The sequence below is a fragment of the Streptococcus sp. 2579 genome (assembly GCF_013277195.1).
Classification (GTDB): Bacteria; Bacillota; Bacilli; order Lactobacillales; family Streptococcaceae; genus Streptococcus.
This window is the reverse complement of record NZ_VMMM01000003.1, coordinates 203,689-257,628: the sequence shown is the minus strand read 5'-3', so window position 1 is coordinate 257,628 and position 53,940 is coordinate 203,689. Positions and strand designations below refer to the sequence as shown.

At 40.2% G+C, this 53,940-nt stretch carries 47 protein-coding genes, 1 tRNA gene, 2 pseudogenes, 1 riboswitch and 1 other annotated feature (1 of these 52 only partly in view); of the genes and pseudogenes, 44 read left to right on the top strand and 6 right to left on the bottom strand.

All coding sequences use genetic code 11. The features are described from left to right. Positions 1–483 precede the first annotated feature (483 nt). The 8 genes and pseudogenes from HT725_RS02105 to HT725_RS02070 form a co-directional block, all read left to right on the top strand. A pseudogene (locus HT725_RS02105) lies at positions 484–687 on the top strand (hypothetical protein); the annotation flags it as partial. 27 nt (positions 688–714) lie between these two features. Further along, entirely contained in the window at positions 715–1,131 is a 417-nt protein-coding gene (locus HT725_RS02100) for a hypothetical protein (protein WP_173252971.1), read from the top strand. 228 nt (positions 1,132–1,359) lie between these two features. Next, positions 1,360–2,067: a thiol-disulfide oxidoreductase-associated membrane protein CcdA2 gene (gene ccdA2, locus HT725_RS02095; RefSeq protein ID WP_173252967.1), complete on the top strand. Its 708-nt coding sequence runs from the start codon at positions 1,360–1,362 to the stop codon at positions 2,065–2,067. A 10-nt stretch (positions 2,068–2,077) separates the two neighbouring features. Next, positions 2,078–2,635, top strand: a complete 558-nt coding sequence (sdbB, locus tag HT725_RS02090) for a thiol-disulfide oxidoreductase-associated lipoprotein SdbB (protein ID WP_173252966.1) — start codon at positions 2,078–2,080, stop codon at positions 2,633–2,635. A gap of 120 nt (positions 2,636–2,755) precedes the next feature. After that, positions 2,756–4,147, top strand: a complete 1,392-nt coding sequence (locus tag HT725_RS02085; protein WP_173252965.1) for an amino acid permease — start codon at positions 2,756–2,758, stop codon at positions 4,145–4,147. 142 nt (positions 4,148–4,289) lie between these two features. Then, a complete protein-coding gene (gene adcAII / locus HT725_RS02080) occupies positions 4,290–5,207 on the top strand; it encodes a zinc-binding lipoprotein AdcAII (protein WP_173252964.1) in 918 nt (305 codons plus the stop codon). Positions 5,208–5,214: 7 nt separating this feature from the next. Then, positions 5,215–8,307 (top strand): pneumococcal-type histidine triad protein, encoded by a 3,093-nt coding sequence (locus tag HT725_RS02075; protein WP_173252963.1) that lies wholly within the window; start codon positions 5,215–5,217, stop codon positions 8,305–8,307. A gap of 210 nt (positions 8,308–8,517) precedes the next feature. After that, on the top strand, positions 8,518–12,021 hold the full coding sequence (locus HT725_RS02070) for a pneumococcal-type histidine triad protein (RefSeq protein WP_173252962.1): 3,504 nt from the start codon (positions 8,518–8,520) through the stop codon (positions 12,019–12,021). A 77-nt stretch (positions 12,022–12,098) separates the two neighbouring features. Here HT725_RS02070 and pepT read toward each other — a convergent pair whose 3' ends face one another. Then, the gene (gene pepT, locus HT725_RS02065; RefSeq protein WP_166736673.1) at positions 12,099–13,322 is read right to left on the bottom strand and encodes a peptidase T; all 1,224 of its coding nucleotides are present in this window, start codon (positions 13,320–13,322) and stop codon (positions 12,099–12,101) included. A 146-nt stretch (positions 13,323–13,468) separates the two neighbouring features. On the opposite strand from pepT, the gene hemH reads away from it, so the two are divergent. After that, a complete protein-coding gene (hemH, locus tag HT725_RS02060) occupies positions 13,469–14,563 on the top strand; it encodes a ferrochelatase (protein ID WP_166736674.1) in 1,095 nt (364 codons plus the stop codon). A gap of 40 nt (positions 14,564–14,603) precedes the next feature. On the opposite strand, the gene mscL is transcribed toward hemH, so the two are convergent. Continuing rightward, positions 14,604–14,981, bottom strand: coding sequence for a large conductance mechanosensitive channel protein MscL (mscL, locus tag HT725_RS02055; protein ID WP_000916790.1), 378 nt, complete (start codon positions 14,979–14,981; stop codon positions 14,604–14,606). A gap of 81 nt (positions 14,982–15,062) precedes the next feature. Then, entirely contained in the window at positions 15,063–15,494 is a 432-nt protein-coding gene (locus tag HT725_RS02050) for a GtrA family protein (protein WP_173218339.1), read from the bottom strand. A 28-nt stretch (positions 15,495–15,522) separates the two neighbouring features. Further along, positions 15,523–15,619, top strand: a riboswitch (PreQ1 riboswitch). On the opposite strand from HT725_RS02050, the gene HT725_RS02045 reads away from it, so the two are divergent. From HT725_RS02045 to dapA, 4 genes are all read left to right on the top strand, one after another. Beyond that, positions 15,617–16,126, top strand: a complete 510-nt coding sequence (locus HT725_RS02045) for a QueT transporter family protein (protein WP_000737071.1) — start codon at positions 15,617–15,619, stop codon at positions 16,124–16,126. (Overlaps the previous riboswitch by 3 nt.) Before the next feature lie 99 nt (positions 16,127–16,225). After that, positions 16,226–16,298: transfer RNA gene (locus tag HT725_RS02040), tRNA-Thr, on the top strand. Positions 16,299–16,686: 388 nt separating this feature from the next. After that, positions 16,687–17,763 (top strand): aspartate-semialdehyde dehydrogenase, encoded by a 1,077-nt coding sequence (locus tag HT725_RS02035; RefSeq protein ID WP_000542462.1) that lies wholly within the window; start codon positions 16,687–16,689, stop codon positions 17,761–17,763. 55 nt (positions 17,764–17,818) lie between these two features. Continuing rightward, complete coding sequence (gene dapA / locus HT725_RS02030; protein ID WP_112443646.1) at positions 17,819–18,754, top strand: 4-hydroxy-tetrahydrodipicolinate synthase; 936 nt, start codon at positions 17,819–17,821, stop codon at positions 18,752–18,754. 45 nt (positions 18,755–18,799) lie between these two features. Here the strand turns inward: dapA and mnmE are convergent, their stop codons facing one another. Together mnmE and HT725_RS02020 are read right to left on the bottom strand one after the other, a co-directional pair. Further along, positions 18,800–20,173, bottom strand: coding sequence for a tRNA uridine-5-carboxymethylaminomethyl(34) synthesis GTPase MnmE (mnmE, locus tag HT725_RS02025; protein ID WP_173252961.1), 1,374 nt, complete (start codon positions 20,171–20,173; stop codon positions 18,800–18,802). Between the two features lie 137 nt (positions 20,174–20,310). Next, complete coding sequence (locus HT725_RS02020) at positions 20,311–20,493, bottom strand: 4-oxalocrotonate tautomerase (protein ID WP_001117401.1); 183 nt, start codon at positions 20,491–20,493, stop codon at positions 20,311–20,313. Positions 20,494–20,616: 123 nt separating this feature from the next. Here HT725_RS02020 and HT725_RS02015 point away from each other — a divergent pair, with 123 nt between their 5' ends. From HT725_RS02015 to radC, 31 genes and pseudogenes are all read left to right on the top strand, one after another. After that, positions 20,617–21,207, top strand: coding sequence for a thymidine kinase (locus HT725_RS02015; protein ID WP_000068157.1), 591 nt, complete (start codon positions 20,617–20,619; stop codon positions 21,205–21,207). Then, positions 21,204–22,283 carry a peptide chain release factor 1 gene (gene prfA / locus HT725_RS02010; RefSeq protein WP_001028819.1) on the top strand — a complete coding sequence of 360 codons (1,080 nt, stop codon included), beginning with the start codon at positions 21,204–21,206 and terminating at the stop codon, positions 22,281–22,283. The genes HT725_RS02015 and prfA overlap by 4 nt, the downstream gene beginning before the upstream one ends. Then, positions 22,283–23,119 carry a peptide chain release factor N(5)-glutamine methyltransferase gene (gene prmC, locus HT725_RS02005; protein ID WP_101506921.1) on the top strand — a complete coding sequence of 279 codons (837 nt, stop codon included), beginning with the start codon at positions 22,283–22,285 and terminating at the stop codon, positions 23,117–23,119. Before prfA ends, prmC begins: the two co-directional genes overlap by 1 nt. Continuing rightward, complete coding sequence (locus HT725_RS02000) at positions 23,103–23,705, top strand: L-threonylcarbamoyladenylate synthase (RefSeq protein WP_173252960.1); 603 nt, start codon at positions 23,103–23,105, stop codon at positions 23,703–23,705. The genes prmC and HT725_RS02000 overlap by 17 nt, the downstream gene beginning before the upstream one ends. A gap of 1 nt (position 23,706) precedes the next feature. Further along, entirely contained in the window at positions 23,707–24,138 is a 432-nt protein-coding gene (locus tag HT725_RS01995; RefSeq protein WP_101506923.1) for a GNAT family N-acetyltransferase, read from the top strand. A 61-nt stretch (positions 24,139–24,199) separates the two neighbouring features. Further along, on the top strand, positions 24,200–25,456 hold the full coding sequence (gene glyA / locus HT725_RS01990; protein ID WP_173252958.1) for a serine hydroxymethyltransferase: 1,257 nt from the start codon (positions 24,200–24,202) through the stop codon (positions 25,454–25,456). 7 nt (positions 25,457–25,463) lie between these two features. Continuing rightward, positions 25,464–26,438 carry a nucleoid-associated protein gene (locus tag HT725_RS01985; protein ID WP_173218354.1) on the top strand — a complete coding sequence of 325 codons (975 nt, stop codon included), beginning with the start codon at positions 25,464–25,466 and terminating at the stop codon, positions 26,436–26,438. After that, positions 26,438–27,052 (top strand): cell wall hydrolase Pmp23, encoded by a 615-nt coding sequence (pmp23, locus tag HT725_RS01980; RefSeq protein ID WP_004254352.1) that lies wholly within the window; start codon positions 26,438–26,440, stop codon positions 27,050–27,052. Before HT725_RS01985 ends, pmp23 begins: the two co-directional genes overlap by 1 nt. 73 nt (positions 27,053–27,125) lie before the next feature. Then, positions 27,126–28,100 (top strand): DUF1002 domain-containing protein, encoded by a 975-nt coding sequence (locus tag HT725_RS01975; protein WP_042751122.1) that lies wholly within the window; start codon positions 27,126–27,128, stop codon positions 28,098–28,100. 73 nt (positions 28,101–28,173) lie between these two features. Beyond that, a complete protein-coding gene (rlmD, locus tag HT725_RS01970; protein WP_173252955.1) occupies positions 28,174–29,532 on the top strand; it encodes a 23S rRNA (uracil(1939)-C(5))-methyltransferase RlmD in 1,359 nt (452 codons plus the stop codon). Between the two features lie 265 nt (positions 29,533–29,797). Then, positions 29,798–30,112 (top strand): annotated as a pseudogene (locus HT725_RS01965) (transposase family protein); the annotation flags it as partial. A 142-nt stretch (positions 30,113–30,254) separates the two neighbouring features. After that, the gene (locus HT725_RS01960) at positions 30,255–31,478 is read left to right on the top strand and encodes an FtsW/RodA/SpoVE family cell cycle protein (protein ID WP_061439109.1); all 1,224 of its coding nucleotides are present in this window, start codon (positions 30,255–30,257) and stop codon (positions 31,476–31,478) included. Between the two features lie 24 nt (positions 31,479–31,502). Continuing rightward, the gene (gene ppc / locus HT725_RS01955) at positions 31,503–34,199 is read left to right on the top strand and encodes a phosphoenolpyruvate carboxylase (protein WP_173252953.1); all 2,697 of its coding nucleotides are present in this window, start codon (positions 31,503–31,505) and stop codon (positions 34,197–34,199) included. A gap of 69 nt (positions 34,200–34,268) precedes the next feature. Next, positions 34,269–34,486 (top strand) — a binding site (T-box leader). Positions 34,487–34,729: 243 nt separating this feature from the next. Continuing rightward, the gene (trpX, locus tag HT725_RS01950; RefSeq protein WP_173252950.1) at positions 34,730–35,734 is read left to right on the top strand and encodes a tryptophan ABC transporter substrate-binding protein; all 1,005 of its coding nucleotides are present in this window, start codon (positions 34,730–34,732) and stop codon (positions 35,732–35,734) included. A gap of 75 nt (positions 35,735–35,809) precedes the next feature. Then, the gene (locus HT725_RS01945) at positions 35,810–36,676 is read left to right on the top strand and encodes an ABC transporter permease (RefSeq protein WP_004234420.1); all 867 of its coding nucleotides are present in this window, start codon (positions 35,810–35,812) and stop codon (positions 36,674–36,676) included. Beyond that, positions 36,673–37,431, top strand: a complete 759-nt coding sequence (locus HT725_RS01940; protein WP_173252948.1) for an ABC transporter ATP-binding protein — start codon at positions 36,673–36,675, stop codon at positions 37,429–37,431. The genes HT725_RS01945 and HT725_RS01940 overlap by 4 nt, the downstream gene beginning before the upstream one ends. A gap of 89 nt (positions 37,432–37,520) precedes the next feature. Further along, positions 37,521–39,281 carry a DNA primase gene (dnaG, locus tag HT725_RS01935; protein ID WP_173252947.1) on the top strand — a complete coding sequence of 587 codons (1,761 nt, stop codon included), beginning with the start codon at positions 37,521–37,523 and terminating at the stop codon, positions 39,279–39,281. Between the two features lie 2 nt (positions 39,282–39,283). Next, positions 39,284–40,393, top strand: a complete 1,110-nt coding sequence (gene rpoD, locus HT725_RS01930) for an RNA polymerase sigma factor RpoD (protein WP_000201906.1) — start codon at positions 39,284–39,286, stop codon at positions 40,391–40,393. A gap of 13 nt (positions 40,394–40,406) precedes the next feature. Further along, a complete protein-coding gene (locus HT725_RS01925) occupies positions 40,407–40,736 on the top strand; it encodes a metal-sulfur cluster assembly factor (protein ID WP_173252945.1) in 330 nt (109 codons plus the stop codon). 114 nt (positions 40,737–40,850) lie between these two features. After that, positions 40,851–41,894 carry an alpha-galactosylglucosyldiacylglycerol synthase gene (gene cpoA, locus HT725_RS01920; protein WP_173252943.1) on the top strand — a complete coding sequence of 348 codons (1,044 nt, stop codon included), beginning with the start codon at positions 40,851–40,853 and terminating at the stop codon, positions 41,892–41,894. Between the two features lie 15 nt (positions 41,895–41,909). Continuing rightward, on the top strand, positions 41,910–43,235 hold the full coding sequence (locus tag HT725_RS01915; protein ID WP_173234027.1) for a glycosyltransferase family 4 protein: 1,326 nt from the start codon (positions 41,910–41,912) through the stop codon (positions 43,233–43,235). Positions 43,236–43,264: 29 nt separating this feature from the next. Then, positions 43,265–43,441: a PspC domain-containing protein gene (locus HT725_RS01910; RefSeq protein WP_173234132.1), complete on the top strand. Its 177-nt coding sequence runs from the start codon at positions 43,265–43,267 to the stop codon at positions 43,439–43,441. 58 nt (positions 43,442–43,499) lie between these two features. Then, positions 43,500–43,634, top strand: coding sequence for a DUF4044 domain-containing protein (locus HT725_RS01905; protein WP_000863859.1), 135 nt, complete (start codon positions 43,500–43,502; stop codon positions 43,632–43,634). Between the two features lie 63 nt (positions 43,635–43,697). Beyond that, positions 43,698–45,008 carry a GTPase ObgE gene (gene obgE / locus HT725_RS01900; protein WP_173234029.1) on the top strand — a complete coding sequence of 437 codons (1,311 nt, stop codon included), beginning with the start codon at positions 43,698–43,700 and terminating at the stop codon, positions 45,006–45,008. A 9-nt stretch (positions 45,009–45,017) separates the two neighbouring features. Continuing rightward, positions 45,018–45,176 carry a hypothetical protein gene (locus HT725_RS01895; protein ID WP_007284777.1) on the top strand — a complete coding sequence of 53 codons (159 nt, stop codon included), beginning with the start codon at positions 45,018–45,020 and terminating at the stop codon, positions 45,174–45,176. 998 nt (positions 45,177–46,174) lie between these two features. Continuing rightward, a complete protein-coding gene (locus HT725_RS01890) occupies positions 46,175–47,434 on the top strand; it encodes a UDP-N-acetylglucosamine 1-carboxyvinyltransferase (protein WP_054392759.1) in 1,260 nt (419 codons plus the stop codon). A gap of 15 nt (positions 47,435–47,449) precedes the next feature. Further along, a complete protein-coding gene (locus HT725_RS01885) occupies positions 47,450–48,001 on the top strand; it encodes a GNAT family N-acetyltransferase (RefSeq protein ID WP_173218395.1) in 552 nt (183 codons plus the stop codon). Next, positions 47,994–49,271, top strand: coding sequence for a CBS-HotDog domain-containing transcription factor SpxR (gene spxR, locus HT725_RS01880; protein WP_173218397.1), 1,278 nt, complete (start codon positions 47,994–47,996; stop codon positions 49,269–49,271). Before HT725_RS01885 ends, spxR begins: the two co-directional genes overlap by 8 nt. A gap of 15 nt (positions 49,272–49,286) precedes the next feature. Then, the gene (locus HT725_RS01875) at positions 49,287–50,147 is read left to right on the top strand and encodes a methionyl aminopeptidase (protein WP_000631543.1); all 861 of its coding nucleotides are present in this window, start codon (positions 49,287–49,289) and stop codon (positions 50,145–50,147) included. Positions 50,148–50,663: 516 nt separating this feature from the next. Then, the gene (gene pcrA / locus HT725_RS01870; protein WP_173218399.1) at positions 50,664–52,955 is read left to right on the top strand and encodes a DNA helicase PcrA; all 2,292 of its coding nucleotides are present in this window, start codon (positions 50,664–50,666) and stop codon (positions 52,953–52,955) included. Positions 52,956–52,997: 42 nt separating this feature from the next. After that, a complete protein-coding gene (gene radC / locus HT725_RS01865; RefSeq protein WP_054392765.1) occupies positions 52,998–53,678 on the top strand; it encodes a DNA repair protein RadC in 681 nt (226 codons plus the stop codon). Here radC and HT725_RS01860 read toward each other — a convergent pair. Continuing rightward, positions 53,675–53,940, bottom strand: the 3' end of a protein-coding gene (locus tag HT725_RS01860; RefSeq protein WP_023935878.1) for a gamma-glutamyl-gamma-aminobutyrate hydrolase family protein. Its footprint extends 424 nt past the window's final position; the window shows 266 of its 690 coding nt (coding positions 425–690); its start codon lies off the right edge, out of view; its stop codon occupies positions 53,675–53,677. The genes radC and HT725_RS01860 overlap by 4 nt on opposite strands.

Below are 53,940 nucleotides of genomic sequence, written 5' to 3'. Positions count from 1 at the left end.
AAAGAAGCAACACCTGAAAAACCAACAGTTGCCTCTAGCGAAGCGAATGCCAATGTAACGGTAACACCAAGTGCGAATGCAGACCATGTAGAAATTAGCATTGGAAGCGACAAAGTTGTAGCTACGAAATCAGGGTCAAGCTGGAGCCTAACACCAACAAAATCAGGTGTCAGCATTGATGGAGTAAGTGGTGTTGTTACAATTTCCCATAATGCGGCTAGTGCAGGAACTCAAGTAAGTGCGACAGCTAAACATGGTAATAGTGAAGTTAGTGCTTCTTCAACACCAGTCAGCTTACCAGCTAGACGATATTATCCAATTCCTGATTCATATAACGCAACACCTCAACCTTCTACTCCTACTCAGCCAGACCAAGGAGGCACAGAGACTACAACAGCTCCACAACCGTCTCAACCAACTGCTCCGGGTCAACCTGTAAGTCCTGCTCCAGCTCCAAGTTCAGCTCCGACTCAAGCTCCTAGAGTAGCAGCAAGTCCTTCAGCTAGCTCAACGAGCACGCAAGCTCCAGCTCAAGAGCAAGTTGATAAGTCTGAACTTCGTGCCTTGAGTCAAGAGTTAGACCAACGCTTGAAAGCTTTGGCAACAGTATCTGATCCGAAAATCGATGCAGCCAAGGCGGTTCTCCTAAATGCTCAAAAAGCTCTGGAAGATAGTGCCTTGACTGAGCAAGGTCTGCGTACTGCAGTAGAGTCTGTGAAGGCTGCCTTGGACTCTCTCAAAGATGTGAAAGCAAATGCTAGCGACAGCAAGCCTGCACAGGACAAGAAAGATGCCAAACAAGGAACGGAAGATAGTAAAGATTCAGATAAGATGACTGAAACAAACTCAGTTCCAGCAGGAGTGATTGTGGTCAGTCTACTCGCCCTTCTAGGCGTGATTGCCTTCTGGTTGGTTCGTCGTAAGAAAGAGTCAGAAATCCAGCAATTAAGCACGGAATTGACAAAAGTTCTTGGACAGCTAGATGCAGAAAAAGCGGATAAAAAAGTCCTTGCCAAAGCCCAAAAACTTCTCCAAGAAACCCTTGATTTCGTGAAAGAAGAAAATGGCTCAGCAGAGACAGAAGCTAAACTAGTAGAGGAGCTTAAAGCAATCCTTGCCAAACTCAAGTAAAACATGATTTATGAAATGTCAGACCTAAAAGACATTTCCGTTCACAAAAGCAGCGACGAGTAACCCTTGTCGTTGCTTTTTGGCTATTTTGGGGACAAGATCCGCCTTGACTAGCAAAAGAAAAGATTGGTCAATAGTAGCCGATACGATTTTGCGTAGCAGAAAGCATACAAATTAAATTGAATATAGTAAAATAGGATTAGAAATCTTAAGAAAGTTGGTTCTTTATTGGAAACGCTAGTATTTTCAATCTCCGTTTTTTTAGCAGGGGTCTTGTCCTTCTTTTCTCCCTGTATTTTTCCACTTCTGCCAGTCTATGCTGGAATTTTATTGGATGATCAAGAAAGTGCAAAAAGCTTCTCCCTGTTTGGAAGAAAAGTCGCTTGGTCAGGTCTGATTCGAACTCTTTGCTTTATCGCAGGTATCTCTCTCATTTTCTTTATTCTAGGATTTGGTGCTGGTTACTTTGGTCATATTCTCTATTCCAATTGGTTTCGATATGTCATGGGAGCTATTATTATCATTTTGGGTCTTCACCAGATGGAAATTTTTCATTTTAAGAAATTAGAGGTTCAAAAAAGCTTTACTTTTAAGAAATCAGAAGCTAATCGTTATTGGTCAGCCTTTTTACTCGGTATTACTTTTAGCTTTGGTTGGACGCCTTGTATTGGTCCTGTTTTGAGTTCTGTTTTAGCACTTGCTGCTTCTGGAGGCAATGGCGCCTGGCAAGGAGCTATCTATACCTTGATTTACACTCTGGGAATGGCCCTTCCTTTCTTGGTCTTGGCTCTAGCTTCAGGTGTAGTCATGCCTTATTTTAGTAAAATCAAACGTCATATGATGCTACTGAAGAAAATTGGTGGTTTCCTCATTATTTTAATGGGAATTTTGTTAATACTAGGACAAGTAAATGTTCTAGCTGGAATTTTTGAATAAAGGAGAACAAATGAAAAAAGTAATGTTTGCTGGCTTAAGTCTCTTGTCATTAGTTGTATTGATGGCCTGTGGTGAGGAAGAGACTAAAAAAACTCAAGCCCCACAACAGCCAAAACAACAAACGACTGTACAACAAATCGCTGTTGGAAAAGAGGCTCCAGACTTCACCTTGCAATCCATGGATGGCAAAGAAGTCAAGTTATCTGATTATAAGGGTAAAAAAGTCTATTTGAAGTTTTGGGCTTCATGGTGTGGTCCATGTAAGAAAAGTATGCCAGAGTTGATGGAATTAGCTGCAAAACCAGATCGTGATTTTGAAATTCTTAGTGTCATTGCACCAGGAATTCAAGGTGAAAAAACTGTTGAGCAATTCCCACAATGGTTCCAAGATCAAGGCTATAAGGATATCCCAGTTCTTTATGATACCAAGGCAACCACCTTCCAAGCTTATCAAATTCGAAGCATTCCTACAGAATACCTAATTGATAGTCAAGGGAAGATTGGAAAGATTCAATTTGGTGTCATCAGCAACGCGGATGCAGAAGCAGCCTTTAAAGAAATGAACTAGAATCGATAAAATCTGATTACAAGATGTAGTCAGATTTTTTTAGAAAAATATTTTATAAATATTCACAAATACCCTATATTTATGGTAAAATAGAATCATCAGTTTATTTTGGAGTTAAAGATGAATATATTTAGAACAAAGAATGTAAGTTTGGATAAAACGGAGATGCACAGGCATTTGAAGTTATGGGATTTGATTTTACTAGGTATCGGTGCCATGGTAGGGACAGGCGTCTTTACAATCACAGGTACTGCAGCCGCTACGCTTGCTGGTCCAGCCCTAGTGATTTCAATCGTCATTTCTGCCTTGTGTGTGGGATTATCAGCCCTCTTTTTTGCAGAATTTGCTTCACGAGTACCTGCTACAGGTGGTGCCTACAGTTATCTCTATGCTATTTTAGGAGAATTTCCGGCTTGGTTGGCTGGCTGGTTAACCATGATGGAATTCATGACAGCTATATCTGGTGTGGCTTCGGGTTGGGCAGCTTATTTTAAAGGCTTGCTTTCTCAATACGGGATAGCTCTTCCTCAGGCATTAAATGGTACCTTTAATCCTCAAGCAGGGACATTTGTTGATTTATTGCCTATTTTTGTCTTGGTCTTGGTAACATCGCTTGTTTTACTAAATGCCAAGGCAGCCTTACGCTTTAATTCGATTCTAGTTATTTTGAAATTTTCCGCTTTAGCTCTCTTTGTTTTAGTAGGAATTTGGAATATTAAGCTTGATAATTGGAGCAATTTTGCTCCTTACGGTTTTGGACAAATCTATGGTGCTAGTACTGGTATTATGGCTGGTGCGTCCTTAATGTTCTTTGGATTTTTAGGCTTCGAATCCATCTCTATGGCTGTAGATGAGGTCAAGACTCCTCAAAAAAATATTCCTAGAGGGATTGTCTTATCTCTCTCTATCGTAACCATTCTCTATGCCTTGGTGACCCTTGTCTTAACTGGTGTGGTTCACTATAGCCATCTAAATGTTGATGATGCCGTTGCCTTTGCCCTTCGTAGCATTGGGATTAGTTGGGCAGCCAACTATGTGTCATTAGTGGCTATCTTGACCTTGATTACAGTTTGTATCTCGATGACCTATGCCCTATCGCGTATGATTTACAGTTTAGCGCGCGATGGCTTAATGCCTGCCGCCTTTAAAGAACTAACGAAGACTAGCAAGGTACCAAAGAATGCTACTATTTTAACAGGTCTAGCTTCAGCAGTAGCAGCAGGAATGTTCCCTCTTGCTAGTATCGCAGCCTTCTTAAATATTTGTACCTTAGCCTACTTGATTATGCTAGCTTACGGCCTGATTCGCTTACGGAAAGAAAAAGGCATGCCCAAAGCAGGCGAATTTAAAACACCATTGGTACCCTTATTACCGATTTTATCAATCATCATTTGTCTATCCTTCATGTTACAGTATAATATGGAAACCTGGCTTGCTTTCCTAGTTGCATTGTTGATAGGAAGTATTATTTACTTCACTTATGGTTATAAGCATTCTACCATAGAAGAATAAAGTAAAAGTCTGTTGAGTTGTTGAAACTCAGCAGATTTTTATATGTGAAAGAAATTTCAAATTTTTTCTAAAAATATCTTGACAGATTAAATTTTTAGGAGTAGAATGTTTACTAGTTAATTAAATGGTTAAGGAGTTGTTCATGAAGAAACAAAATTTATTTTTAGTCTTGTTAAGTGTTTTTCTTTTATTGCTAGGAGCCTGTAGTCAGAAGGAAAGCCAGACAGGAAAGGGGATGAAAATTGTGACCAGTTTTTATCCTATCTACGCTATGGTTAAGGAAGTATCTGGTGACTTGAATGATGTTCGGATGATTCAGTCAAGTAGTGGGATTCACTCCTTTGAACCTTCAGCGAATGACATCGCAGCCATCTATGACGCGGATGTCTTTGTTTACCATTCGCATACGCTAGAATCTTGGGCAGGAAGTTTAGATCCCAATCTAAAAAAATCTAAAGTGAAGGTTTTAGAGGCTTCTGAGGGAATGACCTTGGAACGTGTCCCTGGACTAGAGGAAGTGGAAGCAGGGGATGGAGTTGATGAAAAAACGCTCTATGACCCTCACACTTGGCTAGATCCTGAAAAAGCTGGTGAAGAAGCTCAGATTATCGCTGATAAACTTTCAGAGGTAGATAGTGAGCATAAAGAGACTTATCAAAAAAATGCGCAAGCCTTTATCAAAAAAGCTCAAGAACTAACTAAGAAATTCCAGCCTAAATTTGAAAAAGCGACTCAGAAAACATTTGTAACACAACATACAGCCTTTTCTTATCTAGCGAAGAGATTTGGACTCAATCAACTCGGTATTGCAGGTATCTCTCCTGAACAAGAACCAAGTCCACGACAACTAACAGAAATTCAGGAATTTGTTAAGACCTATAAGGTTAAAACGATTTTTACAGAAAGTAATGCTTCTTCAAAAGTAGCTGAAACTCTTGTCAAATCAACAGGTGTGGGTCTTAAAACTCTGAATCCTTTAGAGGCAGACCCACAAAATGACAAGACTTACCTAGAAAATCTTGAAGAAAATATAAGTGTTTTAGCAGAAGAATTAAAGTGAGGAAAGAATGAAAATCAATAAAAAATATGTAGCGGGTTCAGTGGCAGTCCTTGCCCTAAGTGTTTGTTCCTATGAACTTGGACGGTACCAAGCTGGTCAGGCTAAGAAAGAGTCTAATCGAGTTGCTTATATAGACGGTGATCAGGCTGGTCAAAAGGCAGAGAACTTGACACCAGATGAAGTCAGTAAGAGAGAGGGAATCAACGCCGAACAAATTGTTATCAAGATTACGGATCAAGGTTATGTGACCTCTCATGGAGACCATTATCATTACTATAATGGCAAGGTTCCTTATGATGCCATCATCAGTGAAGAACTGCTGATGAAAGATCCGAATTATCAGTTGAAGGATTCAGACATTGTCAATGAAATCAAGGGTGGCTATGTCATTAAGGTAAACGGTAAATACTATGTTTACCTTAAAGATGCGGCCCATGCGGACAATATTCGGACAAAAGAAGAGATTAAACGTCAGAAGCAGGAACACAGTCATAATCATAATGCAAGCACAGATAATGCTGTTGCTGTAGCCAGAGCCCAAGGACGCTATACAACGGATGATGGTTATATCTTCAATGCCTCTGATATTATAGAAGATACAGGTGATGCCTATATCGTTCCTCATGGTAATCACTTCCACTATATTCCTAAGAGTGACTTGTCTGCTAGTGAATTAGCTGCAGCCCAAGCCTTCTTATCTGGAAAAGGTGGCCAATTAAGTACGGTTGCATATCGTTCCAGCAGATCTGAAACAAGATCTAGTGTGAGAACGAGTCCATCTGAGACACCTCAAAATTCTGCAACAGATTCTGAAAGTCAAAGTGAGGATTTAGCTAGTCTCCTTCAAGAATTGTATGCTTTGCCACTTAGCCAACGTCATGTGGAGTCTGATGGATTGGTATTTGACCCAGCACAGATTATAAAACGTACTGCAAATGGGGTGGCAGTTCCTCACGGGGATCATTTCCATTTCATTCCTTATTCGCAAATGTCTGCTTTGGAAGAAAAATTGGCTCTAAATCTACCAATTGGAGGTCAGCCAGTTCAAAAGCATTCTGATAATACGAAACCAAGCAGTACAGATAAACTAAGTTCAACCATTAAACCAAACTTTAATCTCAATACGCAAGCACCGAATCGAGCAACTGGAGGCGCCTATACAACGGATGATGGGTATGTCTTTAGTCCGACAGATGTGATTGAAGATACAGGAGACGCTTTTATTGTACCGCATGGCAATCATTTCCACTATATACCAAAAGGCGCTTTGTCTGCAGGAGAATTGGCTGCAGCCCAAGCCTATTGGAATGGGAAGCAGGGGTCTCGTCCTTCTTCAAGTTTTAGTCATAATGCAAATCCAGCTCAACCAAGCTTGTCAGAGAACCACAATCTAACTGTCACTCCAACTTATCATCAGAATCAAGGGGAAGATATTTCAAGCCTTTTACGTGAATTGTATGCCAAACCTTTGTCAGAACGACATGTGGAATCGGATGGCTTGGTATTCGACCCAGCACAAATAACAGATCGTACAGCAAATGGTGTTGCTGTGCCTCACGGAAATCATTATCACTTTATCCCTTATTCACAAATGTCTGATTTAGAGCAGAAGATTGCAAGAATGATTCTGTTAAAAGGGCAAAATGGTGCAGTCGTGCCAGGAATGCATTATTTGAAACCAGCACCAAAACCGCAAGCTCAACCGTCAACTGAGAAAAAACAAACTAATTTTGCAGTAGAACAGGTTGTTAGAAAAGTTGGAAAAGGATATGTTGTGGAAATTGCTGGTGTCAGTCACTATGTTTTTGCTAAAGACTTGGCTAAGGATAAGATTGATGCTATTGAAAATCTCTTGTCTAAGAAAACTCAAGAGACACATGCTCTAGTTGCGAAGAAAGAAAACGTCTCTTCTCGTGACAAAGAATTTTATGATAAAGCTTATAATCTGTTAACCCAGGCTCATAAAGCCTTGTCTGAAAATAAGGGGCGTGCTGTTGATTTCCAAGCCTTAGACAAATTAGCAGAACGCTTGAATAATGAATCTTCTAATAATAAAGTAAAATTGGTAGATGATTTATTGGCATTTCTAGCACCAATTACCCACCCAGAACGCCTTGGCAAACCAAATGCTCAAATTGCCTATACAAACGATGAAATTAAATTAGCGAAATTAGCAGGTAAATATACAACCTCAGATGGCTACATTTTTGACGAACATGATATTGAAAGTGATGCAGGAAATGCCTACGTCACTCCACACTTGAACCATAGCCACTGGATTAAAAAAGACAGCTTATCTGAAGCTGAAAGGGCAGCAGCTCAGGCTTATGCTAAAGAAAAAGGCTTACAAGCTCCAAATTCTACTGAAGGAAAACCAGAGGCAACAGGGACAGAAGCTATCTATAACCGCGTAAAAGCTGAGAACAAGGTACCATTAGAAAAAATACCAAATCATTTACAGTATACTGTAGCTGTACAGAATGGTTACTTTATCATTCCTCACTTTGATCACTATCATAATCTTAAGTTTGCATGGTTTGACGAAGGACTCTATAAGGCACCTGAGGGTTATACCTTAGAAGATTTATTTGCGACTGTAAAATACTACGTTGAACATCCGGACCAACGTCCTCATTCAGATAATGGTTGGGGTAATGCTAGCGACCATGTTCGTAAAAATAAGGCAGGCCAAGACGGTAAACCTGATGAAAATAAGGAACATGATGAAGTAAGTGAGCCAACTCGCCCTGAATCTGATGAAGAAGAGAATCACGCAGCTTTAAATCCTTCAGCAGATAATCTTTATAAACCGAGCACTGATGAAGACGAGACAGAGGAAGAAGCTGAAGATACTACAGAAGAGCCAGAAGTCCATCAAGTAGAGACTGAAAAAGTGGAAGCCAAACTCAAAGAAGTAGAAGCTCTACTTGATACAGTAACCGATGCTAGTTTGAAAGCTACTGCGACTGAAACCCTGGCTAGTTTACGAGGTAACTTGAGCCTGCAAACCATGGATAATAATGGAATCATGGCAGAAGCAGAAAAATTACTTGCTTTGTTAAAAGGTAGTGAGTCAATTGAGACGAAGCCAGAAGCATAAGTTTATCCTATTAAATCGATATAATGTAAGAGTCAGTAGTAATACTGGCTTTTATTTTTTTAAATGATATAAAAATCTTGACAGATAAACTTAAAAAAGGTAAACTATTTACTGGTTAATTAAATGGTTAAATAACCAGTTTAGAAAAAATGTTTAACCGAGAAAAAGAAGTTAAGAAAAAGCTTCATCATTTATTGAAATGAGGGATTTATGAAATTCAGTAAAAAGTATATAGCAGCTGGATCAGCTGTTATCGTATCCTTGAGTCTATGTGCATATGCACTAAACCAGCATCGTTCGCAGGAAAATAAGGACAATAATCGTGTCTCTTATGTGGATGGCAGTCAGTCAAGTCAGAAAACTGAAAACTTGACACCAGACCAGGTTAGCCAAAAAGAAGGAATTCAGGCTGAGCAAATTGTCATTAAGATTACAGATCAGGGCTATGTAACGTCACACGGTGATCACTATCATTACTATAATGGGAAAGTTCCTTATGATGCCCTCTTTAGTGAAGAACTTTTGATGAAGGACCCAAACTATCAACTTAAAGACGCTGATATTGTCAATGAGGTCAAGGGTGGTTATATCATCAAGATCGATGGAAAATATTATGTCTACCTGAAAGATGCAGCTCATGCTGATAATATTCGAACCAAAGATGAAATCAATCGTCAAAAACAAGAACATGTCAAAGATAATGAGAAGGTCAGCTCAGATGTCGCTGTAGCAAGGTCTCAGGGACGTTATACGACAGATGATGGTTATGTCTTTAATCCAGCTGATATTATCGAAGATACGGGTGATGCTTATATCGTTCCTCACGGAGGTCACTATCACTACATTCCAAAAAGTGATTTGTCTGCTAGTGAATTAGCAGCAGCAAAAGCTTATTTAGCTGGGAAAAATACGCAACCGAGCCAGTTAAGCTATTCTTCAACAGCTAGTGACAATAACACGCAATCTGTAGCACAAGGCTCAACTAGCAAGCCAGCAAATAAAGCTGAAAATCTCCAGAGTCTATTGAAAGAACTCTATGATTTACCTAGCGACCAACGTTACAGTGAATCAGATGGCTTGGTCTTTGACCCTGCTAAGATTATCAGTCGTACACCAAATGGAGTTGCGATTCCACATGGCGACCATTATCACTTTATTCCTTACAGCAAACTCTCTCCTTTAGAAGAAAAGATTGCTAGAATGGTGCCTATCGGTGGAACTGGTTCTACGGTCTCTACAAATGAAAAACCTCATGAAGCAGCGTCTAGTCTAGGAAGTCTTTCAAGTAGTCCATCTACTTTGAATCATGCCTCATTACTTACAAATAAGCCTATCTCTTCAACATCTGATGGTTATATCTTTAATCCTAAAGATATTGTCGAGGAAACAGCAACAGCTTATATTGTAAGACATGGTGATCATTTCCATTACATTCCAAAATCGACCGTAATTGGGCAACCGACTCTTCCAAACAATGGTCTAGTAGCACCTTCGCCGTCTCTTGCAGCCAATCCTAGTGTTTCACATGAGGAACATGAAGAAGGTGGACACGGCTTTGATGCCAATCGTATTATTGCTGAAGATGAGCAAGGCTTTATTATGAGTCATGGTAACCACAATCATTATTTCTTCAAGAAGGACTTGTCAGCAGAGCAAATTAAGGCAGCGCAAGACCACTTGAAAGGGGCAAATACAGCTACACCAAATCCAGCTCATGATGACGATCACGATGGCGATGAGCATGACCACCATCATGGTGAAGATCACGATCACGGTTTTGATGCCGATCGTGTCATTAGTGAGGATGATCAAGGATTTGTCATGAGTCACGGAGACCACAATCATTACTTCTTCAAGAAGGACTTGACACCAGAACAAATTAAGGAAGCTCAGGATCATTTGAAAACACATCATGATGCAGAGCCTGTTCAACCACTTGCAAAATCTGTTGAATCATTCTCTAAAGATGCTAGTGATGAAGAAAAAATAGCTTATATTTCTAAGACCTATGGGGTTCCACTTGAAGCTATTAGAATTTCAAAAGGTTTCTTTGTATTTAATAATCCTGACCAAGCCTACGATCCAACTCATATCCATCCCTATGCTGTTCGTAAGGAACACGTTCGACTTCCACTCCAAACTGGAAATCCTGAACTTGATTTCCTAAATGAACTTTATACGACTGCCTTACGTGATCGCGTATCACCTTATCGTTTGCAGGTTGAAAACGGCAGTTTTGTGATCCCTCATGGAGACCACAATCACTACATCAAGGTTCAAACTAAGGGCTATGAAGTAGCCTTGAAAAACAAGATTCCAGCCCTGAAATCCAACTATCAGCCTGGGGCCTTTGATGAGAAAACAGTTTTAGCAAAAGTAGATCAACTTCTTGCTGAAAGTCGAAACGTCTATAAAGACGATCCAATCAAACAAAGACAGATTGAGTTAGCCTTAGGACAGTTTACTGAAAATATGAAGAAACTAGCAACTAACTCTACAGCAGGTTATCTTGCGACACTTGATCTCTTTGATAAGCAATATATCCATATTGATGAAAGTGTCAAACCTGTTGAAACAAGTGCTTTAGATAAGAAATATCAATCCTTGATTGATAAAATCAATACGCTAGATACAGACACTTATGGACTTCCTAAGAAAGACCTTCTCGTTCGACTCCAGGAAGCTAAGTTGGCTAAAGATGAGGCTGGTTTAGCAGCGGTTGAATCACAACTTCAAGCTCTTCAAGACTTTAATGATCGTACTGGCGATACAACAGTGGAATATATCAAGTACTTCTATGAGAATGTAAATGATGGTCGTTTAAGTGATGAGCTTCGTAATAAAGTAGCTAATTTGACTTTTACTTTATATCAATCCCAATCCTTCCGTAAGGCTGTGGACTTGAATAAACTGTTCCCAAGCATTTATCAAACAAAACAAGAAGTAGAAGAGGCTTTGAAAAATCAGCCAGCTTCTACAAAAGTAAATGAAACAGTTCTAGATAAAGAAACAGTTGATAACCAATCTGCTAAGCAAGCGATTTATGAATTTTTGAAAGATCTTTATCCTGATCTTAAAAAAGAAGAGCATGTCAATCATGTTAGCAAGGAAGAAGTAGAAAGCCTCTTGAGCAAGGCAAATCAACTCTTGGAGCAAATCCAAGAAGAAGGAATCAGACAATCCTTGGCAGAAGAAGTAGAAAATCTCAAAGCTGCCACAAACAAGGCTGATGCAGACTTGGATGAAGTAAATAGCCAGGTAAAAGATGTCTTGACTCGTATCGCTAGCGCCCTTCAACAAGAGAAGGAAAATGCTGAACAAGATCCTCAGACACTTGTACTCTATCAAAAACTCTACGATATTCTCATATCGCTTCACTCTTATTTAGAAAGTAATAATGGTTCTGATGATGACTTTGATAAAGTGGATGCATTACTAGATCAACTTTCTGCTAAGAGTAAAGACAAAGCAGCTTTACTTGAATTGACAAAAGCTATTCTAGTTTTGAATCACCAAATCCAGTCAAAAGCTAGCGCAAGTGAAGAAACAAGTCCAGCAAGAAATGCTGAAGCAAATGGTGATAAGACAAGTACCGAAACAGAAACATCAACAGCTACGGAATCTAACAGTGAAACTGCTAGCGACGAAAACAAACCGAGCAACGCAAGAGATTCTAAACCTGCTGAATCAACTTCAGAAAATGAAACAGCATAATCTGCAACAAGTACTGGAAACTAAGAAAAACCAGCAGAATAAAAAGAAAGGCGAAGTAGCTGAGCTACCTCGTCTTTTTAGCCTTTATAAGCTACGATACCAATGATGGTATCAACTGCACGTTCCATAGTCTGAAGGCTAACGTATTCGAAACGACCGTGCATATTCTCGCCACCAGCAAAGATATTAGGGGTTGGGATTCCCATAAAGGAAATCTTAGAGCCGTCTGTCCCTCCACGGATTGGTTCGATAATAGGAGTGATACCTAGATCTTCCATAACGGCTTTAGCAATGGTAATTGGAGTCATATCTTTTTCAATGACTTCTTTCATATTGTAGTACTGGTCTGTCAAGTTGAGAGTGACACGGTCGCTCCCAAGTTCTTGATTCATCTTATCAGCGATAGACTTCATAGTTGCTTTACGCGCTGCAAAGGCATCTTTTTCAAAATCGCGAATGATGTAGCTAGCACTTGCCTCCTCAACGCTACCTGTTACATCCATTAGATGATAGAAACCTTGGTAACCATCCGTTAACTCAGGTCTGTCCTTTTCTGGAAGTTGATTGTGAAAATCAATTGCTAGCTGAAGGGCGTTGACCATCTGACCTTTGGCAGTACCAGGGTGGACATTGCGTCCTTGGAAATGCAATTCAGCCCCAGCTGCTGAAAACGTCTCGTATTGAAGCTCACCTAGTGGGCCACCATCAACTGTGTAGGCAAAATCCACATCAAAATCTTCTGCATCAAATTGATTAGCACCAACACCGATTTCTTCATCTGGACCAAAACCAACACGAATTTCACAGTGTTTGATTTCAGGGTGGGCAGTCAGATATTCAATGGCTGTCATAATTTCAGCAATTCCGGACTTGTCATCAGCCCCTAGCAAGGTTGTTCCATCGGTTGTAATGAGCGTTTGTCCTGGATATTTCTCAAGACTCTTAAAGTCAGCTGGATCGAGTTTGAAACCAGAATTTCCAAGTTCAATCACACCACCATCGTAGTTTTCAATTACCTGTGGATTGACTCCTTCGGCATTAAAATCAGCAGTATCCATGTGGGAGATGAAGCCAATTTTACGTGTTAAAGATGGATCATTGGCTGGCAAGGTACCAATCGCAAAACCATTTGGTAGATAATAAACATTTTGTAATCCAACACGTTTCATTTCAGGAATCAGAACATTGGTTGCGAAGTCAACCTGACTCTGTGTACTTGGAGTAGTAGTAGAGTGTTCATCAGAGCGCGTGTTGACTTTAACGTAGGTTAAGAAGCGGTCCAAGAGATTTGGATAAGTCATAAAAAACTCCTTTTGAATTCATTTTTTCCATTGTATCATAGAAAGAAGAGAAAAACAAAAGATTGTGAATGTTGCTATGTTAGCGTTTACTTATCAGTGGATTCATGATAAAATAAATTTGATAAAAATATCACAAGGAAGCAGTTATGAAAAAAGCAATTTTAATGATGACATTCGGTTCGCCAGAAGAGATTACCTTTGAAGGTGTGGCTGATTTTTTCACAAATATTCGTCGCGGAGTGAGGCCTCAAGACCACGAAATTCAAACTCTCTATGATAATTATGTACGAATTGGGGGCACGCCTCTGCAAAGAATTACTCGTGAAGAAGTTGCCTTGGTAGAAGCTAGACTGGGAAATGAATATAGTGTCTATTTTGCCAATAAATTTTCCAGACCTTTTATTCCAGATGTGATTGGTCAGATGGAAGCATACGGTATTGAACAGTGTATTTGCTTGATTTTGGAGCCTCATTATTCTTTTTACTCTGTCATGGGTTATGAGAAATTTTTAGAAAGCAAACAAATTCAATTTTTGGTCATTAAGGACTGGTATCAGGAAGAAGCGCTCTTAAACTATTGGGCAGATGAAATTGCTAATATTTTAAAAGAAGAAGTAAAGCAGGATAGCTTTAAAGTCATCTTTTCAGCCCATAGTGTGCCCATTTTTGCCTTGGATTTTGGTGACCCTTATATTGACCAAATTTTTGAAAATAGCAAGTTAGTTGCTGAAAAACTAGGTTTGAGTTCCGAACAATATACTAATACTTGGCAAAGTGAGAGTGATATTGGGATTCCATGGATTAAGCCAGATGTATTAGAATATCTCAGAGAACAGACAGAACATCCAGACCATTATATCTTTGTTCCAATCAGCTTTATCAGTGAGCACATTGAGGTCTTGTTTGATAATGATGTGGAATGTTATGACTTGTGTCAAGAATTGGGTGTGAACTACCATCGACCACCAATGCCAAATACGGATTCTCGCTTGATTGATGCCTTGGTCAATACAGTCAGAGCCAATGAACATCAAGAGTTTAAGGAATTTCTCCCAGAAGAAGAGACCTTTGATGAGTTAGTTCCTTCAGACGAGACGAAAAATATTTTGGCTGAATCTCAAGATTTACAAATGCCAGAATTTGTGAAAAAACTGATTGAGAAAAAAGGTCGAGAGAATGTTAAGATGCCTTATCTTATCAAAAAAATGCTTGAGAAAGCAGGTAAATTACCAAAAGAGTAAAGAAAAAGGATTTAGCTTTGTGCTAGATCCTTTTAAACGATTATTTTTTCTCAAGAAGGGCTTTGATTTCTTGAAGTACTTCCAATTCAGTTGGTTTTTTTTCGGCAGTTTTTTCTTCCTTTATGCCAGTCAGCTTCTGTGCTTTTTCAATACCCTTGATAATAAAGAAGAGGGCGGTACCCACAAAGATAAAATTGATAATAGCACTTAAAAAGTTACCATAGCCGACTCCATGCCAAGAAAGTTGAGCGATACGTTCGACTTTAGCAGCTTTCAAAGCGGGATTTAAAATAAGAGGAGTGATAATGTCGTTTACAAGTGAAGTAACGATAGCACCAAAAGCAGAGGCAATGACAACACCGACAGCAAGGTCAATAACATTTCCTCGAAGCAAGAATGATTTTAGATTTTTTAACATACTGTTTTCCTTTCAACGTTTCGTGTTTCATTGTATCCTAAATCATTATAGAAGGCAATTAAAAGGCTCATAAATGGAGCATTATTTTCTAAAAATATAGACCTTGCTCAAGATATAATTGATGATAATAATGAGTATTTGTGCAATTATTGTTTCAATAGCATTTATCTTATCAATGTTTTCATTTACGAATTGCCCTATGATATGAGGGAATTGAGTCACAAACAGAAAAGTAAAGAGCAAATCTAACAGAAAAGTAGAAAGGCGGGCAAGAAAAAATTTCACTAAACGAATAAGCCGATTCTTCCTTGTTTGCTTAAATACAATCGTATCATTTGTGATAAAGGCAAATAAGATACCAATAATATTTGCTAAGGCAGTAGCAAGGAGTTCCTGATGACTTAGTTGATAAATGACTAGTCGTGAGAGAATCGAAACTAGAGTTGTTGCAAGGCCAAAAAAGAGATAGGCTAAGATTTCATTGTTAAAAAATTTTTGAATAGGTTTTTTCATGCTTTAAGTATAGCATAAAGCAGGCTATTGTGCTATACTAGTAAGGTTGAATAAAGCAACCCTTGGTGCTTAGCTTCTTTCACCAAGCATATTACACGCGGATAACCGCCAAAGGAGAAAAGATGAAAAAATTAACTATTCGTGATGTTGCAGACATTGCAATTGTTGCTGCTATTTATGTCGTTTTGACTGTCACACCGCCCCTAAATGCCATTAGCTATGGTGCTTATCAGTTTCGTATTTCAGAAATGATGAACTTTATGGCTTTTTACAATCCTAAGTACATCATCGGAGTTACCATCGGTTGTATGATTGCTAATTTCTTTAGCTTCGGACTGCTAGATGTCTTTGTTGGTGGTGGATCAACCCTAGTATTCCTTAGTTTAGGTGTTTGGCTTTTTGCAAAATATAGTAAGGATTACCTCTTTAACGGATTGATTCGAAAAGATCATTTCTTCTTTTCAATCCTCTTTTCAATTTCCATGTTTACTATCGCTGCAGAGTTAAATATTGTAGCAGAATTACCATTCTTCCTTACTTGGTTTACAACAGGAATCGGTGAATTTGCCTCATTGATTATTGGAGCGATTATTATTGGTAAAATTGGTCGTCGAATCGATTTAAGCAAATAGAACAGGACAAGCTAGGTAGCCTTTACCTGGCTTTTTCTTATAGAAAATTTCTAAGGAAACTTGACAAGTTTTTCTGATTATAGTATACTTTTCAAGTAAGCTGATTTAGCTCAGTTGGCAGAGCGCATCCATGGTAAGGATGAGGTCGCCGGTTCAATCCCGGCAATTAGCATTAAATATACAGTAAAACCCTTGATTGACAAGGGTTTTTGTTATGTCTGCCCCAAATTTTTCAAAGATACTGCTTATGCACCTGTGTAAATAAAACTAAAGAGTTTCGTCTGTTGACAAAAGTCATTCTCTTTAGTAGAATAGTAGATGCGATGAGTCGATAGGTAGTCTTCGGACTACTATTGAGCATAAGGAGGTCATAACGAAGGAGCGGACCTTGATGAGTTGTGTGAACCTGCTCATCACATGAAGATGCCTCTTAGTCCCTGGTCTAACGACTGGGGCTTTTTATTTTCCAAAAAATGATGAAAAAGCTTTGCAATTCATGGAAAAAGTAGTATAATACTTCTATTATAGAAATTTTTAGAAAATTCCGAAAGAGGTTATTTATGGGATATACAGTTGCTGTAGTCGGCGCGACAGGTGCTGTCGGTGCTCAGATGATAAAAATGTTGGAAGAATCAACACTTCCAATTGATAAAATTCGTTTACTTGCTTCTGCACGTTCAGCAGGTAAGACTTTGAAATTTAAAGACCAAGATATTACGATTGAAGAAACGACTGAAACTGCTTTTGAAGGAGTTGATATTGCTCTCTTTTCAGCAGGTGGTTCTACATCAGCTAAGTATGCACCATACGCAGTGAAAGCTGGCGCAGTAGTAGTAGATAATACATCTTACTTCCGTCAAAATCCAGATGTTCCTTTGGTTGTTCCAGAGGTCAATGCTCACGCACTTGATGCCCACAACGGGATTATTGCTTGCCCTAACTGTTCAACAATCCAAATGATGGTGGCTCTTGAGCCAGTTCGCCAAAAATGGGGCTTGGACCGTATCATTGTTTCAACTTATCAAGCCGTTTCAGGTGCTGGTATGGGAGCAATTCTTGAGACACAACGTGAGCTTCGTGAGGTCTTGAATGACGGAGTGAAACCACGTGATTTGCATGCCGAAATCTTGCCTTCAGGTGGTGACAAGAAACACTATCCTATCGCCTTTAACGCTCTTCCACAAATCGATGTCTTCACTGACAATGATTACACATACGAAGAGATGAAGATGACCAAGGAAACTAAGAAAATCATGGAAGATGATAGCATTGCAGTATCTGCAACATGTGTGCGTATTCCAGTCTTGTCAGCTCACTCTGAGTCTGTTTACATCGAAACAAAAGAAGTGGCTCCAATAGAAGAAGTCAAAGCAGCTATCGCAGCCTTCCCAGGCGCTGTTCTTGAAGATGATGTAGCTCATCAAATCTATCCGCAAGCCATCAATGCAGTTGGTTCACGTGATACCTTTGTTGGTCGTATCCGTAAAGACTTGGATGCAGAAAAAGGAATTCACATGTGGGTTGTTTCAGATAACCTTCTCAAAGGTGCTGCTTGGAACTCAGTTCAGATTGCTGAAACTTTGCACGAACGTGGATTGGTTCGTCCAACAGCTGAATTGAAATTTGAATTAAAATAGTCATATAATTTAGGAGTTCAGATGAACTCCTTCTTTGAAATAGAGAGGTGTTTTCATGTCTTATAAAGATTTAAAAGAGTGTAAAATCATCACAGCCTTTATTACCCCCTTTCACGAGGATGGTTCCATCAACTTTGATGCTATTCCAGCCTTGATTGAGCATTTGTTGGCGCATCATACTGACGGAATTCTTCTTGCAGGGACCACTGCTGAGAGTCCAACCTTGACCCACGATGAGGAGTTGGAACTGTTTGCGGCTGTACAAAAGATTGTCAATGGACGAGTTCCTTTGATTGCGGGTGTAGGTACCAATGATACGCGTGACTCTATCGAGTTTGTCAAAGAAGTAGCAGAATTTGGTGGCTTTGCTGCTGGACTTGCAATCGTCCCTTACTACAATAAACCTTCTCAAGAAGGAATGTACCAGCACTTTAAAGCTATTGCAGACGCTTCTGACTTACCTATTATCATTTATAATATTCCAGGTCGTGTGGTTGTGGAATTGACTCCAGAAACCATGCTTCGCTTGGCTGACCATCCAAATATCATTGGTGTTAAGGAATGTACCAGTCTTGCCAATATGGCTTACTTGATTGAGCATAAGCCAGAAGAGTTCTTGGTCTATACAGGTGAAGATGGAGATGCTTTCCATGCCATGAACCTTGGTGCGGATGGGGTTATCTCTGTTGCCTCTCATACAAATGGGGATGAAATGCACGAGATGTTTACTGCCATTGCAGAAAGCGATATGAAGAAAGCCGCAGCTATTCAACGTAAATTCATTCCTAAGGTCAATGCCCTCTTCTCTTATCCAAGTCCTGCTCCAGTTAAGGCAGTTTTGAACTACATGGGATTTGAAGCTGGACCAACTCGTCTACCTCTTGTTCCAGCACCAGAAGAAGATGCTAAACGCATTATCAAGGTTGTCGTAGATGGCGACTACGAAGCAACCAAGGCAACTGTAACAGGGGTTTTAAGACCAGATTACTAATAAGACAATAAAATCCATGACCGCAAGAACGATCATGGATTTTTCTTATTTTCCTAAACAGAATTGGCTAAAGAGTTGGGTGATGAGTTCATCAGGAGCAGCATCCCCAGTAATTTCTCCGAGGATTTCCCAAGTACGAGTCAAATCAACTTGAAGTAAATCAACTGGCATCCCCAGTTCAAGACCTTCGTTTACAGCTTGTAGGCTTTCAACTGCTTTCTCAATTAAGGAAATGTGACGGGCATTTGACAAGTAGGTAGCATCTTGCTCAACTAAGCCAGCATTTTCAAAGAAGAGGTTGTTAATTCTCTCTTCAATCTTATCGATATTTTGGTTTTTAAGGACTGAAATACGAATAACGTCTTCAGGTAGTTCCGAAGCTTCAATCGCTTCTGGCAGGTCGGTTTTATTAAGAAGAATAATACGGTTTGTATCTTGGCTAATCTCAAGAAGTTGTTGGTCTTGGGCGGTTAGTGGTTCACTGGCATTTAGCACCAGTAGAACCAAGTCGGCTTCCTTGAGGGCTTTTTTCGAACGCTCAACACCTATTTGTTCCACGATGTCATCCGTTTCACGGATACCGGCTGTATCAATCAATTTGAGAGGGACACCGTTGATGTTGACGTATTCTTCAATGACATCTCGAGTAGTACCAGCAATATCTGTAACGATAGCCTTGTCCTCACGCAAGAGGTTGTTGAGGAGGCTAGATTTCCCAACGTTTGGGCGTCCGATAATAGCAGTGGAAATTCCTTCACGGAGGATTTTACCGCGGCGGGCTGTCTTAAGGAGATTGGTTAGCAATTGCTCAAACTCCATAGTCTTCTCACGGACAACAGCAGTAGTGGCTTCCTCAACATCGTCATACTCAGGATAGTCAATATTAACCTCGACTTGGGCAAGCGTATTGAGGATTTCTTGACGGGTATTATTGATAAGATCAGAAAGGGAGCCGTCTAATTGCTTAACTGCAATGTTCATGGCCTTGTCTGTCTTAGCACGGATGATGTCCATAACGGCTTCAGCCTGAGTCAAGTCCACACGTCCATTTAGGAAGGCACGTTTAGTAAATTCACCAGGTTCAGCCAATCGAGCTCCTTCACGGATAGCTAGCTGGAGAATCTCATTGGTCACCGCAATCCCACCGTGGGTGTTGATTTCGATAATATCCTCACGAGTGAAGGTTTTTGGAGATTTCATGGCTCCAACCATGACTTCGTCCATGACTTTACCAGTCAGAGGATCAACGATGTGACCGTAGTTAAGGGTATGGCTAGCAACCTGACTCAAGTCTTTTCCTTTAAAAATCTTTTGCGCAATAGCAAAACTGTCTGTTCCGCTCAAGCGGACAATACCAATAGCCCCTTCACCTAGTGGAGTAGAGATAGCAGCGATGGTATCAAATTCACGTGTAATCATAATGTTTCCTTTAATAAATAGCTCTTTTCTTAGAAATTTTTCCAAGTATCCTTTCAAATTGTAACAAATTTAGGCTATTTCTTCAATGGATGTTACTTGGAGATTGAAAAAGCCTAAGCAATTCTGCTTAAGCTAGCTTATTTGGTGCGCATTTCCCCTTGTGGGAAGTAAGTTCCTTCTGGCATGTCGTTGATGATGACATGGACAGCAGATTGAGGGGCTCCAGTATTACGGACAACAGCTTCCGTCACTTCCTTAGCAAGAGCTTTCTTTTGCTCGAGCGTGCGTCCTTCAAATAAATCGATGCGTACAAATGGCATAATAGCTTCCTCCACTAGTTTTTGATTTCTTCTATTTTACCACATTTTGCCGTTTAAAGCTTAAGAAAATTATGATATACTAGAATGTAGCAAAAATTTAGAAATGGACGTGAAGCAAGAAACATGGCACAGTTGTATTATCGTTATGGGACCATGAACTCTGGAAAGACAATCGAGATTCTCAAGGTGGCCTATAACTACGAGGAGCAGGGAAAAAGTGTTGTGATTATGACCTCGGCTCTGGATACTCGTGACGGTGTTGGCTATGTGTCGAGTCGTATTGGCATGAAACGCTCTGCCATTGCAATTGAGGAGTCAACAGATATTTTTGGATTTATCCGAGATTTACCTGAGAAACCATACTGTGTTTTGGTCGATGAAGCCCAGTTTCTCAAACGTCATCATGTTTATGACCTAGCTCGTGTTGTAGACGAGTTAGACATACCCGTTATGGCATTTGGTTTGAAAAACGACTTTCGCAATGAACTATTCGAAGGTTCAAAATATCTCTTGCTTTTAGCAGATAAAATCGATGAGATTAAAACCATCTGTCAGTATTGTAAGAAAAAGGCAACTATGGTTTTGCGTACACAGGATGGACTACCAGTCTATGATGGTGAGCAGATTCAGATTGGTGGTAATGAAACCTATATCTCGGTTTGCCGTAAACATTATTTTGCCCCTGAAATCAATAAGGAGAATGAAGAAAAATGAACATCTATGATCAACTACAAGCTGTAGAAGACCGTTATGAAGAATTAGGAGAGTTGCTCAGTGACCCAGATGTGGTTTCGGACACAAAGCGTTTCATGGAGCTTTCAAAAGAAGAAGCTTCAACTCGTGATACCGTAACAGCCTACCGTGAGTACAAACAAGTCCTTCAAAACATCGTTGACGCTGAAGAGATGATTAAGGAATCAAGCGGAGATGCGGACTTGGAAGAAATGGCCAAACAAGAGCTCAAAGATGCCAAGGCTGAAAAAGAAGAATACGAAGAAAAACTCAAAATTTTACTCCTTCCAAAGGATCCAAACGATGACAAGAATATCATCCTAGAAATCCGTGGAGCAGCTGGAGGAGACGAAGCAGCACTTTTCGCTGGAGACCTTCTAACTATGTATCAAAAGTATGCGGAAGCCCAAGGATGGCGCTTTGAAGTCATGGAGGCCTCTATGAATGGTGTCGGTGGTTTCAAAGAAGTGGTTGCCATGGTTTCTGGTCAATCTGTATACTCTAAACTTAAGTATGAGTCTGGAGCCCATCGTGTGCAACGTGTCCCTGTGACAGAAAGTCAAGGCCGTGTTCATACTTCGACAGCGACAGTTCTTGTTATGCCAGAAGTTGAAGAGGTTGAATACGACATTGATCCAAAAGACCTTCGTGTCGACATCTATCACGCCTCTGGTGCTGGTGGACAGAACGTCAATAAGGTTGCGACTGCCGTTCGTATAGTTCACTTGCCAACCAATATCAAGGTTGAGATGCAGGAAGAACGTACCCAGCAGAAGAACCGTGAGAAAGCCATGAAAATCATTCGTGCGCGTGTTGCTGACCACTTTGCTCAGATTGCACAAGACGAACAAGACGCTGAGCGTAAGTCAACAATCGGTACTGGTGACCGTTCAGAACGAATCCGTACTTATAACTTCCCACAAAACCGTGTCACAGATCACCGTATCGGCTTGACTCTCCAAAAACTAGATACCATTTTGTCTGGTAAATTGGACGAAGTTGTGGATGCCTTGGTTCTTTATGACCAAACACAAAAATTAGAAGAATTAAACAAATAATGAAATTAGCTCAATTATTTTCAGATTTTGAAGAAGAATTGATAAGACAAGGAGAGGAAGCTGAAAGCCTCTCTTTTGTCTATCGTAGCCTGAAAAATCTATCTTTTACAGACTTTGTTTTTGCCCTCCAGAAAGAGGTAACAGAGGAAGAAAAACAATTTGTAAAAGGAATTTTTCAACAGTTAGCAGCTCATAAACCGGCACAGTATATCATTGGACAGGCAGATTTTTATGGAATGCAGCTAAAAGTGGATGAACGAGTATTGATCCCTCGTCCAGAGACAGAGGAATTGGTTGAGCTTATCCTAGCTGAAAATCCTGAGACGAATTTTTCAGTTCTGGATATTGGAACAGGTAGTGGAGCTATTGCTCTCGCCTTAGCAAAAAACAGACCAGATTGGTCAGTGACAGCAGCAGATATTTCCCAAGATGCTTTAGATGTATCCAGCGAAAATGCTAAAAATCAAAATCTTCAAATATTTTTAAAAAAATCTGACTGTTTTACAGAAATTTCTGAAAAATATGATATAATTGTTTCCAATCCACCCTATATCTCTCGTGAAGATGAGTCAGAGGTCGGCTTGAATGTTTTGCATTCGGAGCCTCATCTAGCTCTATTTGCAGATGAGGATGGCCTAGCTATTTACCGTAGAATTGCGGAAGATGCAAAAGACTATCTCAAAGATGGTGGTAAGATTTACCTTGAAATTGGATACAAGCAAGGTCAAAGTGTTCCTGAACTTTTTAGGAAACATCTTCCTGAAAAGCGAGTACGAACACTCAAGGACCAATTTGGTCAAGATAGGATGGTCGTGGTTGATGATGGACAGGATTAGACAAGAGTTGGAAAAGGGCGGAGCAGTCGTTCTGCCTACAGAGACGGTTTATGGTCTTTTTGCCAAGGCGCTAGACGAAAAAGCAGTTGACCATGTTTACCAGCTCAAACGTCGTCCTAGAGACAAGGCACTCAATCTCAATATTGCCTCTTTAGAGAATATCTTACACTTTTCAAAGAATCAGCCAACTTATCTACAAAAACTTGTCGAGACCTTTTTACCAGGTCCCTTGACCATTATTCTCGAAGCTAATGACCGAGTTCCCTATTGGGTCAATTCTGACCTTGCAACTGTTGGATTTCGGATGCCAAGTCATCCTATCACGCTTGATTTGATTCGAGAGACAGGTCCTTTGATTGGGCCGTCTGCCAATATTTCAGGTCAGGCAAGTGGAGTGACCTTTGAACAAATTCTGAAGGATTTTGACCAAGAAGTTCTGGGTCTGGAAGACGATGCTTTTCTAACTGGACAGGATTCAACTATTATAGATTTGTCTGGAGACAAGGTGAAAATCTTACGCCAAGGGGCGATTAAGCGAGAAGATATTCTTACTCGGTTGCCAGAGATTTCTTTTGAGGAGGCATGAAATGCTAAGAGATTTGCAAGAAACAGATGTGAAAGCTATATGTGACATCAACCAAGAGGCTTTGGGTTATTCTTTTAGTCCAGATGAAACGGCTAGTCAATTAGCTAGATTATCTCAGAATTCACATCATTTTCTACTTGGCTATGAGGATGAAGCTAGTCATGCCTTGCTTGGATATGTCCACGCTGAAGTTTACGAATCACTCTATTCCAAAGCAGGATTTAATATCTTAGCCTTAGCAGTTTCACCTCAAGCGCAAGGTCAAGGTATTGGTAAAAGTTTACTACAAGGGTTGGAAGAAGAAGCCAAAAGACGTGGTTATGGGTTTATCCGTTTAAACTCTGCCGATCATCGTCTGGGAGCTCATGCATTTTATGAAAAAGTTGGTTATACTTGTGATAAAGTGCAGAAACGGTTTATTCGCATCTTTTAGTTTGATTTTCTAATAAGAAAATTAAACTAATGGACTAGTCACACAATAAAGGAGAAGACCTATGATTTTTGATAAAGATGATTTTAAAGCATACGATGCTGATCTCTGGAATGCTATTGCCAAAGAAGAAGAACGCCAGCAAAACAATATCGAGTTGATTGCTTCGGAAAACGTAGTTTCCAAGGCTGTTATGGCAGCTCAAGGGTCTATCTTGACGAATAAATACGCCGAAGGCTACCCAGGCCGCCGTTATTATGGTGGAACGGATGTGGTAGACGTGGTAGAGACTCTTGCCATTGAACGCGCAAAAGAAATTTTCGGCGCTAAATTCGCTAATGTCCAACCTCACTCAGGAAGCCAAGCTAACTGTGCGGCTTACATGGCCTTGATTGAGCCAGGTGATACCGTTATGGGGATGGATTTAGCAGCAGGTGGACACTTGACCCACGGAGCTCCAGTTAGTTTCTCAGGTCAAACCTACAACTTTGTTTCTTATAGTGTGGATCCTGAAACAGAACTCTTGGACTTTGATGCTATCTTGAAACAAGCCCAAGAAGTCAAACCAAAACTAATCGTAGCAGGTGCTTCAGCCTATTCTCAAATTATCGACTTTTCAAAATTCCGTGAAATTGCGGACGCTGTTGGGGCTAAACTTATGGTAGATATGGCTCATATCGCTGGTTTGGTTGCTGCTGGTCTACATCCAAGCCCAGTACCATACGCTCACATCACGACAACAACGACCCACAAAACCCTTCGTGGCCCTCGTGGTGGTTTGATTTTGACCAATGATGAAGACTTAGCTAAGAAAATCAATTCAGCTATTTTTCCTGGTATTCAGGGTGGTCCTTTGGAGCACGTTGTGGCGGCTAAAGCTGTTTCCTTCAAAGAAGTTTTGGATCCAGCCTTCAAGGAATATGCTGCTAATGTTATCAAGAACAGCAAGACTATGGCAGATGTCTTCTTGCAAGACCCTGATTTCCGTATCATTTCTGGCGGAACTGAAAACCACCTCTTCCTAGTGGATGTGACTAAGGTTGTAGAAAATGGCAAAGTTGCCCAAAACTTGCTGGATGAAGTCAATATTACCCTAAATAAAAACTCAATCCCTTACGAAACCTTGTCACCATTCAAGACAAGTGGTATTCGTATCGGAGCAGCAGCCATTACTGCACGTGGATTTGGTGAAGAAGAAAGTCGCAAAGTGGCTGAACTCATCATTAAAACCCTTAAGAATGCAGAAAATGAAGCTGTCTTAGAAGAAGTGAGAAGTGAAGTCAAAGTGTTGACAGACGCCTTCCCATTATACGAGGACTAAAACTTTTATGGACATTTATATTAAGAAAGCCATTATTCACCAGTTCAGTCCGGCTGATACCGAGCTGTTTCTAGCGGATAAGCTTCTCAATATTACTCCAAAAATCGAAGAATACCTGCGTAAAAAAATTGAACGTGTGTATTCAGATGAAGCCAAGACTGGGATTTTCGAGGAAGAAAATCCCTTCTTCAATCATATCACAGACGATTTGTTGGAGACATCAGTAGCACTAGCTAATCTCTGGAAAGAGGAGTTCAGCATTTCAGAAAATCTCAAGACCAATGACTTGATTTTTGCGCAATTTTCTAAAGAAGGTGTAGAACATTTTGCTTTCTTGCGAATTGCCCTGCGGGAGACCTTGACCCACCTCGGTGGAGAAGTTGATAATCCAATCAAGCTAACTCAGAATAACCTGCCTGGATTTGGGACGGGTGCTGACGAGGCCTTGGTGGTCAATCTTCAGAGTCGCAAGTACCACCTGATTGAAAAACGAATCAAGTACAACGGGACTTTTTTGAATTACTTTTCAGATAATCTTCTTGCTGTCGCCCCTAAGATTTCTCCTAAGAAATCTATCAAAGAACTGGAAAAAACGGCCCAGAGAATTGCTGAGACTTTTAACACAGATGACTTTCAATTTCAATCCAAGGTCAAATCAGCGATTTTCAACAATCTAGAAGAAAGCAATGAATTGTCACCTGAGAAATTGGCTAACGACCTTTTTGATAATAATCTGACGGCTCGTTTGAGCTTTATTGATCAAGTCAAGGAAGCTGTACCAGAGCCTGTTCAATTTGATGAAATTGATGCCAGTCGCCAGTTAAAGAAATTTGAAAATCAAAAACTCTCCTTGTCAAATGGAATTGAGCTCATCGTTCCCAATAACGTCTATCAAGACGCCGAGTCTGTTGAGTTTATCCAAAACGACAATGGAACTTACTCTATCTTAATCAAAAATATCGAGGATATCCAAAGTAAATAATGTTTAAACGAATTCGAAGAGTGCTTGTACTAGCAGTCTTCCTTTTTGCTGGCTACAAAGCTTACCGCGTTCATCAAGATGTCAAGCAAGTCATGACCTATCAACCCATGGTGCGAGAAATCTTGAGTGAAAAAGACACCCCAGCAAACGAAGAGCTTGTGCTCGCTATGATTTATACCGAAACAAAAGGAAAAGAAGGCGATGTTATGCAGTCTAGTGAGTCTGCAAGTGGTTCCACCAACACCATCAATGATAATGCCTCTAGCATTCGGCAAGGCGTTCAAACTCTGACAGACAATCTCTATCTAGCCCAGAAGCAGGGGGTAGATGTCTGGACAGCTGTTCAAGCCTATAATTTTGGTCCTGCCTATATCGATTTTATCGCACAAAATGGCAAGGAAAATACCTTGGCTCTGGCCAAACAGTACTCTCGTGAGACTGTTGCCCCCTTGCTTGGCAATACCACTGGAAAGACTTATAGTTATATTCACCCCATTTCCATTTTTCATGGAGCCGAACTCTATGTAAATGGAGGAAACTATTATTATTCTAGACAGGTGCAACTCAACCTTTACATCATCAAATGTTTCACTCTCTTTTCAACATCTGGCTAATCCAGGTGTTTTTGTTATAAGTTTTCTTTAAGATAGATATATTACTCTAGAAAGGTAAAGGAGGGAATTCCCTATGAGAAAGAAACTCTTTCTGACCAGTGCTGCGGTCTTGTGGGCAGTAACAGCTATGAATAGCGCCCATGCAGCAACAGATGTTCAAAAAGTTATCGATGAAACCTATGTCCAACCTGAATATGTCCTAGGTTCTTCATTGTCTGAAGATCAAAAAAATCAAACCCTTAAAAAACTAGGCTACAATGCCTCAACAGATACAAAAGAACTCAAGACCATGACACCTGATGTCTATTCTAAGATTATGAATGTTGCCAATGACTCTAGCTTACAATTGTATTCATCAGCCAAGATTCAAAAACTAGGTGACAAATCACCACTTGAGGTCAAGATTGAAACTCCAGAAAACATTACTAAGGTGACGCAGGATATGTACCGAAACGCAGCCGTAACGCTGGGAGTGGAACATGCCAAAATCACTGTAGCAGCACCCATTCCAGTTACAGGTGAGAGTGCCTTAGCAGGGATTTATTATTCGCTAGAAGCTAATGGAGCCAAGGTGCCGCAGGCCAATAAAGATTTGGCTCAAGAAGAGCTAAAGGCTTTGTCAGATATCAATGCTGAAAATAAGGACAAATCAGGCTATGATGCTAATAAATTAAACGTTGCCCTAGCCGATATCAAGTCAGGACTCGCCAAAGCTAAAGAAAGCAAGGGAAATCTGACAGAGGAAGATGTCCGTAAAATTGTTGAAGATACCTTGAAAAATTACAAACTTGATCAGGTTATAACAGGAAACCAAATCAATATCATCATCAATTTTGCTTTGAATCTCTCAAAGAGTGATATCCTCAGCAATGCAGATTTCACTAAAACCCTAAATGACCTTAAACAAAGTATTGTTTCACAAGCTGGCGACAGTTTTAAAAATATCAACCTTAATTTTGATGCGGATAAGGCGCTAGAGGACGGTGGGAACTTCTTAAGCTCCCTCTGGCAAGCCATTGTCAACTTCTTCAAGAGTTTTGGTTCTTAAGAAAAATCATGGTATAATAGATGGTAACCGTAACGTTGCCGTCTTTTTTGTCGGCCAATAGAAAGAGAAGAGAATGTTAAAGAAAAATGATATTGTAGAAGTTGAAATTGTTGACTTGACCCATGAAGGTGCAGGAGTGGCCAAGGTGGATGGTTTGGTCTTTTTTGTAGAGAATGCTTTACCGAGTGAAAAAATTCTCATGCGTGTCCTCAAGGTCAATAAAAAGATTGGCTTTGGAAAAGTTGAAAAATACCTTGTCCAGTCACCACACCGTAATCAAGATCTAGATTTGGCTTACCTGCGTTCAGGAATCGCGGATTTAGGACACCTTTCTTATCCAGAACAGCTCAAGTTTAAAACTAAGCAAGTCAAGGACAGTCTATACAAGATTGCTGGAATTGCTGATGTAGAGGTTGCTGAGACGCTTGGTATGGAAAATCCAGTCAAGTACCGCAACAAAGCACAGGTCCCTGTTCGTCGTGTTAATGCTATCTTAGAAACAGGATTTTTCCGTAAGAATTCCCACGACCTCATGCCTCTGGAAGATTTCTTTATCCAAGATCCTGTGATTGATGAGGTAGTAGTAGCTCTACGTGACTTGCTCCGTCGTTATGACCTGAAACCTTATGATGAAAAGGAACAATCTGGCTTGATTCGAAATCTTGTGGTACGTCGTGGACACTATTCAGGACAAATCATGGTTATTTTGGTGACCACTCGTCCGAAGATTTTTCGTGTAGAGCAATTGATTGAACAACTAATCAAGCAGTTCCCAGATATTGTGTCTGTTATGCAAAATATCAATGACCAGAACACTAATGCTATTTTTGGTAAGGAATGGCGCACACTTTATGGACAAGACTATATTACCGACCAAATGTTGGGAAATGACTACCAAATCGCTGGACCCGCTTTTTACCAAGTCAATACTGAAATGGCTGAAAAACTTTATCAAACAGCCATTGACTTTGCTGAATTAAGAGCAGATGATGTGGTTATCGATGCTTATTCTGGTATTGGAACAATTGGCCTCTCTGTTGCTAAACATGTCAAAGAAGTTTATGGTGTTGAAGTCATTCCAGAAGCGGTTGAAAATAGCAAGAAAAATGCTAGCTTGAACGGCATTACTAACGCCTACTATGTCTGCGACACAGCTGAAAATGCTATGAAGACTTGGCTTAAAGATGGAATAGAACCAACCGTTATCTTGGTTGATCCTCCACGCAAGGGCTTAACCGAAAGCTTTATCAAGGCAAGTAGCCAAACAGGAGCTGATCGCATTGCCTATATTTCTTGTAATGTCGCAACTATGGCACGTGATATCAAACTCTACCAAGAGTTGGGATATGAGTTGAAGAAAGTACAGCCGGTTGACCTATTTCCCCAGACGCATCATGTCGAATGTGTAAGTTTGTTAGAGAAACGTAGTTAATCCTCAAAAGGTTCCCCAAACCTTTTGAGTTCCGCAGACTTACCATGTTGAGGCAGTATCACTGCTTGTACAAGCTGAGGTATCAGCGAAGTAGAAGTAAATGTTCTCCCATTCGATAGGACTCGTAGAATGAAGAGGAAAACCGACGAAACGATACGGTAAGTCCGAAACGCTCAGTGTGTAAGCTTGTTGCTAAAAGCGTAAAAACCTTTGAACGAAAGGAATAATAGACTTTCTGCGAAACAAAATATAATACAATAAAACTATGAATTCTGAAGCAAGTCAGCAATTAAGCGATAGCCGTTTCAAGAGCCTTGTAGGTGTTCAGCGCACGACTTTTGAAGAGATGTTAGCTGTGTTAAAAACAGCTTATCAACGTAAACGCGCAAAAGGTGGACGAAAACCCAAATTAAGCCTAGACTATCTCCTCAAGGTAACTATTCAATACATGCGAGAATAGCGCACTTATGAACAAATTGCGGCTGATTTTAGTATTCACGAAAGCAACTTAATCCATCGGAGTCAATGGGTTGAAGCAACTCTTATTCAAAATGGTTTTACGATTTCAAATTCTGCCCTAATTATAAAAAACAGTAAAATTCGAAGGATTGTAAGGTAAGAGTTTTTTTCTTTCTGAAAAAATGGTATAATAGCAATCAAAACTAGAAAATAAAACGGAATTTGGAACAGATTTGTCTGTATCCTAGTAGAGTGGTGATACTATGAAGATTAGTAAGAGGCACTTATTAAATTATTCCATCTTGATTCCCTACTTGCTTTTATCTATTTTGGGCTTGATTGTGGTCTATTCGACCACCAGCGCTATTTTAATTGAAGAAGGCAAGAGCGCCTTGCAATTGGTTCGAAATCAAGGAATCTTTTGGATTGTTAGTTTGATACTGATTGCCTTAATTTATAAATTGAGACTAGATTTTTTGAGAAATGAGCGACTAATCATTTTAGTTATATTGATAGAAATGGTTTTATTGTTTTTGGCTCGTTTTATTGGTATTTCCGTGAACGGGGCATACGGTTGGATTTCGGTTGCAGGAGTAACTATTCAGCCAGCTGAGTACTTAAAAATCATTATTATTTGGTATTTGGCTCACCGATTCTCCAAACAGCAAGAAGAAATAGCTATTTATGATTTTCAAGTTTTGACTCAAAATCAATGGCTTCCCCGTGCTTTTAATGATTGGCGATTCGTTCTCCTGGTTCTGATTGGAAGTTTGGGAATTTTCCCTGATTTAGGAAATGCGACTATTTTAGTATTGGTTTCCTTGATTATGTATACAGTTAGTGGAATCGCTTATCGTTGGTTTTCAACCATTCTGGCGCTCGTATCTGCCGCTTCTGTCTTTGTCTTGACCACTATCAGCCTAATCGGTGTTGAGACCTTTTCAAAAATTCCAGTATTTGGCTATGTGGCCAAGCGCTTTAGTGCCTTTTTTAATCCTTTTGCCGATCGTGCGGATGCGGGTCACCAGTTATCTAATTCTTATTTTGCCATGGTCAATGGCGGTTGGTTTGGTCTAGGTCTTGGGAATTCGATTGAAAAACGAGGTTATTTACCAGAAGCTCATACAGACTTTGTCTTTTCTATCGTGATTGAAGAATTTGGCTTTGTTGGTGCCAGTCTGATTTTAGCTCTCTTGTTTTTCATGATTTTGCGGATTATCTTGGTCGGTATCCGAGCGGAGAATCCTTTCAATGCCATGGTTGCACTCGGTGTCGGAGGGATGATGTTGGTTCAGGTATTTGTCAATATCGGAGGGATTTCGGGCTTGATTCCATCTACAGGAGTAACCTTTCCCTTCTTATCCCAGGGTGGAAACAGTCTTCTAGTCTTGTCAGTGGCAGTGGCCTTTGTCTTAAATATTGATGCCAGTGAAAAACGCGCTAAGTTGTACCGAGAATTGGAAAATCAACCAATGAACCTTCTGTGAAGTAGAATAAAGAAAGGATAGTCTATGTCTCTTCAAAAATTAGAAAATTATAGTAATAAAAGTGTTGTGCAAGAAGAAGTATTGATTCTAACAGAATTGCTGGAAGATATTACTAAAAATATGCTTGCCCCAGAGACCTTTGAAAAAATCATGCAGTTGAAAGAATTATCAACGCAGGAAGATTATCAAGGTCTAAACCGTCTAGTGACTAGCTTATCAAATGATGAAATGGTCTATATTTCACGCTATTTTTCAATCTTACCTCTTTTGATTAATATTTCAGAGGATGTGGATTTAGCTTATGAAATCAATCATCAAAATAATATTGATCAGGACTATTTAGGTAAATTATCTACAACGATCAAAATGGTTGCTGAAAAAGAAAATGCCGTTGAAATTCTTGAACACTTGAATGTTGTCCCTGTTTTGACAGCCCATCCAACACAAGTGCAACGCAAAAGTATGTTGGATTTAACAAATCATATTCATAGTCTTTTGCGTAAATACCGTGATGTTAAGTTGGGGTTGATCAATAAAGAAAAATGGCACAATGATTTGCGTCGTTACATCGAAATTATTATGCAGACAGACATGATTCGTGAGAAAAAATTAAAAGTGACTAACGAAATCACGAATGCTATGGAATATTACAACAGCTCCTTTTTGAAAGCTGTACCTCACTTGACGACGGAGTATAAGCGCTTAGCGCAAGCACATGGGTTGAATTTAAAACAGGCTAAGCCAATCACCATGGGTATGTGGATTGGTGGAGACCGTGATGGTAATCCCTTTGTTACAGCAGATACCTTGAAACAGTCTGCACTCACTCAGTGTGAAGTCATCATGAACTATTATGATGAAAAGATTTACCAACTTTATCGTGAGTTTTCTCTTTCAACTAGCATTGTCAATGTAAGTAAGCAAGTCAGAGAAATGGCTCGTCAATCCAAGGATAACTCGATTTACCGCGAAAAAGAGCTTTACCGTCGTGCCTTGTTTGATATTCAATCAAAAATCCAAGCAACAAAAACCTATCTGATTGAGGATAAGGAAGTTGGGACTCGTTATGAAACCGCCAATGATTTCTACAAGGATTTGATTGCCATTCGAGATTCTCTACTAGAAAATAAGAGCGAGTCCTTGATTTCAGGTGATTTTGTGGAATTATTGCAGGCAGTAGAGATATTTGGTTTTTACCTAGCATCAATTGATATGCGACAAGACTCTAGCGTCTATGAAGCCTGTGTGGCAGAACTCTTGAAATCAGCAGGAATTCATTCTCGATATAGCGAGTTGAGCGAAGAAGAAAAATGTGACCTTCTCTTGAAAGAGTTAGAAGAAGATCCCCGAATTCTTTCTGCGACTCACGCAGAGAAATCAGAATTATTAGCAAAAGAACTAGCTATTTTTAAGACGGCTCGTGTTTTGAAAGATAAGTTGGGAGATGATGTCATCCGTCAGACCATCATTTCACATGCAACCAGCCTTTCTGATATGCTAGAATTAGCTATTCTATTAAAAGAAGTAGGACTGGTGGATACGGAAAGGGCGCGTGTTCAGATTGTTCCCCTTTTTGAAACAATTGAAGACTTGGATCATTCAGAGGAAACAATGAGACAATATCTTTCTCTTCCTCTTGCCAAAAAATGGATTGCTTCACGTAATAACTATCAAGAAATCATGTTGGGCTACTCTGACAGTAATAAAGATGGCGGTTACTTGTCATCATGTTGGACCCTCTACAAGGCTCAACAACAATTGACTGCTATTGGAGATGAATTTGGCGTTAAGGTTACCTTCTTCCATGGCCGTGGTGGGACTGTCGGTCGTGGTGGTGGGCCAACCTATGAAGCCATCACATCTCAACCGCTCAAGTCTATCAAGGATCGTATCCGCTTGACGGAGCAGGGTGAAGTAATTGGCAATAAATACGGTAATAAAGACGCTGCTTACTATAACCTTGAAATGCTAGTATCGGCAGCTATTAACCGTATGATTACTCAGAAGAAGAGCGATACCAATACCTCAAATCGTTATGAAGCCATTATGGATCAAGTAGTGGACCGTAGTTACGATATCTACCGTGATTTGGTCTTTGGTAATGAGCATTTCTATGATTATTTCTTCGAGTCAAGTCCAATCAAGGCTATTTCAAGCTTTAACATTGGTTCTCGCCCAGCTGCCCGTAAGACGATTACTGAAATCGGTGGTTTGCGTGCCATCCCTTGGGTATTCTCATGGTCACAAAGTCGTGTTATGTTCCCTGGATGGTACGGGGTTGGTTCAAGCTTCAAGGAATTTATCGATAAAAATCCAGAAAATATTGCTATTTTACGAGATATGTACCAAAATTGGCCTTTCTTCCAATCGCTTCTTTCAAATGTTGATATGGTTTTGTCAAAATCAAATATGAATATTGCTTTTGAATATGCTAAACTTTGTGAAGACGAGCAAGTTAAGGCCATCTATGAGACTATTTTAAATGAATGGCAAGTTACTAAGAACGTTATCCTGGCTATTGAAGGACATGACGAACTCTTAGCTGACAATCCATATCTAAAAGCTAGTCTGGATTACCGTATGCCTTACTTTAATATTCTCAACTATATTCAGTTGGAGTTGATCAAACGCCAACGTCGTGGAGAATTGTCCAGTGATCAAGAACGATTGATTCATATCACCATCAACGGAATTGCAACAGGATTGCGTAATTCAGGCTAATCATTTTCAAAAGTGAAGATGAAAAAAATTCTAATAGACTATTGACAAGTAGTTTAAAAATGATATAATTTAACCATTCAGAAAAGTAATCGTACAAACTTTCAAGAGAGTCTGTGGTAGCTGAAAACAGATAAGTGGCGATGATGAAAATTGGGCTGAATGTTATTTAGAATTTGAAATCATAAAAATTCGGTGAGCACACCTTACAGTGCATCTCGTTATTGCGAGACAGAGCGATAGGGAAATTCCCTATAATTGAGGTGGTACCGCGCATCGACGTCCTCACACAAGTTTTTTGTGTGAGGACTTTTTTTGATGGAGGTTAGTATGGAAAGAAAACGATGGCGTCGCTTGTTTATACTCAATGAAAATCAAAGTACAAACTAGGAAGCTAGCCNNAGGTTGTGGATAGAACTGACAGAGTCAGTATCATATACCTACGGTAAGGCGACGCTGACGTGGTTTGAAGAGATTTTCGAAGAGTATTAGATAAGTGAAGTATTTTAAAGGAATTAAAAAGGAGAAACAGAATGAAAAATAAACGTTTAATTGGAATTGTCGCTGCCTTAGCAGTCTTAGTAGCAGGAAGCTTGATTTACTCTTCAATGAATAAACCAGAATCTCAGAATAATAAGGATGAGAAGAAAATAACCAAGATTGGTGTGCTTCAATTTGTGAGCCATCCATCCCTTGATTTGATTTATAAAGGGATTCAAGCTGGACTTGCTGAAGAAGGATATAAAGATGACCAGTTGAAGATCGACTTTATGAACTCAGAAGGTGACCAAAGTAAGGTTGCGACAATGAGTAAACAATTGGTTGCAAATGGAAATGACCTTGTGGTTGGTATTGCAACACCAGCTGCTCAAGGTTTAGCTAGTGCCACAAAAGACCTACCTGTTATCATGGCCGCTATTACAGACCCAATTGGTGCTAACTTGGTTAAAGATTTGAAAAAACCAGGTGGCAACGTTACAGGGGTATCTGACCACAATCCAGCTCAACAACAAGTTGAACTCATCAAGGCTCTGACACCGAATGTGAAAACAATCGGAGCTCTTTACTCAAGTAGCGAAGACAATTCAAAAACACAGGTCGAAGAATTTAAGGCTTATGCTGAAAAAGCAGGTCTGACAGTGGAAACATTTGCAGTTCCTTCAACAAATGAAATTGCCTCAACTGTCACTGTTATGACTAGCAAGGTAGATGCTATTTGGGTTCCGATTGATAACACCATTGCATCAGGATTTCCAACGGTTGTCTCTAGCAATCAAAGTTCTAAGAAACCAATTTATCCAAGTGCGACAGCTATGGTAGAAGTAGGTGGTTTGGCATCAGTTGTAGTTGACCAACATGACCTTGGTGTGGCAACTGGTAAAATGATTGCACAAGTCTTGAAAGGTGCAAAACCAGCGGATACTCCAGTCAATGTATTTTCAACTGGTAAGTCAGTAATTAACAAAAAATTGGCACAAGAGCTAGGTATTACGATTCCTGAATCTGTTCTAAAAGAAGCAGGACAAGTGATTGAATAATCTGTAATGGAGGAGTTGGGGACATCTCCTCCAATTTTTTACAATAGAAATCATATAGAAAAGGTTAAGAAACAGATGATACTATCTATTATTTCTCAAGGATTTGTCTGGGCTATTTTAGGTCTGGGAATCTTTATGACATTTAGGATTTTAAACTTTCCAGATATGACGACAGAAGGTTCCTTCCCTCTTGGGGGAGCTGTTGCTGTCACTCTGATAACCAAAGGTGTAAATCCCTTTTTAGCGACACTTGTTGCTGTTGGAGCCGGTTGTTTGGCTGGAATGGCAGCAGGACTTCTTTATACAAAAGGGAAGATCCCAACCTTGCTCTCAGGGATTTTGGTGATGACTTCCTGTCACTCTATCATGCTCTTGATTATGGGACGTGCGAATTTAGGCCTGCTTGGAACCAAGCAAATTCAGGATGTTTTGCCTTTTGATTCAGACTTGAACCAACTCTTGACAGGTCTTATCTTTGTCAGTCTTGTCATTGCTCTCATGCTCTTTTTCTTGGACACCAAACTCGGACAAGCCTATATTGCTACAGGTGACAATCCTGATATGGCTAGAAGTTTCGGGATTCATACCGGACGCATGGAGCTCATGGGCTTGGTCTTATCAAATGGAGTGATTGCCCTTGCAGGTGCCCTCATTGCCCAGCAAGAAGGCTATGCCGATGTATCTCGAGGAATCGGGGTTATCGTTGTGGGGCTTGCAAGTTTGATTATTGGAGAAGTTATCTTCAAGAGTTTGAGCTTGGCAGAACGTCTGGTTACCATCGTTGTAGGTTCTATCGCTTATCAATTCTTAGTGTGGGCAGTTATTGCGCTTGGATTTAACACAAGTTACCTTCGTCTATACAGTGCAGTGATTTTAGCAGTCTGCCTCATGATTCCAACATTTAAGCAAACCATCTTGAAAGGAGCCAAGTTAAGCAAATGACAGCAATTGTAGAATTAAAAAATGCAACCAAAGTCGTTAAAAATGGCTTTGATGAAGAAAAGATTATTTTAAATGATGTTTCCTTAGAAATTTTTGAACAGGATTTTATCACGATATTAGGTGGAAATGGTGCTGGTAAATCAACCCTTTTTAACACCATTGCAGGAACCTTGTCCTTAACCAGTGGAACCATCCGTATTTTAGGTGAGGATGTTACCAAGTATTCACCAGAGAAGAGAGCCAAGTATCTGTCACGTGTTTTCCAAGATCCTAAGATGGGGACAGCTCCTCGTATGACAGTGGCAGAGAATCTCTTGATTGCCAAGTTTCGTGGTGAAAAGCGTGGATTGTTACCAAGACGTTTGGCTAGCTATAAGGATGAATTTCAGGCAACCATTGAAAAAGTGGGAAACGGTCTTGAGAAACACTTGAATACACCGATTGAGTTCTTATCTGGTGGACAAAGACAGGCTTTGAGTCTCTTGATGGCAACCTTGAAGCGACCTGAATTACTCTTGTTAGACGAGCATACTGCAGCCCTTGATCCAAAGACCAGTGTGGCCTTGATGGAATTGACGGATGAATTTGTCAAGAAAGACCAGCTGACAGCGCTTATGATTACTCATCACATGGAAGATGCTCTTAAGTATGGCAATCGCTTGATTGTCATGAAAGAAGGACGGATTATCCAAGATTTGACCCAAGAAGAAAAAGCAAAAATGAAAATCTCTGATTATTATCAACTCTTTGAATAAAGTAGGGAAAATGAGTGAAATGGTTTACTTTTTTTATGAAATAAAGTATACTATATAAAGTAAACTATGATAACATGGAGGTATTGTGTATGGTTGACAAACAAGTCATTGAAGAAATCAAAAACAATGCCAACATTGTGGAAGTCATAGGAGATGTGATTTCTTTACAAAAGGCAGGACGGAACTATCTAGGGCTCTGTCCTTTTCATGGTGAAAAAACACCTTCTTTCAACGTTGTAGAGGACAAGCAGTTTTACCACTGTTTTGGTTGTGGCCGCTCGGGTGATGTCTTTAAATTCATCGAGGAGTACCAAGGGGTTCCCTTTATGGAGGCTGTCCAAATCTTAGGTCAGCGTGTTGGGATAGAGGTGGAAAAACCGCTTTATAGTGAACAAAAGCCAGTTTCTCCTCACCAAGCTCTTTATGATATGCACGAAGATGCAGCCAAATTTTATCATGCTATTCTCATGACAACGACTATGGGGGAAGAGGCCAGAAACTACCTTTATCAGCGTGGTTTGACAGATGAAGTGCTCAAGCATTTTCGGATTGGTTTAGCACCTCCAGAACGAAACTATCTCTATCAACGTTTGGCTGGTCAGTATCGTGAAGAGGATTTCTTGGATTCGGGACTATTTTACCTCTCAGATGCCAATCAATTTGTAGACACCTTTCACAATCGGATTATGTTTCCCCTGACCAATGATCAGGGAAAGGTTATTGCCTTCTCAGGTCGTATCTGGCAGAAAACGGATTCACAAACTTCTAAGTATAAAAATAGCAGATCGACTGCAATTTTTAACAAAAGTTACGAATTATATCATATGGATAGGGCAAAAAAATCTTCTGGAAAAGCTAGTGAGATTTACCTCATGGAAGGGTTCATGGATGTCATCGCAGCCTATAGGGCTGGAATCGAAAACGCTGTGGCATCTATGGGAACGGCCTTGAGTCGTGAGCATGTTGAGCATCTGAAAAGGTTAACCAAGAAGTTGGTTCTTGTTTACGATGGCGACAAGGCTGGGCAAGCCGCGACTTTAAAAGCGCTGGACGAAATTGGTGAGATGCCTGTGCAAATTGTCAGCATGCCTGATAACTTGGATCCAGATGAGTATCTACAAAAAAATGGACCAGAAGACTTGGCCTATCTATTAACGAAAACTCGTATTAGTCCGATTGAGTTTTACATTCATCAGTACAAGCCTGAAAATAGTGAAAATCTGCAGGCTCAGATTGAGTTTATTGAAAAAATAGCTCCCTTGATTGTTCGAGAAAAGTCTATTACTGCTCAAAACAGCTATATTCATATTTTAGCTGACAGTCTGGCGTCCTTTGATTATGCCCAGATTGAGCAGATTGTTAATGAGAGTCGACAGGCACAAAGGCAGAATCGCATGGAAGGAATTTCCAGACAGACGCCAATTACTATGCCTGTCACCAAGCAGTTATCGGCTATTATGAGGGCAGAAGCCCATCTACTTTATCGAATGATGGAATCTCCTCTTATTTTGAATGATTACCGTTTGCGAGAAGACTTTGCATTTGACACACCTGAATTTCAGGTTTTATATGACTTACTTGGTCAGTATGGAAATCTTCCTCCAGAAGTCTTAGCAGAGCAGACAGAGGAAGTTGAAAGAGCTTGGTATCAAGTCTTAGCTCAGGATTTACCTGCTGAGATGTCACCGCAGGAACTCAGTGAAGTAGAGACGACTCGAAACAAGGCTCTCTTGAATCAGGACAATATGAGAATCAAAAAGAAGGTGCAGGAAGCTAGCCATGTAGGAGATACCGACACAGCCCTAGAAGAATTGGAACGATTAATTTCCCAAAAGAGAAGAATGGAGTAATAATGGCAACAAAACAAAAAGAAGTAACAACATTTGACGTACAAGTAGCAGAATTTATCCGTAATCATAAGCAAAAAGGGACAGCAACAGATGATGAAATCAATGCTAGTCTTGTCGTTCCTTTTACCTTGGACGCTGATGGGATTGAAGATCTCTTGCAACGGATTCAGGATGCAGGAATTTCGATCACAGATAACGAAGGAAATCCGAGTGCGCGTGTTCTTAGCAATGAAGAAGAACCAGAACTCAGCGATGAGGACTTGATTGGGTCAACTTCTGCTAAGGTTAATGACCCTGTCCGTATGTACTTGAAAGAAATCGGAGTCGTTCCTCTCTTGACCAATGAAGAGGAAAAAGAATTGGCACTGGCTGTTGAAGCTGGTGATATCGAAGCCAAACAACGTCTTGCGGAAGCCAACCTTCGTTTGGTTGTTTCCATCGCCAAACGCTATGTCGGTCGTGGTATGCAGTTCCTTGACTTGATTCAAGAAGGAAATATGGGCTTGATGAAGGCGGTTGACAAGTTTGACTATTCTAAAGGGTTCAAGTTCTCAACTTACGCAACTTGGTGGATTCGTCAGGCTATCACTCGTGCTATTGCGGATCAAGCTCGTACCATCCGTATCCCAGTTCACATGGTTGAAACCATCAATAAATTGGTTCGTGAACAGCGGAACCTCCTTCAAGAATTAGGTCAAGATCCAACACCAGAACAGATTGCTGAACGTATGGATATGACACCTGATAAGGTTCGTGAAATCTTGAAGATTGCCCAAGAACCAGTATCTCTTGAAACTCCAATCGGTGAAGAGGATGATAGCCACCTTGGGGACTTTATCGAAGATGAAGTGATTGAAAATCCAGTGGATTATACAACTCGTATCGTCTTGCGTGAGCAGTTGGATGAGGTCTTGGATACTCTTACAGACCGTGAAGAAAATGTTCTACGTCTCCGTTTCGGGCTAGATGATGGAAAAATGCGTACCCTTGAAGATGTGGGTAAAGTCTTTAACGTGACTCGCGAGCGTATCCGTCAGATTGAAGCAAAGGCTTTGAGAAAACTACGCCAACCAAGTCGCAGCAAACCGCTTCGTGATTTTATTGAAGACTAAGAGTGAGGAAAATATGGCTTATACAGAAGAGCAAATTGAAAACATCAAAACACGAATTTTATCAGTCTTGGAAGAAGTCATCGACCCTGAGTTGGGAATCGATATTGTCAATCTTGGTTTGATTTATGAGATTCGTTTTGACGGCGACACAGGGCAAGCAGAGATTGATATGACTTTGACAACCATGGGTTGTCCCCTAGCAGACCTTTTGACGGATCAGATTTATGATGCCATGACAGAGGTTCCAGAAGTAACGGATACTGAGGTTAAATTAGTCTGGTATCCAGCCTGGACTGTTGAAAAAATGAGTCGCTATGCACGCATTGCCCTAGGCATTAAGTAAACCTATAAAAACATGTGAGAGACCATTGGAAAATGAGGAAATTTCCCCTTCTTTTCCTCTAGTCTCTCCTTTCTTTTGCTGATTTTATTCAAAGAAAATGATATAATAGTAGTTATGGAAAAAAAGAAATTACGCATCAATATGTTGAGTTCAAGTGAGAAAGTGGCAGGACAAGGAGTTTCAGGTGCCTACCGTGAATTAGTTCGTCTTCTTCACCGTGATGCCAAGGACCAATTGATTGTTACAGAAAATCTTCCAATAGAGGCAGATGTGACTCACTTTCATACCATTGATTTCCCCTATTATTTATCAACATTTCAAAAGAAACGCTCAGGAAGAAAGATTGGCTATGTACATTTCTTACCTGATACACTTGAGGGGAGTTTGAAAATTCCATTTTTCTTAAAGGGAATTGTGAAACGCTATGTATTTTCTTTTTACAACCGGATGGAGCACTTGGTTGTGGTCAATCCTATGTTTATTGAGGATTTGGTGGCAGCTGGTATTCCACGTGAAAAAGTAACTTATATTCCTAACTTTGTCAACAAGGAAAAATGGCACCCACTTTCACAAGAAGAGGTAGTCAGACTGCGAACAGAGCTAGGTCTTAGTGACAATCAGTTTATCGTAGTAGGTGCTGGTCAAGTTCAGAAACGTAAAGGGATTGATGACTTTATCCGTCTGGCTGAGGAATTGCCGCAAATTACCTTTATCTGGGCAGGTGGTTTCTCTTTTGGTGGCATGACAGATGGTTATGAGCGCTACAAGAAAATCATGGAGAATCCCCCTAAAAATTTGATTTTTCCAGGCATTGTGTCGCCAGAGCGAATGCGTGAATTGTATGCCTTGGCGGATCTTTTCTTGTTGCCTAGTTACAATGAACTCTTTCCGATGACGATTTTAGAGGCTGCTAGTTGTGAAGCTCCTATTATGCTACGTGATTTGGATCTTTATAAGGTGATTTTGGAGGGAAATTATCGGGCGACAGCAGATAGAGAAGAGATGAAAGAAGCTATTTTGGAATATCAAGCAAATCCTGCCGCCTTAAAAAATCTCAAAGAAAAGGCTAAGAATATTTCCAGAGAGTATTCTGAAGAGCATCTGTTACAAATCTGGTTGGATTTTTATGATAAACAAGCCGCTTTAGGGAGAAAATAAAAAGTGAGGTAATCTATGCGAATTGGTTTATTTACAGATACCTATTTTCCTCAGGTTTCAGGTGTTGCGACCAGTATTCGAACCTTGAAAACAGAACTTGAAAAACAGGGACATGCTGTTTTTATCTTTACGACGACAGATAAGGATGTCAATCGCTATGAAGATTGGCAAATTATCCGCATTCCAAGTGTTCCCTTCTTTGCTTTTAAGGATCGCCGCTTTGCCTATCGAGGATTCAGTAAGGCACTTGAAATTGCTAAACAATATCAGCTAGATATTATCCACACTCAGACAGAATTTTCTCTTGGCTTGTTGGGGATTTGGATTGCGCGTGAATTGAAAATTCCAGTCATCCATACCTATCACACCCAGTACGAAGACTATGTGCATTATATTGCCAAGGGGATGTTGATTCGTCCTAGTATGGTCAAGTATCTGGTCAGAGGTTTCCTGCACGATGTGGATGGGGTTATTTGCCCGAGTGAGATTGTCCGTGATTTGCTATCTGACTATAAGGTCAAGGTTGAAAAACGCGTCATTCCAACTGGGATTGAATTAGCCAAGTTTGAGCGTCCGGAAATCAAGCAGGAAAATTTGAAAGAACTGCGTAGTAAATTAGGGATTCAAGATGATGAACAGATGTTGCTTAGTCTTTCCAGAATTTCCTATGAAAAAAATATTCAAGCAGTTTTAGCAGCCTTTGCAGAAGTTCTGAAAGAAGAAGACAAGGTTAAACTGGTGGTAGCTGGGGATGGTCCTTATCTGGATGATCTCAAAGAGCAAGCTCAGAAACTAGAGATTCAAGACTCTGTTGTCTTTACAGGGATGATTGCTCCTAGTGAGACGGCTCTTTATTATAAGGCGGCAGATTTCTTCATCTCGGCATCGACAAGTGAAACGCAGGGTTTGACCTACTTGGAAAGCTTAGCTAGTGGAACGCCTGTTATTGCTCACGGAAATCCGTATCTGGACAATCTTATTAGTGATAAAATGTTTGGTACCTTGTATTACGGCGAGTATGATTTGGCTGGAGCCATTTTAGAAGCCCTGATTGCAACACCAGACATGAATGAGCATACCTTATCAGAAAAATTGTACGAGATTTCGGCTGAGAACTTTGGGAAACGGGTGCATGAGTTTTATCTTGATGCTATTATTTCAAATAATTTCCAGAAAGATTTAGCAAAAGATGATACGGTCAGTCAGCGTATTTTTAAAACAGTTTTGTATCTTCCGCAAAAGGTAGTCGCTGTACCGGTAAAAGGCTCTAGACGCATGCTGAAGGCTTCAAAAACACAGTTAATCAGCATCAGAGATTATTGGAAAGACCATGAAGAATAGAAAGAGGAATAGCTATGAAAAAACAATTGATGAGAGGTGGTAGTGATCAAAAAATTGCTGGTGTTTGTGCTGGGGTAGCCCATTATTTTGATATGGATCCGACTATTGTTCGTGTAATATGGGGTGTTCTTGCTTGCTGTTACGGAGCGGGAATTGTAGCTTATATCATTTTATGGATTATCGCACCAGTAGCAAGTGACTATTGAAAACTAGCTCAATTCATGCTAAGATAATAGAAAATAGAATGTAACGAAGGAGAGAAAAATGGCATTTGGAGATAATGGAAATCGTAAAAAAACGATGTTTGAGAAAATAACCTTGTTTATCGTGATTATCATGCTAGTAGCAAGTTTATTGGGAATTTTTGCAACTGCAATTGGTGCCCTCAGTAATCTATAAAATAGATTCAAGAAAATTTAGTGACTGGGATTTCCCAGCCCTTTTTTAAAGTGAGAAGAAATAATGAGTATGTTTTTAGATACAGCCAAGATTAAGGTCAAGGCTGGTAATGGTGGCGATGGTATGGTTGCCTTTCGCCGTGAAAAATATGTCCCTAATGGTGGTCCTTGGGGTGGTGATGGTGGTCGTGGAGGCAATGTCGTCTTCGTTGTAGATGAAGGTCTACGTACCCTCATGGATTTCCGCTATAATCGCCATTTCAAGGCTGATTCTGGTGAGAAAGGAATGACCAAAGGGATGCATGGTCGTGGTGCAGAGGATCTCAGAGTTCGTGTTCCACAAGGTACGACTGTTCGTGATGCAGAGACTGGCAAGGTTTTGAAAGATTTGATTGAACATGGTCAAGAATTTATTGTAGCCCACGGTGGTCGTGGTGGACGTGGAAACATCCGCTTTGCGACACCCAAAAATCCTGCACCTGAAATCTCTGAAAACGGAGAACCAGGTCAGGAACGTGAGTTACAATTGGAACTAAAAATCTTGGCAGATGTCGGTTTAGTAGGATTCCCATCTGTTGGGAAATCAACACTTTTAAGTGTTATTACCTCAGCTAAACCTAAAATTGGAGCCTACCACTTTACGACAATTGTACCAAATTTAGGTATGGTTCGCACCCAATCGGGTGAATCTTTTGCAGTAGCCGATTTACCAGGTTTGATTGAAGGGGCTAGTCAAGGTGTTGGTTTGGGAACCCAGTTCCTCCGCCACATTGAGCGTACACGTGTCATCCTCCATATCATTGATATGTCAGCTAGCGAAGGCCGTGATCCTTATGAGGACTACCTAGCTATCAATAAAGAGCTGGAGTCATACAATCTTCGTCTCATGGAGCGTCCACAGATTATCGTAGCCAATAAGATGGATATGCCTGAGAGTCAGGAAAATCTTGAAGAATTCAAGAAGAAATTGGCTGAAAACTACGATGAATTTGAAGAGTTACCAGCTATCTTCCCGATTTCTGGATTGACCAAGCAAGGTTTGGCAACGCTCTTGGATGCGACAGCTGAATTGTTAGACAAGACACCAGAATTCTTGCTCTACGACGAGTCAGATATGGAAGAAGAAGCTTACTATGGATTTGACGAGGAAGAAAAAGCCTTTGAAATTAGTCGTGATGACGATGCAACATGGGTGCTTTCTGGTGAAAAACTCATGAAACTCTTTAATATGACCAACTTTGATCGTGATGAATCTGTTATGAAATTTGCCCGCCAACTTCGTGGTATGGGGGTTGATGAAGCCCTTCGTGCGCGTGGTGCTAAGGATGGGGATTTGGTCCGCATTGGTAAATTTGAGTTTGAATTTGTAGACTAGGAGACTGATATGGGAGATAAACCGATATCTTTCCGAGATGCGGATGGTAATTTTGTTTCCGCTGCAGACGTTTGGAATGAAAAGAAATTGGAAGAACTGTTTAATCGTCTCAATCCAAATCGTGCTCTGAGATTGGCACGAACTAAAAAAGACAATCCATCTCAGTAAAGAAGCTAAAAAATCCCGTGCCTCATCAGATACGGGATTTTGTGGTACGACGGGATGTATAGCAAACTGAATCTGGAATAGCACAGCATATCTTCTAAAATATTGTTATCAATTGATTTGAATTTCAAAATTAAATTGTTTGATTCTTATTTCACTTTGTTATAGTATATCTGATGTCAAAATTCTCGGCGAGTCAAATAGCGATTCCCAAGCCTGACTATCGTGAGGTAGCGGATTAAAACGGTCTGGGGATAGATCGTTTTAAGTCTGATGCTGGAAATAAGAATCGTCAGGGGAAGGGATAGCGAAATCGTGGCTCTACGAACAGGAACGTGATAGTAAGGCGTATATAGTGGATAAGGGGGCTCAAAACTCTAAAGTCCAAAAAGGTAGTCGTAACCTATATACATAAAGCACGAGAGTAATTGAATTCGGACTAAGATTTTCTATTTTCACTGTAACCTTTTAACGTCCTCATATCTTGTATACACGAGGAAAGATGTATGACTTATCCCGTGAGGTCTATCACTATAAAGAGAAAACGACAGATAGAGGTGATCCTGAGTCACGGTTATCTTTAAAATAGATTGTCTGATAGGATGCTAGCCTGAAAACGTCTTGTTCATGAAATATAGGACGCTATGTATAAAACGCTTCTGTGAACTGAGAGAAGGGGGAGAAGTTCTTTCTAAAGTTTAGTTGAACAGCCGTATTCCGATACTTAGATAAGGGGGTTAGTCTTAGCTCCTACTCGATTTCAGGGGGCAAAAAAGGGGCAATAGCGATTCGAGAAAGATTATACTCTTCGAAAATCTCTTCAAATCACGTCAATATCGCCTTGCCGTATATATGTNNGATTTTCATTGAGTATCAGTGACTAAATCATCAACTCTGATTTATCCAATAAAATTGAAAAGGATGGAAAAAAGGTTGCATTTATGATATAATTTATTTTAAAGACCTTATTAGAAATCTTGAAAGAGTATTGAAAACTTAGAATGAGAAAAATTGTTATCAATGGTGGATTACCACTACAAGGTGAAATCACTATTAGTGGTGCTAAAAATAGTGTTGTAGCCTTAATTCCAGCTATTATCTTGGCTGATGATGTGGTGACTTTGGATTGCGTTCCAGATATTTCGGATGTAGCAAGTCTTGTCGAAATCATGGAATTGATGGGAGCTACTGTTAAGCGTTATGACGATGTCTTGGAGATTGATCCAAGAGGTGTTCAAAATATTCCAATGCCTTATGGGAAAATCAACAGTCTTCGTGCATCTTACTATTTTTATGGGAGCCTCTTGGGTCGTTTTGGTGAAGCGACAGTTGGTCTACCGGGAGGATGTGATCTTGGTCCTCGTCCGATTGACTTACACCTTAAGGCGTTTGAAGCTATGGGTGCCACTGTTAGCTACGAGGGAGATAACATGAAGTTATCTGCTAAAGATACAGGACTTCATGGTGCAAGTATTTACATGGATACGGTTAGTGTAGGGGCAACGATCAATACGATGATTGCTGCGGTTAAAGCGAATGGTCGTACTATTATTGAAAATGCAGCCCGTGAGCCTGAGATTATTGATGTAGCTACCCTCTTGAATAATATGGGTGCCCATATCCGTGGGGCAGGAACCAATATCATCATTATTGATGGTGTCGAAAGATTACATGGGACACGTCATCAGGTTATTCCAGACCGCATTGAAGCTGGAACATATATATCTTTAGCTGCTGCAGTCGGCAAGGGGATTCGTATAAATAATGTTCTTTACGAACACCTAGAAGGATTTATTGCTAAGCTGGAAGAAATGGGAGTGAGAATGACTGTATCTGAAGACAGCATTTTTGTCGAAGAGCAGTCTAATTTGAAGGCAATCAATATTAAGACAGCTCCTTACCCAGGCTTTGCAACTGATTTGCAACAACCGATTACCCCACTTTTACTAAGAGCGAATGGTCGTGGTACAATTGTTGATACGATTTACGAAAAACGTGTAAATCATGTTTTTGAACTAGCAAAGATGGATGCGGACATTTCGACAACAAATGGTCATATTTTGTACACAGGTGGACGTAATTTGCGTGGGGCAAGTGTTAAAGCGACTGACCTACGAGCTGGGGCTGCACTAGTCATTGCTGGGCTTATGGCTGAAGGTAAAACTGAAATTACCAATATCGAGTTTATCTTACGTGGTTATTCTGATATTATCGAAAAATTACGTAATCTAGGAGCGGATATTACACTTGTTGAGGATTAAACCGTAGAGGTGTTTATGAATATTTGGACCAAATTAGCAATGTTTTCTTTTTTTGAAACGGATCGCTTGTATTTGCGTCCTTTCTTTTTTAGTGATAGTCAAGACTTCCATGAGATAGCTTCAAATCCAGACAATCTTCAATTTATTTTCCCGACTCAGGCAAGTCTGGAAGAGAGCCAATATGCGTTGGCCAATTACTTTATGAAGTCCCCTTTGGGAGTATGGGCTATTTGTGACAAGAAAACTGAAAAAATGATTGGTTCTGTTAAGTTTGAAAAGTTAGATGAAATTAAAAAAGAAGCTGAACTTGGCTATTTTTTGAGAAAAGATGCTTGGTCGCAAGGATTTATGACAGAGGTTGTTAGAAAAATTTGTCAACTTTCTTTTGAAGAAGTTGGCTTAAAACAATTATCCATCATTACCCACCTTGAAAATGAAGCTAGTCAACGGGTTGCCCTTAAGTCTGGATTTCGATTGATTCGTCAGTTTAAAGGAAGTGATCGCTATACAAGGAAAATGCGGGATTATCTTGAATTTCGGTATGTAAAAGGAGAATTCAATGAGTAAGCATCAGGAAATTCTAAGCTATTTGGAGGAATTACCAGTAGGTAAAAGGGTCAGTGTTCGTAGCATTTCCAACCATCTGGGAGTCAGTGATGGAACGGCTTATCGCGCTATCAAGGAAGCTGAAAACCGTGGAATTGTGGAGACCCGTCCTAGAAGTGGAACAATTCGTGTTAAATCCCAGAAAGTTGCTATCGAAAGATTAACTTTTGCTGAAATTGCTGAAGTGACCTCTTCTGAGGTTCTGGCTGGACAAGAAGGTTTAGAGAGAGAATTTAGTAAGTTTTCAATCGGTGCCATGACTGAGCAAAATATCTTATCTTACCTTCATGATGGGGGGCTCTTGATTGTCGGAGACCGTACCCGTATCCAACTGTTAGCACTTGAAAATGAAAATGCCGTTTTGGTTACAGGGGGATTTCAGATTCATGATGATGTTCTTAAACTGGCCAATCAAAAAGGAATTCCTGTTCTGAGAAGCAAGCATGACACTTTCACTGTCGCGACCATGATCAATAAAGCCTTGTCAAATGTCCAAATCAAGACTGATATTTTGACAGTTGAGAAGCTTTATCGTCCAAGTCATGAATATGGTTTTCTGAGAGAGACAGACACTGTTAAAGATTATTTGGACTTGGTACGCAAGAATCGTAGCAGTCGTTTCCCTGTTATCAATCAACATCAAGTGGTTGTTGGGCTTGTTACTATGCGTGACGCAGGAGACAAGTCTCCCAGCACGACGATTGACAAGGTGATGACGCGCAGTATCTTCGTAACAGGGTTAGCGACCAATATTGCCAATGTGAGTCAACGAATGATAGCAGAAGACTTTGAAATGGTACCAGTTGTTCGAAGCAATCAAACCTTGCTTGGGGTTGTAACCAGACGAGATGTCATGGAGAAGATGAGTCGTTCCCAAGTTTCTGCTCTACCTACTTTTTCTGAGCAGATTGGTCAAAAACTTTCTTATCACCATGATGAAGTAGTGATTACAGTGGAACCCTTTATGCTAGAGAAAAATGGTGTTTTGGCTAATGGTGTATTGGCAGAAATTTTGACCCATATGACTCAAGATTTAGTTGTGAATAGTGGTCGCAATCTCATTATCGAGCAGATGCTGATCTACTTTTTGCAGGCTGTTCAGATAGATGATATACTGCGCATTCAAGCACGGATTATTCATCATACGAGACGATCAGCTATTATTGACTACGATATTTATCATGGTCACCAGATTGTTTCAAAAGCAAATGTAACCGTTAAAATTAATTAGAAACTAGGAGAAAAAATGATAACATTAAAATCAGCTCGTGAAATCGAAGCTATGGATAAGGCCGGTGATTTTCTAGCAAGTATTCATATCGGCTTACGTGATTTGATTAAGCCTGGCGTAGATATGTGGGAAGTTGAAGAGTATGTCCGCCGTCGTTGTAAGGAAGAAAATTTCCTTCCGCTTCAGATTGGGGTTGATGGTGCAATGATGGACTATCCTTATGCTACCTGCTGCTCTCTTAATGATGAAGTGGCTCACGCTTTCCCTCGTCACTATATCTTGAAAGATGGTGATTTGCTCAAAGTTGATATGGTTTTGGGAGGTCCTATTGCTAAATCTGACCTGAATGTCTCAAAATTAAACTTCAACAATGTTGAGCAAATGAAGAAATACACTCAGAGCTATTCTGGTGGTCTTGCAGACTCATGTTGGGCTTATGCTGTAGGTACACCGTCCGAAGAAGTGAAAAACTTGATGGATGTAACCAAAGAAGCTATGTACAAGGGTATTGAGCAAGCTGTTGTTGGAAATCGTATTGGTGATATTGGAGCAGCTATTCAAGAATATGCTGAAAGTCGTGGATACGGTGTAGTGCGTGATTTGGTTGGTCATGGTGTTGGCCCAACCATGCATGAAGAACCAATGGTTCCGAACTATGGTATTGCAGGTCGAGGACTCCGTCTTCGTGAAGGAATGGTCTTGACTATTGAACCAATGATCAATACAGGTGACTGGGAAATTGATACAGATATGAAGACTGGTTGGGCCCATAAGACCATTGACGGTGGATTGTCATGTCAGTATGAACACCAATTTGTCATTACGAAAGATGGACCTGTTATTTTGACTAGTCAAGGTGAAGAAGGGACTTATTAATAAAAAGTGAAAAGACTACTGGAAGTTTATTTTGATAAAAAATCTAGTAGATCTTTTTATAATAAAACGCATTGTATCAAGCTTTAAGTACCTGGTATAATGCGTTTTTCTGATTTTAAGATTTTTTTCAACTCTGTTTGTAACCACATCATAACAGAGGATCTAGGATTCAGGGCTTTCCTCCTATATACTATTAGTAAAGCAAAACTAGGGGAGAATATTTTAGTGTCGCAATCTATTGTTCGTGTAGAGGTTTTACGATATCGTTGTTTTGGTTTTAAAAAGATAAATGGAATTCTGTTTAACGTTCGTATTGCCAATCTTAAATTTACTTTTTTATATTGAGGTATTGAGCTAGTTTATGAAAAAATTGAGTGAAAGAGTCGAGTGTTTTAGAAACCCACAGTGTAGTATTCTAGTTTCAATCCACTATATTTTGCTACTCCCCGTAAAGTTTCTATTTTCCCTGAATTCTGATATAATAGAAATATTGACTTCAAGAGTAAGGAAGAGAAGATGAACGCATTATTAAATGGAATGAATGACCGTCAGGCTGAGGCGGTACAAACGACAGAAGGTCCCTTGTTGATCATGGCGGGGGCTGGTTCTGGAAAGACTCGAGTTTTGACCCACCGCATTGCTTATCTGATTGATGAAAAGCTGGTCAATCCTTGGAATATCTTGGCCATTACCTTTACTAATAAGGCTGCGCGTGAGATGAAAGAGCGTGCTTATAACCTCAATCCAGCCACTCAGGACTGTCTGATTGCGACTTTTCACTCCATGTGTGTTCGTATTCTGCGTCGTGATGCGGATCATATTGGCTACAACCGTAATTTTACTATTGTGGATCCTGGTGAACAGCGAACTCTTATGAAACGCATTCTTAAGCAGTTAAACTTGGATCCGAAAAAATGGAATGAACGGAGCATCTTGGGGACTATTTCCAATGCCAAGAATGACTTGATTGATGATGTGGCTTATGCTGCCCAAGCTGGCGATATGTACACGCAAATTGTGGCCCAGTGTTATACAGCCTATCAGAAAGAACTGCGTCAGTCGGAGTCGGTTGACTTTGATGATTTGATTATGCTGACCCTGCGTCTCTTTGATCAAAATCCTGATGTTTTGACTTATTATCAACAGAAATTCCAATACATCCACGTTGATGAGTACCAAGATACCAACCATGCTCAGTACCAATTGGTCAAACTCTTGGCTTCCCGTTTTAAAAATATCTGTGTTGTTGGAGATGCGGACCAGTCTATCTACGGTTGGCGTGGTGCTGATATGCAGAATATCTTGGACTTCGAGAAAGATTATCCTCAAGCCAAGGTTGTTTTGTTGGAGGAGAATTACCGTTCAACCAAAACTATTCTCCAAGCGGCCAATGAGGTTATTCAAAACAATAAAAACCGCCGTCCTAAGAATCTCTGGACCCAAAACGCTGATGGGGAACAAATCGTTTACTATCGTGCCGATGATGAGCTAGATGAGGCTGTATTTGTAGCCAGAACCATCGATGAACTTAGTCGCAGTCAAAACTTTCTTCACAAGGATTTTGCAGTTCTCTATCGTACAAATGCGCAGTCTCGTACCATTGAAGAAGCCCTGCTCAAGTCAAATATCCCTTATACAATGGTCGGAGGGACCAAGTTCTACAGCCGTAAGGAAATTCGTGATATTATTGCCTACCTCAACCTTATTGCTAATTTGAGTGATAATATTAGTTTTGAACGTATTATTAACGAGCCTAAACGTGGAATTGGCCCAGGTACTGTTGAGAAAATCCGTGATTTTGCGAATATGCAAGACATGTCTATGTTAGATGCTTCAGCTAATATCATGTTATCTGGTATCAAGGGTAAGGTATCTCAGTCTATCTGGGATTTTGCCAATATGATTCTAGATTTACGAGAGCAGCTAGATCACTTAACTATTACAGAGTTGGTTGAGGCTGTTCTAGAAAAAACAGGATACGTCGATATTCTTAATGCCCAAGCAACTCTAGAAAGCAAGGCTCGGGTTGAAAATATCGAAGAGTTCCTTTCTGTGACAAAAAACTTTGATGACACCTCTGATGTGGCAGAAGAAGAAACTGGTCTGGACAAACTGAGTCGTTTCTTAAATGACTTGGCCTTGATTGCCGACACAGATTCAGGTAGTCAGGAGACATCAGAAGTGACCTTGATGACCCTGCATGCTGCCAAAGGTCTAGAGTTTCCAGTTGTATTTTTGATTGGGATGGAAGAAAATGTCTTCCCGCTTAGCCGTGCAGCTGAAGATCAAGATGAACTAGAAGAAGAGCGCCGTCTAGCCTATGTAGGAATTACGCGTGCAGAGAAAATTCTCTATCTGACCAATGCCAACTCGCGCCTGCTTTTCGGTCGTACCAACTACAACCGTCCGACTCGTTTTATTAATGAAATTAGTTCAGACTTGCTTGAGTATCAAGGATTGGCCCGTCCAGCCAATGCAAGCTTTAAGGCATCATATAGCAGTGGTGGTCTTGCCTTCGGTCAAGGTATGAGTCTGGCTCAAGCTCTTCAAGACCGTAAACGTAGTGCCGCCCCAAGAACTATCCAATCAAGCGGTCTCCCATTTGGTCAATTTACAGCTGGCGCAAAATCAGCGTCTAGTGAGACAAATTGGTCCATTGGTGATATTGCCCTCCACAAGAAGTGGGGAGAGGGAACCGTTCTGGAAGTTTCAGGTAGTGGTGCTACGCAGGAATTGAAAATCAATTTCCCAGAAGTAGGTTTGAAAAAACTTTTAGCCAGTGTGGCTCCAATTGAGAAAAAAATCTAATTTTTCATCCTTCTCACGAATAATAAAGTGAGGAGGATTTTTATGTACAGTATTTCATTTCAAGAAGATTCATTATTGCCAAGAGAAAGACTGGCCAAGGAAGGAGTTGAAGCGCTCAGTAATCAAGAGTTGCTAGCTATTTTACTTAGGACAGGAACACGTCAAGCCAGCGTTTTTGAAATTGCCCAGAAAGTCTTGAGCAATCTTTCAAGCCTAACGGATTTGAAAAAAATGACCCTGCAGGAATTGCAGAGTCTGTCTGGTATCGGTCGTGTTAAGGCTATAGAGTTGCAAGCTATGATTGAATTGGGGCATCGTATTCACAAATACGAGACCCTTGAAATGGAAAGTATTCTCAGTAGTCAAAAGTTGGCCAAGAAGATGCAACAGGAATTAGGGGACAAAAAACAAGAGCACCTGGTGGCGCTCTATCTCAATACTCAAAATCAAATCATCCATCAACAGACCATTTTTATCGGTTCTGCCACTCGTAGTATCGCTGAGCCGCGAGAGATCCTTCACTATGCAATCAAGCATATGGCGACTTCTCTCATCTTGGTTCACAATCATCCTTCAGGAGCGGTAGCGCCTAGCCGAAATGATGATCATGTCACTAAACTTGTCAAAGAAGCCTGCGAACTGATGGGGATTGTCCTCTTGGACCATTTGATTGTCTCACAATCTAGTTACTTTAGTTACCGTGAAAAGACGGATTTAATCTAAAGTTCATTAACGACATAATCAAAGAGATTTTTATCCTTGGGACGATTTTCAAATAGAAATTCTGGATGCCATTGGACACCGAGAAAGGCGACATCATCCGTACTCATAACAGCTTCTATAATACCATCTTTAGGATCATGAGCCGCAATCTTTAAATTTGGTGCTAAATCCTTGATGCTCTGGTGGTGGAAGGAGTTGATATGGGAGATTTCTCCATAGATTTCTCGAAGAACAGTATTTGGTTCTGTCACCAAGCGTTGAG

Coding starts and splice junctions, on each gene's coding strand:
- obgE (WP_173234029.1), top strand. CDS start 43,698: ATGAGTATGTTTTTAGATACAGCCAAGATTAAGGTCAAGGCTGGTAAT.
- HT725_RS01905 (WP_000863859.1), top strand. CDS start 43,500: ATGGCATTTGGAGATAATGGAAATCGTAAAAAAACGATGTTTGAGAAA.
- HT725_RS02015 (WP_000068157.1), top strand. CDS start 20,617: ATGGCACAGTTGTATTATCGTTATGGGACCATGAACTCTGGAAAGACA.
- HT725_RS02085 (WP_173252965.1), top strand. CDS start 2,756: ATGAATATATTTAGAACAAAGAATGTAAGTTTGGATAAAACGGAGATG.
- ppc (WP_173252953.1), top strand. CDS start 31,503: ATGTCTCTTCAAAAATTAGAAAATTATAGTAATAAAAGTGTTGTGCAA.
- mnmE (WP_173252961.1), bottom strand. CDS start 20,173: ATGATTACACGTGAATTTGATACCATCGCTGCTATCTCTACTCCACTA.
- HT725_RS02070 (WP_173252962.1), top strand. CDS start 8,518: ATGAAATTCAGTAAAAAGTATATAGCAGCTGGATCAGCTGTTATCGTA.
- HT725_RS01960 (WP_061439109.1), top strand. CDS start 30,255: ATGAAGATTAGTAAGAGGCACTTATTAAATTATTCCATCTTGATTCCC.
- HT725_RS01995 (WP_101506923.1), top strand. CDS start 23,707: ATGCTAAGAGATTTGCAAGAAACAGATGTGAAAGCTATATGTGACATC.
- HT725_RS02075 (WP_173252963.1), top strand. CDS start 5,215: ATGAAAATCAATAAAAAATATGTAGCGGGTTCAGTGGCAGTCCTTGCC.
- HT725_RS02045 (WP_000737071.1), top strand. CDS start 15,617: ATGAAAAAATTAACTATTCGTGATGTTGCAGACATTGCAATTGTTGCT.
- glyA (WP_173252958.1), top strand. CDS start 24,200: ATGATTTTTGATAAAGATGATTTTAAAGCATACGATGCTGATCTCTGG.
- dnaG (WP_173252947.1), top strand. CDS start 37,521: ATGGTTGACAAACAAGTCATTGAAGAAATCAAAAACAATGCCAACATT.
- mscL (WP_000916790.1), bottom strand. CDS start 14,981: ATGTTAAAAAATCTAAAATCATTCTTGCTTCGAGGAAATGTTATTGAC.
- HT725_RS01910 (WP_173234132.1), top strand. CDS start 43,265: ATGAGAGGTGGTAGTGATCAAAAAATTGCTGGTGTTTGTGCTGGGGTA.
- pcrA (WP_173218399.1), top strand. CDS start 50,664: ATGAACGCATTATTAAATGGAATGAATGACCGTCAGGCTGAGGCGGTA.
- prfA (WP_001028819.1), top strand. CDS start 21,204: ATGAACATCTATGATCAACTACAAGCTGTAGAAGACCGTTATGAAGAA.
- HT725_RS01875 (WP_000631543.1), top strand. CDS start 49,287: ATGATAACATTAAAATCAGCTCGTGAAATCGAAGCTATGGATAAGGCC.
- trpX (WP_173252950.1), top strand. CDS start 34,730: ATGAAAAATAAACGTTTAATTGGAATTGTCGCTGCCTTAGCAGTCTTA.
- rpoD (WP_000201906.1), top strand. CDS start 39,284: ATGGCAACAAAACAAAAAGAAGTAACAACATTTGACGTACAAGTAGCA.
- radC (WP_054392765.1), top strand. CDS start 52,998: ATGTACAGTATTTCATTTCAAGAAGATTCATTATTGCCAAGAGAAAGA.
- HT725_RS01945 (WP_004234420.1), top strand. CDS start 35,810: ATGATACTATCTATTATTTCTCAAGGATTTGTCTGGGCTATTTTAGGT.
- cpoA (WP_173252943.1), top strand. CDS start 40,851: ATGGAAAAAAAGAAATTACGCATCAATATGTTGAGTTCAAGTGAGAAA.
- sdbB (WP_173252966.1), top strand. CDS start 2,078: ATGAAAAAAGTAATGTTTGCTGGCTTAAGTCTCTTGTCATTAGTTGTA.
- HT725_RS01925 (WP_173252945.1), top strand. CDS start 40,407: ATGGCTTATACAGAAGAGCAAATTGAAAACATCAAAACACGAATTTTA.
- hemH (WP_166736674.1), top strand. CDS start 13,469: ATGAAAAAAGCAATTTTAATGATGACATTCGGTTCGCCAGAAGAGATT.
- pmp23 (WP_004254352.1), top strand. CDS start 26,438: ATGTTTAAACGAATTCGAAGAGTGCTTGTACTAGCAGTCTTCCTTTTT.
- spxR (WP_173218397.1), top strand. CDS start 47,994: ATGAGTAAGCATCAGGAAATTCTAAGCTATTTGGAGGAATTACCAGTA.
- rlmD (WP_173252955.1), top strand. CDS start 28,174: ATGTTAAAGAAAAATGATATTGTAGAAGTTGAAATTGTTGACTTGACC.
- HT725_RS02000 (WP_173252960.1), top strand. CDS start 23,103: ATGATGGACAGGATTAGACAAGAGTTGGAAAAGGGCGGAGCAGTCGTT.
- dapA (WP_112443646.1), top strand. CDS start 17,819: ATGTCTTATAAAGATTTAAAAGAGTGTAAAATCATCACAGCCTTTATT.
- HT725_RS01985 (WP_173218354.1), top strand. CDS start 25,464: ATGGACATTTATATTAAGAAAGCCATTATTCACCAGTTCAGTCCGGCT.
- pepT (WP_166736673.1), bottom strand. CDS start 13,322: ATGACTTATCCAAATCTCTTGGACCGCTTCTTAACCTACGTTAAAGTC.
- adcAII (WP_173252964.1), top strand. CDS start 4,290: ATGAAGAAACAAAATTTATTTTTAGTCTTGTTAAGTGTTTTTCTTTTA.
- HT725_RS01975 (WP_042751122.1), top strand. CDS start 27,126: ATGAGAAAGAAACTCTTTCTGACCAGTGCTGCGGTCTTGTGGGCAGTA.
- HT725_RS01940 (WP_173252948.1), top strand. CDS start 36,673: ATGACAGCAATTGTAGAATTAAAAAATGCAACCAAAGTCGTTAAAAAT.
- HT725_RS02020 (WP_001117401.1), bottom strand. CDS start 20,493: ATGCCATTTGTACGCATCGATTTATTTGAAGGACGCACGCTCGAGCAA.
- HT725_RS01890 (WP_054392759.1), top strand. CDS start 46,175: ATGAGAAAAATTGTTATCAATGGTGGATTACCACTACAAGGTGAAATC.
- HT725_RS01885 (WP_173218395.1), top strand. CDS start 47,450: ATGAATATTTGGACCAAATTAGCAATGTTTTCTTTTTTTGAAACGGAT.
- HT725_RS01895 (WP_007284777.1), top strand. CDS start 45,018: ATGGGAGATAAACCGATATCTTTCCGAGATGCGGATGGTAATTTTGTT.
- HT725_RS02050 (WP_173218339.1), bottom strand. CDS start 15,494: ATGAAAAAACCTATTCAAAAATTTTTTAACAATGAAATCTTAGCCTAT.
- prmC (WP_101506921.1), top strand. CDS start 22,283: ATGAAATTAGCTCAATTATTTTCAGATTTTGAAGAAGAATTGATAAGA.
- HT725_RS02035 (WP_000542462.1), top strand. CDS start 16,687: ATGGGATATACAGTTGCTGTAGTCGGCGCGACAGGTGCTGTCGGTGCT.
- HT725_RS01915 (WP_173234027.1), top strand. CDS start 41,910: ATGCGAATTGGTTTATTTACAGATACCTATTTTCCTCAGGTTTCAGGT.